The 45,204-nt window shown below is 59.9% G+C and carries 37 protein-coding genes and 3 pseudogenes (1 of these 40 cut by a window edge); 18 read left to right on the top strand and 22 right to left on the bottom strand.

Translation table 11 applies throughout. The annotated features are described in order from the left end of the window. Positions 1-366: 366 nt before the first annotated feature. The gene (locus OKQ63_RS25310) at positions 367-1,248 is read right to left on the bottom strand and encodes a recombinase family protein (RefSeq protein ID WP_264214661.1); all 882 of its coding nucleotides are present in this window, start codon (positions 1,246-1,248) and stop codon (positions 367-369) included. 263 nt (positions 1,249-1,511) lie between these two features. On the opposite strand from OKQ63_RS25310, the gene OKQ63_RS25305 reads away from it, so the two are divergent. Continuing rightward, the gene (locus tag OKQ63_RS25305) at positions 1,512-2,723 is read left to right on the top strand and encodes a helix-turn-helix domain-containing protein (protein WP_264214660.1); all 1,212 of its coding nucleotides are present in this window, start codon (positions 1,512-1,514) and stop codon (positions 2,721-2,723) included. A gap of 18 nt (positions 2,724-2,741) precedes the next feature. On the opposite strand, the gene OKQ63_RS25300 is transcribed toward OKQ63_RS25305, so the two are convergent. The 11 genes and pseudogenes from OKQ63_RS25300 to OKQ63_RS25250 all read right to left on the bottom strand — a co-directional run. Then, positions 2,742-3,188, bottom strand: coding sequence for a hypothetical protein (locus OKQ63_RS25300; RefSeq protein ID WP_434086081.1), 447 nt, complete (start codon positions 3,186-3,188; stop codon positions 2,742-2,744). Positions 3,189-3,249: 61 nt separating this feature from the next. After that, the gene (locus tag OKQ63_RS25295) at positions 3,250-5,796 is read right to left on the bottom strand and encodes a DEAD/DEAH box helicase family protein (RefSeq protein WP_264214659.1); all 2,547 of its coding nucleotides are present in this window, start codon (positions 5,794-5,796) and stop codon (positions 3,250-3,252) included. A gap of 1 nt (position 5,797) precedes the next feature. Continuing rightward, positions 5,798-7,597, bottom strand: coding sequence for a phospholipase D-like domain-containing protein (locus tag OKQ63_RS25290; protein ID WP_264214658.1), 1,800 nt, complete (start codon positions 7,595-7,597; stop codon positions 5,798-5,800). Next, complete coding sequence (locus OKQ63_RS25285) at positions 7,594-8,805, bottom strand: hypothetical protein (protein ID WP_264214657.1); 1,212 nt, start codon at positions 8,803-8,805, stop codon at positions 7,594-7,596. The genes OKQ63_RS25290 and OKQ63_RS25285 overlap by 4 nt, the downstream gene beginning before the upstream one ends. Beyond that, positions 8,805-12,011, bottom strand: coding sequence for a UvrD-helicase domain-containing protein (locus OKQ63_RS25280; RefSeq protein ID WP_264214656.1), 3,207 nt, complete (start codon positions 12,009-12,011; stop codon positions 8,805-8,807). Before OKQ63_RS25280 ends, OKQ63_RS25285 begins: the two co-directional genes overlap by 1 nt. Continuing rightward, positions 12,008-14,554, bottom strand: coding sequence for a PD-(D/E)XK nuclease family protein (locus OKQ63_RS25275; RefSeq protein WP_264214655.1), 2,547 nt, complete (start codon positions 14,552-14,554; stop codon positions 12,008-12,010). The genes OKQ63_RS25280 and OKQ63_RS25275 overlap by 4 nt, the downstream gene beginning before the upstream one ends. A 126-nt stretch (positions 14,555-14,680) precedes the next feature. Continuing rightward, a complete protein-coding gene (locus tag OKQ63_RS25270; protein WP_264214654.1) occupies positions 14,681-16,249 on the bottom strand; it encodes an ADP-ribosylglycohydrolase family protein in 1,569 nt (522 codons plus the stop codon). Between the two features lie 33 nt (positions 16,250-16,282). After that, positions 16,283-17,269, bottom strand: coding sequence for a helix-turn-helix transcriptional regulator (locus OKQ63_RS25265; protein WP_264214653.1), 987 nt, complete (start codon positions 17,267-17,269; stop codon positions 16,283-16,285). Positions 17,270-17,318: 49 nt separating this feature from the next. Beyond that, a complete protein-coding gene (locus OKQ63_RS25260; RefSeq protein WP_264214652.1) occupies positions 17,319-18,677 on the bottom strand; it encodes an AAA family ATPase in 1,359 nt (452 codons plus the stop codon). A 12-nt stretch (positions 18,678-18,689) separates the two neighbouring features. Further along, the gene (locus tag OKQ63_RS25255; protein ID WP_264214651.1) at positions 18,690-19,322 is read right to left on the bottom strand and encodes a hypothetical protein; all 633 of its coding nucleotides are present in this window, start codon (positions 19,320-19,322) and stop codon (positions 18,690-18,692) included. Between the two features lie 339 nt (positions 19,323-19,661). Then, positions 19,662-19,901: pseudogene (locus OKQ63_RS25250) on the bottom strand (hypothetical protein); the annotation flags it as partial. A gap of 75 nt (positions 19,902-19,976) precedes the next feature. Between OKQ63_RS25250 and OKQ63_RS25245 the strand changes: the two are divergent. Further along, positions 19,977-21,130, top strand: a protein-coding gene (locus tag OKQ63_RS25245) for an IS3 family transposase (RefSeq protein ID WP_434086029.1) whose coding sequence is annotated in 2 segments (ribosomal slippage) — positions 19,977-20,238 and positions 20,238-21,130 — 1,155 coding nt in all. Because the reading frame shifts where the segments join, the coding sequence is not laid out codon by codon here. A gap of 39 nt (positions 21,131-21,169) precedes the next feature. Here the strand turns inward: OKQ63_RS25245 and OKQ63_RS26290 are convergent. The 9 genes and pseudogenes from OKQ63_RS26290 to OKQ63_RS25205 form a co-directional block, all read right to left on the bottom strand. Beyond that, a pseudogene (locus OKQ63_RS26290) lies at positions 21,170-21,352 on the bottom strand (hypothetical protein); the annotation flags it as partial. Between the two features lie 17 nt (positions 21,353-21,369). After that, the gene (locus tag OKQ63_RS25240; RefSeq protein WP_264210717.1) at positions 21,370-21,666 is read right to left on the bottom strand and encodes a hypothetical protein; all 297 of its coding nucleotides are present in this window, start codon (positions 21,664-21,666) and stop codon (positions 21,370-21,372) included. Next, positions 21,666-23,294, bottom strand: coding sequence for an IS66 family transposase (gene tnpC / locus OKQ63_RS25235; protein WP_264213928.1), 1,629 nt, complete (start codon positions 23,292-23,294; stop codon positions 21,666-21,668). Before tnpC ends, OKQ63_RS25240 begins: the two co-directional genes overlap by 1 nt. A gap of 62 nt (positions 23,295-23,356) precedes the next feature. Then, positions 23,357-23,704, bottom strand: coding sequence for an IS66 family insertion sequence element accessory protein TnpB (gene tnpB, locus OKQ63_RS25230; RefSeq protein ID WP_141889229.1), 348 nt, complete (start codon positions 23,702-23,704; stop codon positions 23,357-23,359). Beyond that, on the bottom strand, positions 23,701-24,006 hold the full coding sequence (tnpA, locus tag OKQ63_RS25225) for an IS66-like element accessory protein TnpA (RefSeq protein WP_264213929.1): 306 nt from the start codon (positions 24,004-24,006) through the stop codon (positions 23,701-23,703). The genes tnpB and tnpA overlap by 4 nt, the downstream gene beginning before the upstream one ends. 169 nt (positions 24,007-24,175) lie before the next feature. Next, a pseudogene (locus OKQ63_RS25220) lies at positions 24,176-24,550 on the bottom strand (hypothetical protein); the annotation flags it as partial. A gap of 236 nt (positions 24,551-24,786) precedes the next feature. Continuing rightward, the gene (locus OKQ63_RS25215; protein WP_264214649.1) at positions 24,787-25,440 is read right to left on the bottom strand and encodes a hypothetical protein; all 654 of its coding nucleotides are present in this window, start codon (positions 25,438-25,440) and stop codon (positions 24,787-24,789) included. Between the two features lie 168 nt (positions 25,441-25,608). Then, positions 25,609-26,274: a HEPN domain-containing protein gene (locus tag OKQ63_RS25210; protein ID WP_065267398.1), complete on the bottom strand. Its 666-nt coding sequence runs from the start codon at positions 26,272-26,274 to the stop codon at positions 25,609-25,611. A 24-nt stretch (positions 26,275-26,298) separates the two neighbouring features. After that, a complete protein-coding gene (locus OKQ63_RS25205) occupies positions 26,299-27,273 on the bottom strand; it encodes a helix-turn-helix transcriptional regulator (RefSeq protein WP_264214648.1) in 975 nt (324 codons plus the stop codon). Positions 27,274-27,417: 144 nt separating this feature from the next. On the opposite strand from OKQ63_RS25205, the gene OKQ63_RS25200 reads away from it, so the two are divergent. The 4 genes from OKQ63_RS25200 to OKQ63_RS25185 all read left to right on the top strand — a co-directional run bounded on the left by OKQ63_RS25200 (position 27,418) and on the right by OKQ63_RS25185 (position 35,671). Then, entirely contained in the window at positions 27,418-27,786 is a 369-nt protein-coding gene (locus OKQ63_RS25200) for a hypothetical protein (RefSeq protein WP_264214647.1), read from the top strand. A gap of 66 nt (positions 27,787-27,852) precedes the next feature. Continuing rightward, the gene (locus OKQ63_RS25195) at positions 27,853-31,137 is read left to right on the top strand and encodes a TM0106 family RecB-like putative nuclease (RefSeq protein ID WP_264214646.1); all 3,285 of its coding nucleotides are present in this window, start codon (positions 27,853-27,855) and stop codon (positions 31,135-31,137) included. After that, positions 31,098-34,364, top strand: a complete 3,267-nt coding sequence (locus OKQ63_RS25190) for a DUF8426 domain-containing protein (RefSeq protein WP_264214645.1) — start codon at positions 31,098-31,100, stop codon at positions 34,362-34,364. The genes OKQ63_RS25195 and OKQ63_RS25190 overlap by 40 nt, the downstream gene beginning before the upstream one ends. Next, positions 34,364-35,671: an McrC family protein gene (locus OKQ63_RS25185; protein WP_264214644.1), complete on the top strand. Its 1,308-nt coding sequence runs from the start codon at positions 34,364-34,366 to the stop codon at positions 35,669-35,671. Before OKQ63_RS25190 ends, OKQ63_RS25185 begins: the two co-directional genes overlap by 1 nt. Positions 35,672-35,708: 37 nt before the next feature. Here OKQ63_RS25185 and OKQ63_RS25180 read toward each other — a convergent pair whose 3' ends face one another. Further along, positions 35,709-35,987, bottom strand: coding sequence for a hypothetical protein (locus OKQ63_RS25180; RefSeq protein ID WP_425427248.1), 279 nt, complete (start codon positions 35,985-35,987; stop codon positions 35,709-35,711). Between the two features lie 194 nt (positions 35,988-36,181). On the opposite strand from OKQ63_RS25180, the gene OKQ63_RS25175 reads away from it, so the two are divergent. The 12 genes in view from OKQ63_RS25175 to OKQ63_RS25120 are tightly spaced (at most 14 nt apart) and all read left to right on the top strand, a layout consistent with a single transcriptional unit that may run on beyond the window. After that, a complete protein-coding gene (locus OKQ63_RS25175) occupies positions 36,182-36,508 on the top strand; it encodes a hypothetical protein (protein WP_264214643.1) in 327 nt (108 codons plus the stop codon). Continuing rightward, entirely contained in the window at positions 36,465-37,148 is a 684-nt protein-coding gene (locus OKQ63_RS25170) for a lytic transglycosylase domain-containing protein (RefSeq protein ID WP_264214694.1), read from the top strand. Before OKQ63_RS25175 ends, OKQ63_RS25170 begins: the two co-directional genes overlap by 44 nt. Then, complete coding sequence (locus tag OKQ63_RS25165; protein WP_054540759.1) at positions 37,145-37,435, top strand: TrbC/VirB2 family protein; 291 nt, start codon at positions 37,145-37,147, stop codon at positions 37,433-37,435. Before OKQ63_RS25170 ends, OKQ63_RS25165 begins: the two co-directional genes overlap by 4 nt. 9 nt (positions 37,436-37,444) lie before the next feature. Further along, positions 37,445-37,723: a VirB3 family type IV secretion system protein gene (locus OKQ63_RS25160; protein WP_009574151.1), complete on the top strand. Its 279-nt coding sequence runs from the start codon at positions 37,445-37,447 to the stop codon at positions 37,721-37,723. Then, positions 37,713-40,097, top strand: coding sequence for a VirB4 family type IV secretion/conjugal transfer ATPase (locus OKQ63_RS25155; RefSeq protein ID WP_264214642.1), 2,385 nt, complete (start codon positions 37,713-37,715; stop codon positions 40,095-40,097). The genes OKQ63_RS25160 and OKQ63_RS25155 overlap by 11 nt, the downstream gene beginning before the upstream one ends. After that, complete coding sequence (locus OKQ63_RS25150; RefSeq protein ID WP_264214641.1) at positions 40,094-40,309, top strand: hypothetical protein; 216 nt, start codon at positions 40,094-40,096, stop codon at positions 40,307-40,309. Before OKQ63_RS25155 ends, OKQ63_RS25150 begins: the two co-directional genes overlap by 4 nt. A gap of 4 nt (positions 40,310-40,313) precedes the next feature. Next, positions 40,314-41,480 (top strand): lytic transglycosylase domain-containing protein, encoded by a 1,167-nt coding sequence (locus tag OKQ63_RS25145; protein WP_264214640.1) that lies wholly within the window; start codon positions 40,314-40,316, stop codon positions 41,478-41,480. Continuing rightward, on the top strand, positions 41,477-42,274 hold the full coding sequence (locus OKQ63_RS25140; protein WP_264214639.1) for a type IV secretion system protein: 798 nt from the start codon (positions 41,477-41,479) through the stop codon (positions 42,272-42,274). The genes OKQ63_RS25145 and OKQ63_RS25140 overlap by 4 nt, the downstream gene beginning before the upstream one ends. A gap of 14 nt (positions 42,275-42,288) precedes the next feature. Continuing rightward, a complete protein-coding gene (locus OKQ63_RS25135) occupies positions 42,289-42,936 on the top strand; it encodes a VirB8 family type IV secretion system protein (RefSeq protein ID WP_264214638.1) in 648 nt (215 codons plus the stop codon). Next, on the top strand, positions 42,933-43,634 hold the full coding sequence (locus OKQ63_RS25130) for a TrbG/VirB9 family P-type conjugative transfer protein (protein ID WP_009574160.1): 702 nt from the start codon (positions 42,933-42,935) through the stop codon (positions 43,632-43,634). The genes OKQ63_RS25135 and OKQ63_RS25130 overlap by 4 nt, the downstream gene beginning before the upstream one ends. Then, positions 43,631-44,956 (top strand): TrbI/VirB10 family protein, encoded by a 1,326-nt coding sequence (locus tag OKQ63_RS25125; RefSeq protein WP_264214637.1) that lies wholly within the window; start codon positions 43,631-43,633, stop codon positions 44,954-44,956. The genes OKQ63_RS25130 and OKQ63_RS25125 overlap by 4 nt, the downstream gene beginning before the upstream one ends. A 1-nt stretch (position 44,957) precedes the next feature. Further along, positions 44,958-45,204, top strand: the start of a protein-coding gene (locus OKQ63_RS25120; RefSeq protein WP_264214636.1) for an ATPase, T2SS/T4P/T4SS family. It continues 788 nt past the right edge of the window; the window shows 247 of its 1,035 coding nt (coding positions 1-247); it begins with the start codon at positions 44,958-44,960; the stop codon falls past the right edge of the window.

Below are 45,204 nucleotides of genomic sequence, written 5' to 3'. Positions count from 1 at the left end.
GTTCTGCCGCCTCTCATGGCCTTTGCTAAGGCTCTTTGTCGTTCTGACGGTCGAAGCCACTTCTGACGCGTTTTGCCGTCAGAATGGAGATGCCACGAACATCTGAGTCCGGCAAGAAGAATCTAGATGTAGTGGAAAAGTTATCCACAGCACCAATTTGGTCGCGCGGGGCTTGCGCTAGATAACGCATTGATTACCAACGATAAAGACCGTGTCTGGCGAATCCGAAACCATTCGAGATATTTTCTGCTCGCGCGAACTAACCCCAAGGCTTTGTTGGATATTTACGTGGCTTTCATCCAATTGAGGCGATGATTCTGGAAGATTTGGGCCGAGCGAACAGAGTGGTTTGCCGACCATTAGCGCCTACAAAAGGCCGAGGCGCTCTGCACGCTCCAGCAGCATTCTGACTGAGGAAGGCTGCCAGCTGGTTCGACCGCGAGGGGTGCGCTCACGCATGGATTCGAGTCGGTCGCAGATTGCCTGCAAGGTGATCTCGGGGTCAGCACCTTTGATTGCGGCGACAATCGCAGGCAGGCGATCGTCGGTTTCGCGACGTCCAGCGCGTCCAAGCACTTCAGCGGGCAGGAACCCGTCCCGCACATATGCCTTCACAGCGCGGAGTAAACGGCTTTGGGTCCAGTGGCGGCCGTGGGGCAGGGGGCCATTAATGATCCGCAGCACATCTTCCCAGGCCATATCCGGCCTTAGGCGCCGCACCTGGGGCACCCAATCCTGCGCTGTCTCGTTCAAGCGCTCCATGTAGCCGTCCTGTCGTGCCAACCGCACCTTGCGCAGCGCTTCAGGGTCCTTGGCGCGAAGACCTGGGTTGCCGCCGACGCGGCCCTTTGAGCGTGCCGAGGCAAGCCCCGCTTTGGTGCGTTCGCGGATCAGGGCGCGCTCGAACTCGGCCGCGGCGCCCAGTACCTGCAACGTGAACTTGCCCTGAGGCGAGGCAGTGTCGATCGGGTCCTGGAGCGAGCGGAAGAACGCCTCCTTGCCCTCCAGTCTTTCGATCACCTCAAGCAAGTGCGACAGAGACCGCGCAAGCCGATCAATCCGAACGACGACCAGCGTGTCGCCCTTTCCAATCCGTTCCAGCACACGTGCAAGCACCGGCCGCGTGCGATTGCCGCCTGAGGCGTGCTCTTCAAAGATCTCGGCACAGCCTGCCGATTGCAGCGCCTCGGACTGGGGCAGGGGGGTCTGATCCTCTGTGGAGACGCGCGCATAGCCTATCAGGGGCATGGAAAAGAGCCGTTTGCAATTTTATATATCGCTAATAAACGACCGTTTGTAAACGCGCGCAAGGGGTGTCTCCCTCGTCGCGCTTAGTTCGGGAAGCCTTTTATCTCTGGGCTGAAGCCCACGAGAGGTGCTCCATCGCTATGAAGAAGACAGGATCCTCGGCCGCCTCTATAGTAGAAGGAAAACGCAGGCTATCAAAGTCCATCGCCAAGCGCGCATAATGGCCGTATAAAGCGCGCATGAACCGATTTCGCCAAACATACATGGACGACGACGGGGTGGCTCTTGAGGACATGGAGGCGTCCGAGGACCGGGATGACGCTGACCTCTGGTTCCTGCCAGGGCCGATGGAGGACGAACCGGATTACCTGCCTCCCGGACCTGCACCTGAGCCGAAGGAATCCGATGTCGTCGATGCCTGGCGCGCGGCCGAGGCCGGGCAGGCGGCGCAGCTCGCCCGTGTTGCTGCGCGCCTGGGGATCCTCGATGAACGCCTGCGCCGCGGCCCGGCTGGCTGGCGGCAACGGCTCGCCCTGATCGAAGCCGCGGATCTCAGCTGGCTCACGCAAGACCGGATCGGCCTCGACCGGCTTTCGCTTTACATGGCGCTGCGGGTTTCGACCGTAACGGATGATGCGCAGGCGCTGCACCGGATCGGCTGGACCGTGCGGCGGCTGACCGTCGGACCCGCGCCGTTGGCGCGTCGGTCAGGTGTGGGCGACCTCGAGACATTCCTTGATCGGCGCGCCCGTCCGGGGCAGGGGGAGCGTCTCGACGAGGCTAAGGCTCCCTCGCGCATGGTCGAGATGGCAGAGCGAGAAGCCTTCGATGACCGGGCCGCCGGATGGCTCGCGATGATGGATCAGGCCGAAGACCTCCACCCCGCAGCGCGGGCCTGCATGGGTTTTCATCTCTGGCACGTCGCGGAGCTTTCACCGGTCGATGACCCGCTGGAGGCCGCAGTGACGGCTGCGCGTGTCGCGATCGCCGATCTCGCGCCGTCGGGGAGCGCGCCCGGCGCGATCTTCGCCCCCATCGCCATGGGCGGGGGAGGGGGCTTCCGCGCGATCGGGGACCCGCCCGCCCGGTTAGCACGCTGGCTGAACGCGATGGAGAGCGCGACATTCGCAGCCCTGCGCAGGCTCGAGGGGATCGAGGCTTGGGCGGCTGCCGCAGAGCGCGCGATGGCTCCCCTCTCGGGCAAGACGCCGCCGATGCTGCGGAACCTCTTCGCAAGCTGGCCGCTGGTCTCAGTACAGATGGCCGAGAAAATGACAGGCACGCATCGGGCAACGGTTCAGCGCAACATCGACTGGATGGACGAGCAGGGTCTCATTCGGGAGGTTACGGGGCAGGGACGATACCGAATGTGGCGGATCGTCGAGCCGCGCTCAACAGAGGCAAATTCGATGCCCGAAAGGCATGATGAACTGCTGGCTGAAGATTTCTTCGATGTGCTGGCCGCGCGCCAGTGATTCCCGGATTTTTTCCCTTCAGGCTTCCGCGTCCCGCAGCTCTCGCAGAGCAGCCAGATAGCGGTTCATGCGGCGCATGTCCTTTTCGGTCAGTGCCGACAGTCGCGAAGCGTTCAGGTTGTCGAGGATGTCGGCCGTTTTGACCCGGCGCGCGATCTTGTTGCCCCTGGCGCGTCGGACGAAGGCCACGTAGACGGCCTCGCTGTCGCCTTCATCCTCGGGCCTCTTCGTGACAAGGCGTAAGGCGTCGAGCACAGTCGGCGAGAAACCTTCTCCCTCAAGGCGCTTGAATGTCCAGCCAGGGCCGTCTTCGACCACGTCATGCAGAACGCCTACGATCCGTTCGTCGTCGGTCTCCAATGACATCATCACCCGGAGCGGATGTAGCAGATACGGCGCGCCGGCCTTGTCGGTTTGTCCCCGATGGGCTTCCGCAGCGATTTCGATGGCGCGTTGAAGGTTCAATAGCTTCTCCTGGTGTATGAATATGATTGTGACCATCCGTTGGTGTTTATGGAACTTCACATCACTCCCATGGCGCAAAGCTTGGCGTGGCTACTATGATACGGTTCCTAAGAGCTTCGAGTTCTGGGGAAATTGCTGCGTGGGTTCCCTGATGCGGCAAAACTTCCCCGTGTAATTGTGCACGCAGCTCCATCCAACGTTCCTTCAGGACCTGCCAGTTGTGATCATCATAGGTTCCGCTGACAACGACAGGATGAATGCGTATACGTGGGGGGTCGCCCTCGGCGTGCCCATGCCAATTATCCAAGTCTTTCAGCCAACAGCTACCCTTGCGGTCCACGCGACCAATCTGTTGTTCGACAATACCCGGGTTCCATTCTGCATGCAGTATGACCACGGTGCGGCAGGCTTCATGCAGGTTTAACCCCTCTCGCCCAACGCGGGACTGAGCGAGGAGCACCATTGGCCAGCTGGAGGCGCGGTTGAATGCGGACTGCAACAAGCGGCGTGTTTGAGGTAGGGTCGCGCCAGACATCATACGGGCAAAATTGCCCTCGCGCCCAGAAAAGTCCTGAAGATACGAGGCCAGCCTGGACTGCAAAACACTGTCGTTTTCTTGCTCTTCATCGGTTGATAATTCATCCAGCAGCCCTTTGAACAGCGCTAGCATTTCGTTGCCGGACCACGGTGCGTCAGCGCTCGCACGCCTGTCGCCAAGCGCCTCCAGTAGTGCCCCGATATCGCCTTGCAGCTCTTCACCATCGTCATCTTGGCGCAAATAGCCAACCAACAGCGCGGCGGTATCATCCTGCGGTGCTAGGGCTTCGATTTCACGATGCAGCCTTGCAAGCTCTGTTCGGCGCGCACTGGACCATTTTCGATATCGCTCGGTCAGTATCTGGTTGATCGAAGTGATACCGCCTGTCGTCACACAGAGATCAGGGTCATTCATGGCGGCAAGAACGGCGGGTTCGCTCTCGTCCCGTACTTTTGAGGCCGGCCAGTGCCGTCCATCTCTGAGCCGCCGGAGCATTTCGCGCGCGTCCAATAGGCGGGTCAGCGCATCCATCGGAGCTATGAAACGCCCGAAAACGAGAACCTTTTCGTGCCGTTCGACATAAGACTCGATCAGTCGAACAGCGGCTAGTATCGCAGGATGGGTGTAGATATCCGCGGGCTGGCCACGGAAGGCATCGAACCAGAATGACTGCGGGCCTTCTAACTCATCGTCCTGCGGCAGCTGTTCAGCAGTTTCGGATTCGGGCGCGAGACCAAAACCGTATCCTTGGGCGACCGAAAGTCTTACACGCTTCACGCGATGGTCATCCTGCGGCAGGATAGAAAGCGCTTCAGCGGCACAAAACCGACGCAGCCAGTCGCGCGTGAACCCCTCCGTTGCGGGAGATACTTTCAAGTCTTCGACGATGCGATAATCTCCATGCGCTTCTTGAAATGCGCGAATCTGTGGGTCGTGGCGCTTGTCACGCCGCAGGACAAACGGGCGCAGGGCGTGCTGGAAACGCGAGGAAGTGCTCTCGAAACCTTCGGTCAACGGGTTATCCAGTTCCTCGATCTGGATGCGTTTGACCACGTCGACATAGCCGCTGATCCATTCGGCGAGTTCGGCGAGCGAAGTAACATCCTCGCCGTCGTCCCGACCGCTGATCCGACCTAGTGTGTCAATCCATTGAGCAGAATCCAGTTCAACAGGCGTGGCCGTCATCCCGAGGCGGAATGGATCATCGGACTCCCAACTGACTGGCCCGAGAATGCGCGAAAGGCTGGAATCCTCCCCACGGGCCTTGTGGGCTTCATCAACGACGATCAGGTCGAACCGACCCAGCCCGTACCCTATGAGTGGAAGGATCTTGCGCTTGTATTCATCGGCCGCAAGCCATCGGTGGTCGCCGGCCAAATCATCGAGCACGCTCCGACACAAACCGTGTTCAATGATAGTGTCGGCAATCGTGCGGGCGGCGCGGCGGGTGGCATGGACCTGGCTGACCTCACCACGGTGAAAGCTGTTGCGCATGAAATTGCGCCGTTGCCCGGCCAGCAATCGCGCAACATTCGGAAGCAATTCACGCCGCCATCCACCTGCCGGACCGTCGCTTGGATTCGGGAAGCGCATCGCTGCAAAAGTATGAGAGATCATCAAGACCTCTTCGTCGGCCCACCCCTTTTGGGGTAATTCGCGTTGCTGCCTACGGTTCCTTAGCCAGTCCTTGTGTTTGCGTTTGTGTTTTTCATTTCCTTCGGCATCTTCTTCAGTGAGGAAACCTGCGATAAATCCGTCATAGCTGCGCAACGGTAGCAGAGTCTGGTCATCAGGTTGAAATAGCCTCAGTTCCTTCTGCCACTGCACGCCCAACCCAGCAGGGAGCACAATCGCAGCTCTGCCGCCCACGTTGCGAACTGCTGAAATGAGTGCAACCGCTATTCGGGTTTTGCCCATCCCGACTTCGTCGGCCAGCAAAGCGGCCCGCTGACCGGATCTGATCCGCGCAGCAAGTTGCGCAACAGATGCGCGCTGTCCAGCATCAAGCGGTTCATCCGTCTGTTGCGACGCGAGCTGCTCAAGATAATCAGCCGCCTTCATCCAATCCATGTCACATGCCCTCGTCAGCCCAAAGCGACGGAAGGTCATCGATCTTCCATTCCCGAGCTACAGCCTTCAACGATTGTTCCAGCAGGGTCAGGTCGATATCGTCAGGGCACATCCGCGGGTCCATTAGTGCCGGCAAGGGATTTGCCTTCGCATCGCGAAAAAAGCCAATCATCGGCTGCTCCTGCTTGCAGATCGCGCGCAAGGTGTGACGCAGTTCTCGACACCAACGCTGCCAATCTCGCGGGTCAAGTCTTGCCTGGGTCTCGCCGAGCCGCACCAGAAGGCTCATCATCCGGCGAATAGCATAGGTTGCGGGTGGCAAATCCGGGGTATCCGAGGCTTCCACCATTGGCTCACCGCCTTCGGGTCCGTCATCGGGCTGATCTGCGTCTAAGGGTTCTGGGAACGCCTGCAGGCCGGCCAAGACGTCTTCCACTGTCAATTCGGATGGCCGTGGCACAACAAGCACGCCCTCCGCGATCACGGGAACGCGCCAGCCACCATGTGTCAGCGTGACAACGGCTGGAGCAGGTGCAGGCCAGATGCAGGGCGTGGGGCACGATGCACCGTCCGGACCTATGACATCCAGAACAATCCCGCCTGGCGCACAAAGCGTATCATCCTTCCAGTTCAACCAAGACGCTGGCGGCAGGGTTTCAGGCTCTTCGGGGGGCACAAACCCGCTGCCAGACTGTAGCTTCGAAGGCTCGACGGTCTCGTTGAACTGGATTGGCAACAGGGTCGCAAAACCTTGCTTGCTGTTCTTTCGGCTGCGCCATTTCAAGCCTTTGGGAAGATCGACGACAACCCCCGCTTCAAGATTGCCACCCGCGCTGGCGGCCTTTTCAAATCCGTTCCGGCTGAGATTCCCCGACCCTAAATAGACGCGCCCAACGGCCTCGTCGTGACCTGCGCCGAGCAATACAAACTTAGCGTGAAGTCGCCCGTCTTCGCCATGCATAGCGGAAATCGGGCACCGGAGATTCCAACCGACCGCGGTCAGGGCCGGGCCACGCATGGCCAGACCTTGACAGGACATCGGGTTCAGAAACAGGTCCAAAGTCGCAGATTTCTTCAAGAGCTTTTCTTTGACCAGCTTCTTGCGAAACCTCTCAGGCAGCCCCGCGCCACCATCGCCTTCTGCTTCAAAATAACCGGATCCAAGGATTAGGCGATCTGCCTTTTTTCCTATTCCCAGTCGATCGACGACCTGAGGAAGCAAAGCCTTAGACCGGCTGTCGATGAAGCGTGGCTGCAAGGTAGAGGCCGGAAGGCGCTCAATCTCGTCCTCCAGCTGCGCATAGGGTAGTGCGCCGTCATATTCCCGTTCGATCAGCGTGCAATCCCCACGCTGGCGCAGCCATTTGAACATGTTCCAGGCCGCCCGAATATCTGCGATATCCTGATCTCTCGGATCATCGGTCTGAAGGTCAATTGACCAGAACAGGTCAATGCTGTCCGTCAAAGGGTCTTGCGTCCAGTTTCCCGTGCTGACCGCGAGCCTGATGATATATCCATCTTCATCGCGCTTGCGAAATCCCAGCAAGGCAACCTTGGCGTGCAACAGGTTGTAACCTCGATCCTGCGGCCGCATCCACATCCAGGCTAGACCCGATATGTCCGAAATTGCGTTCATTGTCGGGTGAATGAACGCGGCTAGTACGGGGCGCGCCATTTCGCCAGTAAAGCTGCGCCGGATCTGCCCCATCACCTTGGGCGTTGCCGTAAAACCGCAGAAGAAACCGAAATCCCCGAAACAATCCTTGGGCGGCATGAAGAGGGTGATAAGCGTTGTGTTCATGATGCCGGTTCTTCACCTGCTGAGACCCGACATCCCGGGTTCACATCGCCGTTCAGTTCGGTCGCAAGGCAATGAAGATTGAAAAGTCGGAATAACTGAGGCGCGAACTCGGCATCATTGACGGATTCGTCTGCATCGATGCTTGGCATCTCGCCGGCCGCTGGTCCCAGACCGATACGATCGTCTCGCCACCTGATCACCGTTCCATCGCGATCGGCCAGCTTTTGAAGAAGCTGTTGGTCGGGCAAATCCCGGACCTCTGAAAGGAATTTCCGGCTGCTTGACTCATCTGCTGCGTCAATTCTGGCGCCCAGCTGGCGGGCGCATTGGCGAAGCGCCGCGAGGGGCTCGCCCACGGTTTTATTGGCCTCGTCCAAGGGCAGCCAAGCAGCCTCATTGGCATCGCGAAGCTGAAGCAGACTTTCTTCCAAGCGATACAACACCGCCAGTGCGGCACTGCGTAAATCCATGAAAGCCGCCCCCGCGCGCAGGTCCGTCCAATGGTCGGTAGTTATCCCGCTGAGCGGTTCGACGGCATCGAGCTGGCCTGCACTGGGCCCGGTCTTGAGTGCCACGAGTGCACGCCGACGCGACGTTGACGGATCATCTCCTCCGACAAGCCGAGCCAAGATCAGCTTACGCACATCGGGTGGGACGGCAGCATTTGGCGACAGGTCTTCAATTACCTTATTCAAACCATGAGGGGATCCCCCATGTGCCCATGCGGCCAGAACACGACGGTAGTTTGCCATCACTGGCAGGTTTAGCATCTGCGCGCCTGCGGTGTGGATGGTGAAAGCACCAAAGCGACTGCCCCGCACAAAACCAAGCGCGACCAGCGGTTGCACCATGGCCATGCGGATGGGTTGAACCACATAGGTGCCGCGTCGTTTGAGATTCTTGAAACTCCAGTCTTTCAGCCCTTGCATCTTGCGTAGACCGCGCACGCGACGGTCCGCCAGGCCCTCTTCGGTGGCCTTTCGCATCATCAAAGCCTCGACGGCGTTGCCGACTGGCAAGGCCGATACACCTAGCTCCTCGGCAATGGACACCGCCAAAACCGACCAGAGAATCGGCATCGGAAACCACATGCCACCCAAGCCTGGTACTGAACGATCGTTGAAGTGCTGCACGGCGCTGGCAAGGCCCAGGTTCTGCTGCCTGCGCTGCGTAATGATGGTGTCAGGCGCGAGTATTCCCCAGGGCATCAAGAAGTACTTTCTTGATGCCCGTGGGCAGGAATAGAGGCCAGGTCCAGAAAATCCAGCCGTCCATGATCAACCCAAAGTACTGCCACGCCATTCAATTCGTACGTCGGGAATACGTTTCGGACCAAGTCGGCATAGGCAGAAAGCTGCGGCCAGTAGAGGCCAAAACCCTCACCCGCACCGCCGGTCTTGTGGTCGATCAAAAGACAACCCCTCGGCCCAACTGCCAGCAGGTCGATCATTCCGGGAATTTCCGCACCCTCTTTAGTACGTGCTAGAAGAGGGATTTCACAAAGCAGATCGGTGTAGCCATCGGCCGCAAGCCAGGCTTTCAGTGCAGCTGCTCGCTCCGCGACCAGCGCTAGGGTTGTATCGTCCAATCCGGTAGCCTTGGGCAGGGATTCAGTCAGATCAGGACGCGTCAGACAAGTCCGCAAGGCAAGATGGATCGCTGTCCCACGGGCCGCGTCACTAACTGTACGGGACCATGGTGTTCCCAATTTGATACCCTGGCTTTCTGGTGCAGACAGGGCCGTGGTAGCTTGCGATGGCTGCAACCTCCAAGGGGTCAAGTCCACAGCAGGCAAGGGGGTATCGCGGCCGAGCCGTGGTGTATCCGTGATCTCGGCGTCCGAATACGCGGTGAAGCCCGCGTGTTCGGGCAACTGCCTGATGATGGCCGGACACTCAATCCCGCCGATGCGCAGTGTATCAGCACCGATCTGCGGCGCGCAGGCATCCGTGAAAACATGGAACAGGCACTTGGCTTCCGGAGCTTCCTCATCACGCTCTTTTAGGAAGCCTGGCCACTCCAACACCAGCCGATCCCGTGCCCGGGTCATGGCGACGTAAAGAAGGTTCTTCGCATTTGCCTCGAAATCCGAGCGCCGATCCTCAATGAACCGCCGCTCGGCCTCCGGGGCGGCAAATCCTGGCGTGTGGATCAGTGCGGCCGAGGAGAGCACGGCGTCCATATCGTCGATCTCGTGAAGCGCGGTGAACCGGGTCGCGGTGCTGCCCGGCCAGTCTTCGATCCCGTGGTCGAATTCCGCAACCACGGTGATCGGCCATTCACGCCCCTTGCTGGCGTGCCATGTGACGATCTCGACCGCCTCGGCGCTGTTGGCGGCGGGGTCGGGACGGCGGTCGAAATCGCGCTCGCTGGCGCGGGCATCCAGCCAGCCAAGAAACACCTTGGCGCTTTCGCCATGGAAACCGGCTGCCGCCTTGAGATCACTGTGCGCGGATTCGAAGTCGTTTGCTTCGGCTTCAAGCCGCAGAAGGTCTGCACGCGCCTGTGCTGGGTCGGGCTGACGGTCAGCCCAGATACGCAGCCCAGAAGCATTGATCACCAGGTCCACTGCATCGGAAATCGGCAAGCGAGCAAGGCGGTCCGACAGCGCCGCCAGGCGCAGGAGGACCGGATCATCCTCCAACCGCCCTTGGATCTGCGCTTGCATGGCGGCTTGTAGGCTGAGCGGATCGGGGCCGAGGGTGCGCAGGACCAGCGCGGCATTCGTATCGCTAGGGTTCGCGGCATAGCTGAGCGCCGCGCGAGCCGCCTGAACAACCGGGCTTGTCGCCCAGCCATCCTCGGCAATGCGGACAGGTACGCCGCGAGCGCGCAATTCCTCGGCATAGCGGGCTGCGGTCGCGTGCCGGCAGACCAGAAGAGCGATGTCAGAGGGGCGCACATTCCTCGGGGCCTTGCTATGCCGGTCGGTGATCGTTTCCCCCACCTGCAAGATCTGGGCGATGCGCTCTGCAACATGCTCTTGCGGCTTCGAATACTTTCTTACCCCGCGGCCTTTGACGATGTTCAAAACCTCTAAGGCAGGACCGGACACAGGATCACGCGTCGGGGCTAACGGGTTGTAGCCTGCGCCAAACAGCCCGGCGCCCATAGCATTGACGAAGTCCATCACCGCCGGTGTAGACCGCCAATTGCGGTCAAGGGGCTGCGTCGCATCGGGGTTGGCCGCCGCCAGCGCCTGAGACAGGCGCGGATCAGCGCCCTGAAAACCCATGATCGACTGTTTGACATCCCCTACCAGCAGGGTGCGTGGCGCGCGGGCACCGAGCTGCCAGAGCAGCGCGAATTGCACCGGGTTGGTGTCTTGGAATTCGTCGATGATGACGCAGTCGATTTCATCCAGCACGGCCTGTCGCACTGCCGGATCGGTCCGCAATAGCCGCTCGGCGCCTGCAATCATGTCGGCATAGTCAATCAGCCCAAGCGCCTTTTTGCGTGTCTCATAAGCTTCCATCACTTCCTGCGCACAGGCGATCAGGCACTGAAAGTGCAGCTTCGCATCGGCCAAGGGGCCGGGATGTGAAGGCAGCACCTCGGCAGCCTGCATGATCGCAAGAGCAAGGTCATCGTAGCCCTCTGGCGTTTTCGTACGGCTGTTCGAAGTGAAGAGACTGCGCAGGGACTGCCAAAGGCTCCAGTCCCGATCCAGCATCGCCGGATCACGTTCGACACGGCGAAACAGGGCCAGATTGTTTTCCAGCGTCTCGCGGGGGCCCTTGGCTGTGACGCCGTCCATGCCACCGTCCGGAAAGGCCGTGAGCATGGTAGCAACCGCCTTCGCCAACGCATCACGGGCGGCTATGGGGTCTGCGATCACCTTGCCGTAGATTTCATCGAGCCGTGTTAATGCGGGTACGATCAGCCCGGGATCACGGCCTTTGTCGCCGAGCCCCCGCAACAGGTCGATCATCGACAGAACCCGGCCCCGTAGTGAATCTTCGACCGTTTCGCCTTTTTGCCAGTTGGGCTGATATCCGAACCGCTCGGGTTCAGCCTTGATAGGATCAAGCGATTTCGCATGGGCCAGCGCCTGCCGGATCAGCAGCTCGCGTTCAGCATCGCCAAGGTGACGGGGTTGCAGCGATGCACCTGCTGCCAGCGCATGTTCCGTCAATAAACGCAGGCCTAAGCCATGGATGGTAGAGACATATGCGCGCTCCACGGCCATAGCCTCGGTGACCAGCCCGTCCGCCAGAAGACCCGCCCGGATACGTTCGCGCAATTCGCCCGCAGCGGCTTCGGTAAAGGTCACCGCAAGGATGCGTTCGGGTCGTACGATCTTGCGCTTCACCCAGTCAGAAAGCTGGGTCTTGATACGATGGGTTTTTCCCGCGCCCGCGCCGGCGGGAACGATGACCAACCCTCGGTCTGAATCTGCTCCGTCCATGGTCATACCTCCTCGATCTGGCGGATGAACGCGGTAACCAGGGTCGAACCATCGGTCAGCGCATAGGGCGTGAATCCTGCTTCTTTCTTGAAAAAGCCCTCATCGGCTGAGGTATTCAGCACCACCCGGCCGGCCCCTAGCTGCGCCAGCCGTTCAGCAAGCATTGCAACAGCCGCATCGTTGACGGCGTCGCCCATGTCGCGGGCGGGAGATCCTTCTGCAGGCACATGCCCGGAGGTTAAGAGCCCACCATCATTCATAAGGTGATAGGCAATACCGACCTGTCGGCCAATCAGCGGGTCCATCCCGTCGCCGTCGCGCCGGATAGGACGGCCGAGCATGTCTCGGTATAGCCCTGCTTGCAGATCCCACCCGGCCTCCATTCGCCTGCGCCGGGCCGATGTGCCGCTTTTCTTGTGATCGACGACAAGCAGCGTACCGTCCGGCAACTCAAGGATCGCATCAGCCTTACCGTGCAGGTTGATGCCATGCGCCTCACCCGCCAGCCAGATCTCGTTGCCGATGATTTTTGCGCCAAGCGCCAGCAGATGTTCGCGCCAGCGCAGCGCCGCCTGAAGGATCTCACGCTCGAGCCCGCTGCGCTCCATTTCCCATGATGCGCTACGCAGAAACCCAGCATGGCGGGTCAGCGCTCGATCATAGGCCTCGGCAACTGCAGCGGTCAGTGCCGCAGGTTCTGGCAGGGGTTGGTCCTTCAGGAACACATGTTCAAACACGTCATGGGCAATGTTGCCTTTGGCCATCACATCGAGTTCCTCAGCGGACCAAGACATGTCGCCCGCGCCAACTTCGTCCAGAAGCCATGCCAGCGGGCTGACCAGAAGTGTTTCCAGCCGTGAGGGTGACTGAGGTTTGCTTGTTCCGTCATCTTTGCGACGGAGCGCCAACAGGTCGAGGCCTGGGAACGAGAGCGCCTCGGGGAGTTCGTCCGATTCCGGCAACGGTGGCAGACGGTGATGTGCCACAGGCCAGTCGCCAGGCGGCAGGCGCGACAGGTCGAGGATCAGATCATGAGCTTCTTCTACATCCGATATTGCGCGTGCGACCAGTGATAGCCCAGCTGAAGGTTGCTGCCGCACGCCCGACAGATCGCGCCACGGGACCAGAAATGTCACAGACTCCGCAACCGCCTGAAGCTGCTGGTCAAAGAGGAAGAGGCTTTCGGCCAAACCCTCTGCCCTCCCGCGAAGCTGCAAACCGGTGGTGGTTCGAATTGCAGTGATTTCGCTGTCCAGAAACAACGGGTTGGCGCGAGGCCGGGTCGGATACCGACCGTCGGTGAAATCCGTGACGATCAGATGTCGGCATTGCCGCCACGGAGTTTCGTGCGCAGACCAGAGGCTTACACCTTCAAGGTTGCGCTCTGGATCGGGACTTGACGGGGATGCAATCTGGATACCGCGCAGGATAGCTTCCCAGTCTGGGCTACCCTCGCCGGGCGGGATCGACAGACGGGCTCGAACCTCGTTCCCTTGCGCAATGCGCTCACAGATACGGTCGATCAGGAAACGCAGTTGCGCAAGGCTGCCGGCTGAGGCGCGCATGTCCGTCCAGAGGTCTTTGTGCGCTTGGGTGGGCGAAAGGACATCGCCGCGAAAGTCACCATTCATAATGCTTTCGGCAAGGTCGCGCCCGGTTTGGGCTGACCATGGCATCAGCGGTGACAATGCGAGACTTGCAAGGACCATCGCAGGTGTGGGTGTGCGCTTGGCTAACGCCAGTTGAAGTGCTGTTTCACCAACGATGTCGCGCTCTGGCAGGCTGACGGGAAGTCCGGAAATCGGCACGCCCTGCTCGGCAAATGCACGCGCGATCTGGCGTTGGTCACCAGAGGCTAGCACAGCAATCTCCCGCGCCGCGATACCGCTTTCGATCAGGGCACCCGCGCGGGCGGCGGCAAAATCAGCGCAGGCAGCCACATCGCGCAGACCATAAAAGGCGAGACTGCCATCCTTTGGCCCGGCCTCGATTGCTGTCTCGGCTACCCCACCCTGCAAAGCGTGCAGCCGCGATCCTTCACGCGCCGCGCGCGCCTTGGCGGGCGCAGCCACAGCCCCGAATTCATCCTTAAGTCTTCCATAAAGTGCCTTCATCGCGGCTGGTGCATGCGGGTCAAGGGACCCTTCAACAACCGGCAATGGGTCAAGAAACCGCCCATGCGGCAGGTCCAGAACATGGCGGACCGCGGCCAGCCCCTCGGGCAATGCGTCACCCAGCTTACGCCAAAGTGCGATCAGAGCATCCAGATGTCGTCCTGCACGGCTGTCGCCCATCGCGCCCCCTGATGGAACGCGCAGATCGGCAGTGGCCAGCACCAGACCTTCCAACGCCGCGCTGACGGCCGACATTGTCTCGACCGGTGCATTGGCCAAGCTCTCTTGCCACACCGGGTGAGGCTCTTCCGCTATCACTCGCCCCGGCGCCCATTCTTGGGCTTTGGGGGCAAGTGATAGCTCTGCAAGACTGGTATCGGTCAGACGATAATGTAGGCCGGAGCGGGGATCGGCGACGAGAAAAGGGTAGAACATGGATTTCGGGCTCACTGTGCAAATTGATACTGTAATGGGAAATTATTTTGAATCAATGGCTTGTGTGGCTATTGTCATTCTCTTTCGAACTCTCAATCGATGCATTTCGGATATTTCCCCATGTGTCTAACCGCCCGGATAAACCTCGAAGAGATCCTCTGCCGCACCACTGTCAGATGAAAGCTCCCTGTAATCCCGTACCAGCTGCGAGATGATGTCTGCCCCTTCAACGATTTCGGCCCAACGGTGTTGAAGCACAGCTGCAGGATTGAGTAGACCCAGCATATTCCCGGCAACCGCCGCTGTTGAATCGCTGTCTCCACCATGGGTAGCCGCAATCAGTAGAGCCTCTTCGAAAGAGCCTCCAGCAAGGCAGGCATAAAGCGCGATGGACAGCGCTTCCTCGGCGATCCAGCCGCCACCGAGAGATTCAACGGTTTCTCCCGAACCGTCCCGCGGCGCGCGGAGAGCAGCCTGGATTGCCCGCGCAGTCTCTTCGCCCCCGGTCAGTCGCGCATAGGTTTCTGCAGTCCGGGTCGCACTCTCCTCAAGGTCGGCACCTGCCGTGACATCGGCAAGCATTTCCGCCCAGGCTGCAGCTGCAAGCTGGCCGGTTGGGTGGCCATGCGTCAGAGCAGATGTCTCGATAGCCATCGCACGGACCTGTTCGCGGGGGAACATCAAGCCGATCGGGGCCACACGCATAATGGTGCCGCATCCTTTGCTGTTGTTTCGCGCAGGGTCCCCAAAATGCGCGCTCGCTGCCAAGGATGACAGGCAGGTATTGCCAGGCGCGCGGCAGACCCGCAGGCGCGGGTCGTTGACCAGTCCCACATCATCAGTCTGAACCTGCGGTTTGCCACCTTGGGTTTTGAACCAACGCAGCAGCGCGTGATGGATCACGGACGGCGGGTGGCAGATACCCTTGAGAATGCCGCGGACCTGCGCGCGGATGATCCCTTCGACCGTGAACAGGGTCATCTGGGTGTCATCTGTGATAGCGCCGTGCAGCCCCATGTGTCTTGGCAACTCCGAAATGCCGGTCGGAAAACGACGGCGAATTTCGGTTATAGAAAGGAATTCGATATCGGCACCCAAACTGTCGCCGATCGCCCCACCCAGAAGGCTGGCGTGCAGTCGGATAAGCGACAACCCGTCATGTCGGGCGTAGTCGCGAACAAAGCGTTCCTGTACCGGCGTTTCAATGGCTCCTGACCGCGCGGCACGGACGAGGGCCATGGCCTCGCCTGCTGGATGCCCGCGATCAACCAGCAGAAGGGCTGCAAAGGTTCCCGCACGCCCCAGTCCCCCTCGGCAATGGACCAGCACACGGCCGCCAGCTTCCAGAATGCTATGAAGGCGGGGCGCCAATTGGCGCCAGCGCGCCTTGGCCTTTGGCGTTGGTACATCCAGATCGGGGATCGGGAAGTGGTGCCAGTCCATACCTCGTGCCCTGGTCGCATCGCCAAGACCCGTGACAGAAAGCAGCTCTAACTCCGAGTCCTCGACTAGGGTCACAACGGCTTGCGCGCCCCAAGCCTTGATTGCATCGAGATCAATGTCCAGATCGCGGTCCCATCCCGCGCCAAAGACACTGTCGCCTTTCTTGCCAGGACACAGGGTCAGGCCGAGATGACCGTTGCCAACAGGCAAGCTGTCGATGCGAAGGGGGTGAGATGTGCTGTTCCGAAGCAAGCGCGATTCTTTCTTTGTTGATCCTACTTGAGACTACTGCCCGCACACGTCACTTTCGGTCGTATCAGACGAAGAGTTACCCGAAATCTCCAAGAATTGCGCCTCAACCTGATCTCCCCATCTTGCCAGATACCAGTCCATCTCCTGCCGTCCTCCCGCGCGGAAACGGACGATCAGTGACCCGTCCTCCATCCGCCTGGTCTGCTGTTTGGGATGAAACAGATATCCCGCAGCTTCATCGGCAACGTCAGGCAGAAACCGCCAGACGACATCAAGCGGTTCTTCCCGCCACACACCAAAGCTCTCTGATAGCCATTCCTGCAGATCGAACCCTTTGGGGCGCTCATAGACCTCAGGTTCCAACGAAACCCGTTCAAAACCAGAAAGCGCAAACAGTCGAAGATCGTCCTGATATTCGCTCCAAGCCAAAAGGTATTGGCGCCCTTGACCAAATAACATGGCAATTGGGCCGAGCCGGGTATTGCGTGAAAGCTTTGCCGAAGCACGGGCGCGATGATCAGCAGAGATCATAACCCCTGCAAGGATTGCTTCGCGAATTGTAGATAGAGTCTCGGGCGAAATTTTTTCTCGTGGTCCGGGCCGGAATGCAACGCCGTCAGCCAATAATTGTGCTTCAAGGTCAGCAGCAATCAAACGGCGGCGATCCTCGCGGAACATTGCCTGCACCTTCACCAAAAGGCGCTCCAATGTTTCCGCTGTTAGCTCATCGCCCTCACGCCGCGCAATAGCGGCGGCGCGGTGGCCGGCGGTCAGTTCATCCAGCGTGGGTTCAGCCATTCGGCCCAATGATCCCGGCGGAAAGCGCCAATATTTTCGACCACTTTCGCCGGAGATTTCCTCAATTTGAGGGTAGGCGTTGCGTACGGCATCACGCATGCGTTCTGCCGTGCGACGGGATACGCTGAATTCTCGCTCTATATCAGAAAGCGAAATTCCCTCGGCTGACCCCTGCATTATCAGAGCGAGACGTTGCAAATCTTCCTGGCGAGCGTAGCGCATAACTCCTCCTAGCAATACAGAGCAACCATTGTGGTGGAGCACTTTGGCGTCAACGGCCAAAGCCAATCGGTCGCGTTGTTCCTATCTTTGCCGCATCCTCAAGGGTCAGAGCGCGCAGAATTTCCTCTGGGTCCGCAACACCCAGTGCCTGCATTCTGCGGGCCACGTTCGCGAAATCTCCCGGAGTAAGCCGATCAAGCGTAGCCAGTTCCTTCGGGGGCGAACATGAGAAATGCACAGCCCAAGCCAGAGGCAGTTGATCGACTGAGAGAAAATCGAACCGGATGCGGAAGGTAAACCGGCGCTGCGTTGCAGGGTCGAGCTTTTTGGCGAAGTTGGTAGTGCAGACGAAGGGCAACAGGTGGCTTTCCATCCAGGTCAGCATCTCATTAACCTGGTTCACCTCCCAGCTGCGTTCAGCGCCACGACGGTCAGCCAGCAGACTGTCAGCCTCGTCGAAGATGAGCATCGCACCGTCGGCGCGTGCGTCAGAAAAGGCCCGCGCGATGTTCTGCTCGCTTTCGCCAACCCATTTCGACATGAGGTCCGAGGCGCGCTTTTCGATCACCGGCATGCCGATGACCCGGGCCAGATGCCGTGCCCATGCGCTTTTGCCGGTCCCCGCCGGTCCCTCAAGACAGAAACTGACCCGGCGGGGTGCGCCTGACCGAGCTAGCTGCCCTTCGATCCGGGCTAGATCAACGTCGGCGCGGGCCAGACCTTCTTGCCAAGGCACCTCTGAATAATGCCGCGGCGCGCTGTCGACTCCGCCCTTTGCCAGACGGGCTGCAGCATCCAGCACCTGCGAGACAACAGCCTGCCCACCATCGCAAAGCCTTGCCACCACCATCGCGTCCGAAACAAGTGCCGGGGCCTGATCATGCCGTTCCGCCATATCCGGCAGGGCGGTGTCCGGTATGCCGGCACCATGTCGCTCTTCGAGGCGTTGCCAGATACGCGCTCGCACCCGGCCCGATGGCGGGCGCATCATCACCGAGTAGCTGATCCGCCGTAAAAAAGCAGGATCACAGGCGTGAACCGAATTCGTAGTCCAGATCACCGGGATCTGATTGGTTTCGAGAATTCGATTGAAATGAACCTTCGACAGTATCTCATGGCTAAAGCGGAAGCTGTGCCCACCAATCACGTCTTCCATCTCGTCGAACAGCAGTACGGTATCCGATCTTTGCCCTAGCATGCGAGATGCCATTGTGAGCTCGGCCAAACGCTCCCGGCGCGACGGCTCGCCTCCGTCATCGTCCGTTTCGCCGACCGCGCGCAGTTCAGCGCCGACCTCATGCGCGAGCACCTTGGCGAACTCGGTCTTGCCTGTGCCGGGAGGGCCGTAGAGCAGTATGTTCACGCCTGGTTGGCGCTTTGCCAGCGCCTTGGACAGCAGTTCACGCATCAGGTCCGCATCTTAGCTTAGACCTTCGAAGTCTTGCCATTGAGCCTGCGGCGCAGCCGGACGCGGGAACATCAGGGCGATCAGGTCGGAAATGCTATCCACTTCGGCAAGTAGCGCGAGGGTCAGGCGATCAGACAGATCGAACGGCATCCGGCGGTGACGCCCGCCGCTGTTGCGCTGCACCAATCCCGAGCAAGTGAGGCGACCGGATGCCCGCATGGCTGTGCGGATTTCAGGCTCGGGCGCCGCGCAGAACCACGACAACAGCAGCGGCACCGTGACTTCTCTGGTTTCCAGCGCGCCATCGATGACATGCTCGAAGCCATCGAACAACTTGTAGAACGCGACGAAGGTCAGCATGGATGTTTCGGCAGGGGATAGCCCGAAATGCTCGCCAAGACGGGTTGCATTGCGCTGAACGATCTCGCCCTCACCGCCCCCGGCGCTCGGCGCAAGGTCGTGCGCGATGGTCCTGATCTTGTTCCACCATTGCGAGCTTGGTCGGCTACGGGGCCGTTCGGGACATTCGACTTCGGTCAGGTACTCCAGCCAGCCGGGCAGTTCCTTTGCGATACGGCTGGCGGGACCGAAACGGTTGGCCAATCGGACGATCAGATCAAGGGCGAGGTGTTGTTCGTGCGTCATTGTTCATCTCCGTCGTTTCAACAGAGATGTCACGGCCATACGTCAAATTTGGACAGATGGCTTCGATCGTGTAAAGTACGGTCCACCGATTTCGGTCGTCAGGCTCTGTCCGTCGTCAGGATTTTTCGGACTTCTCGGGCTGTCTTGTAGCGGAGGCGCTGGTTCGGTTTCTGTTTGAGTTTCGGCGGTCGCGGCCTGGTGCTGCAACCAGCGTTGTGTATTGCCATGGTTGCGTGACGTTTCCGATTTGAAGCGGCATGCGGGAGTGCTATCCGAGAACCCGTCTAATCTCTTCAGATCTCTGTCTGTTTTGAAGTCGCAGCCCCAATCTCATTCAGGTCACCGCTGAATCTCGCCTGCCAGCACCGCTCGTCCGTGCACCGCCAAGGTTGCTGAAAACCTCTGGCACCCAAACTTGCGGATCACATCGAGTACCCGCGCTTCGTAGGCAGCGTGTCCGATCAAGCGACACAAGTCGGACGCGTGGAACTGGCGGTTCGCAGTTGGTGCGGCTTGCATCTGTCTCAGCAATTCGCGCTCTTTGGGATCCGTTATTGGTCTCGCGGGCGGCTTGTGAGCTACCCCCTGAATTTCGGACACTGACGTAAGCTACGAATTGCTGTCTGTTGATCTTCGACGCAGAGGAGATCAGAGATGTCGAAACGGAAGAACCATTCGCCTGAGTTCAAGGCCAAGGTCGCGCTTGAGGCTTTGAAGGGCGAGCGGACTGTTGCAGAGCTGGCAAGCCAATTTGGCGTTCATCCGACGATGATCCACAGCTGGAAGCGGGCGCTCCTGGAGGGCGCGTCCGGCGTGTTCGAGCGTGGCGGCAAGAAAACCCCGGAGATTGACGAAGAGCAGGTCAAAGAGCTGCACGCTAAGATTGGGGAGCTGGCCGTTGCCAACGATTTTTTGTCACGAAAGCTCAAACCGTGGATCGGCAAGTGAGGCGGAAAATGATCGAGCCTGCCAATGCCAATCTGCCCATTGGCAAGCAGTGCAAGCTGCTGTCGATCTCGCGGTCGTCGTTCTATTATCAACCCAAAGGCGAGACGGCTCTGAACCTGATGCTGATGCGTCGGATCGACGAACAGTTCCTGGAAACGCCGTTCTTCGGTGTGCGGCAGATGACTTGGCATCTGCGCAATGAGGGTCATTTGGTGAACGAAAAGCGGATCAGGCGGCTGATGAGGGTGATGGGGCTCATGTCGATCTACCAGAAGCCCAACACCAGCAAGGCAGCGAAGGGACACAAGACCTACCCCTATCTGCTGCGTGGTCTGCGGGTGGGGCGCCCGAACCAGGTCTGGGCGGCAGACATCACCTATCTGCCAATGCGCAAGGGGTTCCTGTATCTGGTGGCGATCATTGACTGGCACACCCGCAAGGTGCTGGCCTGGCGCATCTCGAACACGCTGGAAGCGGACTTCTGTGTCGAGGCGCTGAACGAGGCCATCCACAAGTTCGGTCCGCCCGAGATCATGAATACAGATCAGGGCAGCCAGTTCACGTCCTTCGCCTGGACGGACAGGCTGCGGCGATCCGGTGTGCGCATCTCGATGGATGGCAAAGGCCGGTTCCTCGATAACATCTTCGTCGAGCGGCTCTGGCGGAGTCTGAAATACGAGTGCGTCTACCTGCACGCTTGGGAGACTGGATCAGAGGCGAAGGCAGGCGTCGGCAGATGGATCGAGTTCTATAATCGAAAACGCCCACATTCCGCCCTTGGCGGCAAGCCTCCTGCCGTGGTCTATTGGCTGAGAAAAGACGAAACCCAACCTGGTCAGCAGCGGCAGAAAGTAGCTTAAATTACGCCAGATCCTGTCCAACGATCGGGGAGTAGCTCACAGGAAGCCGGCCGGCACCCTGCCGTTGCCTCGGGACCGGTTGAAGGCGAGGAAGCGATCCCAGATGACCTGGGTGTCGATGTTCCAGCAGGGCAACGTGGCCTTCGCTGCTTTGATGAGCTCTGCCCAACTGGTCTGAAAAACGTTCGAACTCGCGGTGATATCGATCAGCCCTGAGAAGATAGGTAAGCGCCCGATTTTTACCGCAGCGGTTGATTGTTGACGCGGGCGATGATGTCGGGCTCAGCGACGAAGTCTTCGAGGAAGCTGTGCCATGCCTCAACGGACACTCGTGCTGATGCCAGCATGTCGCGCAATTCGTCGATGCCCTCGTCGGTCAGCGCCGTAATGTAGTCGTCCCGTCCGATGTGGACGCTGACGATGTTGCCGTAGGAGAGGTTGTCGTCGTTGCTGACGATGGCCTCGAGAAGTCCAGGATCCTCGCCCAGCAGGCTGGCGACATGGGCGATGGAGCAGACGTAGGTCGTCGCTGCCATCACGCAGCCTCGCTGCGTTTCTGATCTGCCGGCTTCCAGTTCCAAGGGAGTAATTCGGCCAGCCGGTTGACCATGTGATCGTGGATACGGTCCAAGACATCTGCGAGGTAGGCCTGCGGATCGAGGCCGTTCATCTTTGCCGTCTCGATGACGGTCATGGCGCGGGCGAGCGTTTCACCGCCGGTATCCGAACCCGCGAATAGCCAGTTCCGCCTGCCAACGCCAATGGGCCGCAGCGCGCGCTCGGCGGGATTGTTGTCGATGGCCACGCGCCCGTCCTCCAGAAACAGCGTGAATGAAGCCCAGCGGCTCAGCCCGTAGCGGAACGCCTTGGCCAGATCACTCTTACCGGGAATACGGGTGAGCTGCCTTTCGGCCCAGTCCCGGAACGCATCAACCTTGGGCTTGCTTTCCTTTTGGCGCACGGCCAGCCGCAGTTCGGCAGGCTTGCCGCTGATTTCCCGTTCGATGTCGTAGAGCTTGCCGATACGGTCGAGCGCCTCGCGCGCGATTGCGGATTTCGTCGCGGTCCAGACATCGTGAAAGTCGCGGCGAAGATGCGCCCAGCACGCGGCCTCCCGGAACTGGCTCTTGCCGTCCAGGTCCGCGGCATAGAGCTTGGCATACCCCTTGTAGCCATCAGCCTGGAGAATGCCGCTGGTCTCGCTAAGATGGGCGAGGACATGCTCTTCCTTCCAGTCCGGGGCAAAGTGATAGACCGCACCCGGCGGGGCCGTGCCCGCCCATGGGCGCTGATCCCGGACATAGGCCCAGATCCGGCCTTTCTTGACGCCCTTTCCGAGCCCCTTGTCGCGGCGGCCGCGATCGAGAACCCGGATGGGCGTGTCATCTGCGTGCAGAAGATTGCTGGCCATGATCTCGGCCTCGATCTTCTCGATCAGCGGCGCCAGCGTCTTCATTGCCCCGCCGCACCAGTCGACCAGGGTCGTGTCAGGGATGTCTGCCCCCATGCGGGCGAAGATCTCGTTCTGACGATACAACGGCACGTGGTCGTCGAACTTCGAGGTCAGCACATAAGCCAGAAGGTTCGGGCCCGCCATGCTCCGTGGGATCGGACGGCTGGGTGCCGGGCTTTGAACCATACGCTCGCAGCGCCGGCAGGATTTCTTGATACGCGCGATCTCGATGACCTTCAGCTGGGCTGCAATCATGTCGATCAGCTCGCTGACATCCTCCCCGACCACACGCAGATCGCCCCCGCAATCCGGGCAACTGTCGCCGGGGTCAAGCTCGCGGCGTTCGCGCGGCGTGTCCTGCGACACCTTCGGACGGCGGCGCCTCGACTCCCGCGGTTCGGCTGGTTCCGGGGTCTGGTTGTCCGTCTCCGGCTCATCATCGCCCTCCGGCGGCAGTTCATCCGCCTCGGCGAGCGCAACCTGCAGGTCCTCCAGCGCCAGTTCCAGTTGCTCGATCTCCCGCTCGATCTTTTCCGAACTGGAGCCGAATTTCTGCTTCTGCAATCTGGCAATCCGGACGCGCAGCGCCTGAACCAGCAGATCATGCGCCCGCAAACTGGCGGACATCTTTTGGTTTTCCGCCTGCAACGCGGCGATCATCGCCTTCAGAACGGCGGGATCATTGGGGAGAGGCGTGGCTTCTACGGACATGGTGGTGGATACCATTCTCCCAGATCGGACGCCATAAAAACAAACAATTCCAGAGAGATAAATCAGCCCGTCCGGGCTGGTGGCGCGCCCCAATCCGGCCTGCGCCAGTCGATCCCCTCCCAGAGCATGGCCAATTGAGCGGCGGTCAGACGCACGCTGCCATCCGTCGCCGCAGGCCATGGGAAACGACCCTTCTCCAGGACTTTGTAATACAGGCAAAAGCCCTGGCCATCCCAATACAGAAGCTTCACCCTGTCGCCGCGGCGCCCTCGAAACGCGAACACGGCACCGTTCGATGGCCGCTGCCTCAAGACATCCTGCGCGATCGCTGAAAGCCCCGCGATACCTTTGCGCATATCAGTGTGACCGCAGGCCAGGTAAACGCGAATGCCGGTGCCCGGGCCGATCATGCCGCCTCCACCGCCTGGATCAAACGGGTCAGCACCGCCGCATCCACATGGGCATCGACCCGCAAGCTGCGACCATTGCGCAGAACCACCTCAATCAACGCCAAGCTCGCTTCAGGGGCGCACGCTTCCGGCGGTTCCGGCGGCGACGTAATATCGACGGGCAGGAATAGCGTCGCGTCGTCTGGCGTCAGAAGCCCCTTCCTCCTCAGCTCGTATCGCCAGGCATAGATCTGCTGCCGCCTGATCTCGTGGCGCTGTGCGACCTGCGACACGGTCGCGCCGTTCACCCCGACCGAAAGCACAATCGCCAACTTCTCGTCGTCACTCCAGCGGCGCCGACGCTCCAAGCCAAGAATTTCGCCCCGCACAGCTGCCTCCCTCCCTGTAGGAGACGTCATTAAAGACGTCTTTATGGACGTCTCTTAGCAATCTCCAGGACACACGAGCAGGCGGTTCAAATCGGGCGGTTACGAAGATAGTTTTGTTATTATTATCTCTAGATAGTGATGTGTCGCCTTCACCTGACACGAGATCATGGGTTTCACTCTCCTCGTCGAAAGCGGAAAACCGAAAGATCCAGGGCGCGAACTTGCCATTCGGCTTCGCCCGCTCGAGCTGCAACTCCGAAGCCTCAAGTTCGTTCAGAAGAACCGCAAGATACTGCCGTGAGACACCCATCTTCTCCGCCAGGGCCGAGAGGGTGAAGGCTGCCGTTCCGCGCGACAAACCGTTGTAGCCATCCTTCCAGGCGATGGCGTCGAGGATGAGGGTGGCAAGCTTGTGCGCTGCAACAGAGAGATTTGTCTGCGTAATCCGTCGCAGGATCAAGCCGGTCGTAGGTTCCATGGTCGAGGTCTCCTTGGAGATCCGACGCCATGTCGTGAGACAACAACATTATTGCCAGCAAAACAACTTTGCTGGTTGCAGGTGTTTTAGCGGTGCGCTAGGAAACTCTTGTTCACGGAGTTTTCTAGCACGGCGTCAGGCTTCACGGTCTGGCGTCGTCTCCTTTTAGGGGGTTTTGCACAGCCTTCCGTGCGGGGTTGTCAGGACGCGCGCGGTAAAACCGCGCGCAGATTTTGTCAGTAGCGAACCTCTTTAGAGCCATAGTTCCCGGCGTGATCGCGCCAGTCGACGAAGACGGAACGGTAGAAGTAGCTGCCGCATCCATTCGGGATGCTCAGTCCGGATGCGGTCGGCACTTGGCCCACGTTGGACCTTGTCCATCGGTAATCGCCCTGCACGCCGTAGGACCCCAACCGCGTGGAGTCGCTGCGATTGCAGTCGCCATCTCGGTTTTCATGCTGGCGGTACTGGATGTGATAAACGCGAATGCTGCGCACGAAATCAAAGGCGTCGCCTGAGATGTCGATGTCGGCTTGCTCATCTGCTTGGACGTGAACAAGGGGGATCGGAGTCGATTCCTGCGGTTCGGGCGGATCGCGGAACGTGATGTCATAGAGGCGTTCCATAGGCGACATCGGACTGGGATCGTTGAGCGACACACCCATCGGACACCGCCAGATTTGTAAGGGCGGCTCGATCGGCCATGGCGTGATCCGCCGAATGAAGACCGCTCTGGCATGCGCGCAGGGCGCGGAGGCAGGCCAGCCGCCCGCAAGGCAGAGGAGGATCGCACAGTCGACCTGATAGGCCTGAGCCGGACCTGACGAGGCCATTAGCCCGGATATGCTTAGTGCCGTGGCTGTTGCCACGCTGTGGATCACGTGCTTCATGATGCCGACTCCATCTATAATGGTGCAGCGATACGAAACAACATTAATGATAGCAAGGAGATTTGATTGCGAGGCGAAGCGAAAGGTCCCCGCTCGCGGTACCTTTGCCGGAAGAAGGTCTATGCACGTGCGGGGTTCTGCTGTTAGCTCAGTAGGAACTGCGCGCAGCTACGAGACTACGGGGTAGAAAGGACGCCCCCAGTCTCCGCTCGGGTTATCCATCATCAGGTCAACAAAAACTGGCATCAGGAATGCAAGGATTGCCGCTCCATCGCGCACTTGCGCGCGATTCACGCCGCCGTTCCAAGTCGAACCGCCGTGCACGAGCTGGTTGCGCAGAACATACAGACGGTCAAAGACAAAACTCAAAACTCTCGCTGTGTCTCCAGCCTGGAACGCCTGTCCGAAGGCTCGGGCCGAAGCATTGAAACGCTCCTGCCAATCATCGAAGCCTTCGATTCCGTTGTGGTGTTGCCAGAACGGGCTGAAGACGTAGTGGTTCTCCAGGAGAAGACGAACTGGACCAGAGAAGCGCTGCCAAACGGCCTTGTAGATCCGCCGATCAGCATCCAGCTGTGTCAGCCGACCAAAGAACTCAAGGAACGTGGCGCGTTCACCTAGCGGAATAGACTGGAATTCTCGTTCGTCGGCGTAGGCTGCATTGAATGCGATCCAAAGAAATATGAACCGCGCGTCATCGTCTTCTTCACAGGCCTCGGCACGACCGATCCAACTGATTGCACGGTGGACACGAAGGCCCATGGTTTCGGGAAATCCCGAGCGAATGGCCCTCTGTTTTTCCTTCAGTGCTTGGAACGTCAAGCTGTCGTTCATAAAAATTCTCCTCGAAAAATCAGGTCACGGCATCGCGGCAAAATCGGAGCGGCGATAGCCCTCGACCATGGCTCGCAACTCCGCCGGGGCGATGACTTCAACCTTGTCGCCCCATTGATACAGGTGCCAAACCATCTCAAGCCAGCCCGCTGCATGGAAACGGACGATAAGACTGCCATCTGGCTGGTGTTCCAATGTCTGTCTTGGATGAAACTGGAAGCCGGATGCACGAGCGGCTGCGTCTGGCCTGAAGCGCCAGACCACTTCCCCGAATTGCGCCGGATCTTGCCAGACCCCAAAGGCGTGGGCTGCATAATCTGCAATGGTGAAGCCGTCCTGGAGCTTGAAGCTTTCATTCAAGGTTTCTGCTTCGTGTATAAGATCAATGCGGAAGTTTCGGACCTCATCTGCCTTTGCTGGGTCACGCGCGGCAAGATATGTCCTGTGCCCCAGCAATACCCCATGCGGCTCCAAGATGCGTTTCTTCGTGTCCTGACTGTAGCGCACGCGTAACCGAAAAGGTCCGCGCAGCGCCTCGATAATTGCGTCAACAATGTCGGGAGCAACACCGACACGGGGGCCGGGTCGTGTGACTTGGCCCATGGCCATCAGGACAGCCTCTGCATCCGCTTCGATGCGAGCTCTAGCCGGCACTCTTGCCAACATACCATCTCGAAGGTCCGCCAAGGCTTTTGCATGCCGCAGCCTGCCTTCTGCTTCGGCTGAACGAGCAGCGATCTCCAGTGCTTCGGCGCCAGTTTCATGCCGAAGTTGTAGCCGTGAGAGTCCAGCGTCGCGTAAGTACCAGCGTCGCTTCCGGTCCTCACCGTCTTCAGCCACGACATTTCCGAAGGTGGCCTCCAACGCATCAGTCATACGCTGAGCAGTGCGATGAGAAACCGAAAACTCGTCACAGATGTCTTCGAGACTGACCCCGCTGCGGCGCACGGCGGCCATCTGAGCAAGACGAATGAGATCTTGGGCCTTGGAAAAGGACATGGGTTGCTCTGGACCTGTCAGTTTTTGACACCCTTGCAGGCTATTTGTGTCATTGCGTCCTGTCGAGCCGATTCCGGTAAGGGTGACCATGTTGCGAGTTGAGAGGCTCGTCAGGCGCAGCAGAACACAGAGAGGGAAAAAACGATGCGTGGACGTGTGATCAAAATTGAACGGATTTGCTCTCGTGTCGGGGTGATTGAAGAGCCGACAATCACCAGCAAAGGGTATCAGTTGGCGGACCCGGCGCATGGAAAGAACAAGCACCATGCCGAATTCGCAGTTTATGCCAATACGCTGGATGATGCGGCAAACTTAATCGCCAAAGGGTTCTCACTCTGGATGGGAGCAAAGGGCAAGCGCGCTTCCCTTATTGCGCCGAAAAGCCTTCGCATTGTTCGGGGCCAGAATGGCTTCGCCGCATTGCAGTGTCCGCAGCGCGTCGTCGGCTGTAAAGCGTCAAGAATCAAATGTTTGCCAAGCACGACAGATATTGACACCCACCGATGTTATTGAAGAAGCTGCAAGCTAACGAGACGTTTCCGCTCCGAGGGTTGCGCTCATTGATGATTGCTGGAACCCATGCGGAAAATTGACAACAAGATCCTTTTTTCGGCGACTGACCTGATGCGGTTCATGGGATGTACACATGCGACCGCGCTCGACTTATTGCGCCTTAGAGGCGAAGGGCCCACCCCGGGAGAAGACACAGAAGACGCCGCACTTCTGCAGAAGCAAGGAGATGCGCACGAGCTGGCGCATCTCGAACGTCTGAAGGCCGCGGGCAACAAAGTCGTGGAGATCGAACGGGGAAACATCGCCCAGGATTCCGAAACGACACGCGCGGCACTGCAAAGCGGTGCCGAGGTCGTCTTCCAAGGTGCATTTCTGTCTGGGAACTGGGGTGGATGGTCGGATTTTCTTTTGCGGGTGGATACGCCCTCGGCGCTTGGACCATTCAGTTACGAAGTGGCCGACACCAAACTGAAACGCCGACCGCATCCCAAGCATGTTCTGCAGCTCGTGCTCTACTCAGACCTTCTGACCGAAATTCAGGGTGTGCCTCCCGTGTTTGCGCATGTTGAACTCGGGACAGGCGAGCGTGCAACGCTGCGGCTGGCAGATTACGCACATTACGCTCGAGCAGCCCGTGCGCGGCTTGAGGCTTTCGTGGCGGAACCGGCCACCACGCGGCCTGTGCCTTGCGCCGACTGCGGACTGTGTCGTTGGGCAGATCACTGTGCCGATGTATGGGCGAAGGAGGACAGCCTCTTCAATGTGGCGAATGTCACGAAGGGCCAGGTCAAGAAGCTTGAAGCAGCTGGTATCAAGAGCATGGCGGAGCTGGCGGCGCTCGCCCAACCAGTACGCGGCATGTCCGAGAACACTCGGTTGCGACTGGTCACGCAAGCGCGTCTGCAGCATGACCGGAAGACTGGCGGACCAACGTTCGAATTGAGGGCGCCTGAACCTGGCAAAGGCTTTGACCTGCTGCCAGAACCACAGCCTGGCGACGTCTTCTATGACATCGAAGGAGATCCACACTTCGAAGGCGGACTGGAATACCTGCATGGGCTCTGGTTTGACGGGCAATTTCTAGCGTTCTGGGCGCATGATCACAGGGCCGAGGCCCAAGCTTTGAGCGATTTACTGGCATTCTTCCGCGCAAGACTGGAAGAGCATCCTAAAGCGCGCATCTATCACTATGCCCCTTATGAAATCACGGCTCTCAAGCGGCTGACGACCAAATATGGAATCGGCGAAGCCTTTCTCGATCGGCTTCTACGCGAGCGCCGTTTTGTCGATCTGTTCGCCGTCGTGCGTGGAGGACTGATTGGTTCGGAGCCAAACTATTCGATCAAATCGATGGAAGCTTTTTACGACCGAAAGCGCGACGGAGAGGTCAAAACAGCGGGTGGTTCGGTCGTAGCATACGAAAGATGGCGCGAGATCGGCGATCAACACATCCTTGATGAAATCGAGGACTACAACCGTATTGACTGCATCTCGACCGAAGAGTTGCGAGACTGGCTGGTTGGCATCCGCCCGGCAGGACCGTGGCCATCGATTGGCCAAGACGCGGCTCCAAAAGAAGCTGAGGAAGACGCAGAGACAAGGGCGCTCCGCGAGCGGATTGCCGCTTCTGCTTTGCCGGAAAAGCGGCAGGATCTACTGTTCAATCTGGGTCTTTTTCACAGGCGCGAGGTCAAACCTGCGCAATGGGCCGTTTTTGACAGCGCCGCGAAAGACGAAGATGACCTCATCGACGATTTGGACGCCCTAGCTGGGCTGGAAGCGATTTCCGCTGTCGAGCCGGCAAAGCGTTCGTTTGCACGCCGCTACCGCTTTCCAGTGCAAGAGACAAAACTGCGGCCAGGAAAGAAAGCCACCGTTCCTGTTTTCGATGGCGCCCCGGTCTCTGTCAATATCGAGGAGATGGACCGGAGAAGACGCGAGATTACGGTCAAGGTCGGACCGGGAAAAGGCCACCTTTTGGAGGATCGCCTCTCTCTCCACCCCGATTGGCCGCTTGATACCAAGGTCATCGCAGCGGCTCTGCAGGACGTCATCGCCGATCAATGCACGGTCAAGTCCTACCGGGCCGTAGATGATCTTCTATGCAGAGCGGCGCCGCGGCTGACTACTGGGGCGCTGTCGCCGGTTGAGGACCCAGTCATAGGCACGATTGATGCCGTCGGCGCGATGGATCAAACGGTTTTGCCTATTCAGGGCCCCCCGGGCACGGGCAAAACGTTCGTCACTGCCCGCGCGATCCTGTCTCTTGTCCGAAAAGGCGCGCGCGTAGGTGTCACATCGAACAGCCACGAGGCCATCCGCAACGTATTGATGGGGTGCCTAGGTGCGCTTGAAGACGAAGATCTGCCGATCACGCTGGATCTGATTCACAAGGTTTCCGGATCCGACGATGGCTACCCAGACGATTGTCCAATTCAACGCACTACAGATAACGCCGAAGCCGCAAGTGGCGGTCATGTCGTGGGCGGAACTGCTTTCTTTTTTGCGCGGGAAGAGAATGTGCAGGCATACGACTGGCTGTTCGTTGATGAGGCGGGGCAGGTTGGCTTGGCCAACATGGCTGCCATGGGGCGCTCTGCAAAAAGCATCGTGCTGGTTGGCGATCCGAGACAGCTTCCGCAAGTGATCCAAGGGGCACACCCTGAACCCGCAAATCTTTCCTGCCTGAACTGGATGCTGGGCGATCACGCAACAATTCCGCCTGACAGAGGGATTTTCCTTCCCGTCACGCGCCGGATGCATCCCGACGTCTGCCGTTTCATCTCCGATCAGGTCTACGAAGGTCGTTTGATCAGTCACGCAGATACGGTCCGCCAAGGCGTATCGGGAACCAGTTTCCCAGCTGCGGGTGCCTTTTGGGTGCCCGTGAACCATGAAGGCAATGCGCAGATCGCTTCCGAAGAGGTTGCCGCAATTCAGGACACGATTGACGACCTTCTGACGGGCACCTGGACTGAAAAAGACGGCACTGAGCGACCCATGCGCCGGTCTGACATCATCGTTGTGGCCCCCTACAACGCTCAGGTGAATGCCCTCCAAGATGCACTTCCCGATGACATTCGGGTCGGGACGGTCGACAAGTTTCAGGGGCAGGAAGCACCTGTATGCCTTGTCTCAATGACGGCATCTTCTGCCGAAGAGACATCACGAGGCATGGAGTTTCTGTTTTCGCTCAACCGTATCAATGTGGCGGTGTCGCGTGCCAAGGGCCTGGCCTTGGTCTTCGGCTCACCGCGCTTGCGCGAGGCCAAGTGCGATACCGTGGAACAAATGCAGCTGATCAACACGCTATGCGCGCTGAAAAGCTATCAACCAGAATCAACGAGATAGGGAAAATGGACTGGAGCAGTTTCACAAACCGCATCTCCGAACTTGAAACAAAGCGAAAGCCCTCGGCTAATCGCCGTGCAGTGTTTGAAGTCATTCGGAACTCGAAACTGCGGCCAAACCCGGATTACGATGCAAGCCTCTATCTTGGCCCACTGATCGATCCGCAGGGTCGGCCGCTCTGTCTCGAGTATACGAACGATCGCCCAAACCTCTGGTTTCACGAGAGTCATGTGCCTGCGCTGCGCGATGCCGGCCTGGAACCCAGCAGGAAGCCGCCGTCCGGAAGCGACAGTGAAGGTCGCCACAGCGGGCTCAAGTCGAAAGGTTTTCAAGACATAGACGCTTGGAAGCTTGGTGACCTCGATCCCGATAGGGCGCGCGCAGCTCTGACCGCTCTTGGCTTTGCGGGAGACTTTCAGCTCGACCCGACTGCCGTGAAGCGCTGGATAGAGCGTCTGCAACACTTCTTTCCAAGCCTCGATCGCTTCGATCGCCCGGATCCAGATTTTGATGAAGCAGAACGAAACTACAAACTGGCAACGATCAACAAGCTGCGCCCGGCCCTGGAAAGCGCAGGCGATGACAGCTCGATTACAGAAGCCGTTTTCACCGCCGCGACTGACTCTAACAACCTTTTGGATTGGCGCACGAGCGAACCTCTAAGTCCAAAGAGCAACGCTGATCACGGGCTTCTCGATCCCGCCGTTGCGTCGCTTGTACGTGCTGCACTTAGATCACCGGAAGAACATGCGGCGGCGCTCGACATCTTCGCAGGCATTTGGAAAGAGGCCGTGCCGAAAGGCACGGAAGACGCGGCGAGGCAGATCGGTGAGTTCATTTTCTTTCATCTATGGCCAGATCAGGCAGTCTACATCCGGCATACGGTTAGGCAGGATCTATGGCGCGAAGCAGTAGGAACACCATTCCCGAAGCATTCAACGCTTGCCGAGACCTACGCGGATGAGATGCGCTTTATGAAGGCAGTACGTCACGCATTCGAAGAGCGCGGCCTCGCACCTCGAGATATGATCGACGTTCAAAGTGCGCTTTGGGTCGTCCATAACTATGCGATGGAGGAAGGCGCAAAAGGCCACGCACTCGATCGAGCCCAGATTGAAGCCGCGATGGACGCATACGACAGCTACCGTGCGAACGGAGCTCATAGCGATATCTTTGGTGCCTTCGGTGAGCCACGCGACTATTGGGTCCGGTCATCGCGTGAGCGCGGAAACCGCGTTTATCCGACCAAACCGCTAATTGGCTTCATTCTGGGCAAGACAGAACTAAACGGTGGCTGGGGACAGAAGGCGGATGCTGCTGCGCGTCTTCACAACGCCGGTTACATCATCGTCGACCAAAACGATCAGCCCACCGAGCGCCCTGAGCGGTACGAACACCTAATGGAAGGTGCCGACCGGATCAGGCTCTGCGCCCTGAACTATTTCATCGAACCTGCCCGGGAAAAGTCGGCCAGGGAGGTCTCCATCCGCGCAGGAGACCTTTCTGCGGGAATCGGGTTGAAAGACGCGTTCCCGAACATCTGCCAGGCACTTGGTGGTGAAAAATTCCAGAAACTTGCGCAAGTACCACCGCCCACGAGCACCGAACCAAATCCAAGCAGTTCGACCGTTTTCACCTATACGCTAAATTCCCAACCGGAGGCGGACACCGTGACCGACACAAAAAAAGCGCCCTCGCCATCCGCCGTAAACTTGATCCTCTATGGCCCGCCGGGCACGGGCAAGACGTATCAGACGGCATGGGAGGCCGTCCGGCTGTGCTTGGGTGACGAGGCTACTGCTGCACTAAATGGACAAGATGGCCGAGCAGAGCTCATGAGCACGTACCGCAGCCTTGTGAGCGAGGGGCGCATCGAATTCGTGACTTTCCACCAGTCTATGTCCTACGAGGAGTTCATCGAGGGACTGCGACCGACTACGGATCAGTCCGAGGACAGCTCGGCGGGTACCGGGTTCCGGCTGGAGCCCGCACCCGGCATATTCAGGCGCATCTCGGAGCGTGCGGAGAAGGGCGTGCCGACAGTACCGCGAGAGAACGTCGTTTCCCTCGACGGGCGGCAGGTCTTCAAGATGTCGATCGCGCGCGCCAACGTGGCCGCGGAGGACTACCTGTTCGAGGAAGCCATCTCCGAGGGGCACACGCTCCTCGGCTGGGAGGACATCGACTTCTCCGACGACAGGTTTTCCGATGTCGAGGAGATACTGGAGGCTTGTCGTACCCATGGCGAGCGCGAAGGCGAGGTTACTCTCCAGTCGGGCCAAGTGAGCCAGGTGGACGTTTTCCGCAATCAGTTGGACGTGGGAGACATCATCGTTGTCACCAAGGGCAACCGACTGTTCCGGGCCATCGGCGAAATCACGGGGGAGTACCAATACCGGCAGCGGGACAACCGGAAATACTGCCACAGGCGGTCCGTGCGATGGCTCTGGGTCGACAGAGATGGGGTTCCTGCCTCCGAGATCTACGATAGCAATTTCACCATGAAGTCGATCTATGCCCTTGATCGGGCCCGCCTCGATACTGTTGCCATCGAAAGCTACATGAATAGCGGCGGCGAACCGATCCATCGGGAGGCAAGACCGCATGTCCTCATAATCGACGAGATCAACCGGGCAAACATCTCGAAGGTCTTCGGCGAGTTGATCACGCTTCTCGAGCCCGACAAGCGGCTCGGGACGGACAACGAGATCCGCCTCACGCTTCCCTATTCCAAGAAGTCCTTTGGCGTGCCTCAGAACCTCCATGTCATCGGTACGATGAACACGGCCGATCGCTCCATCGCGCTGTTGGACACAGCACTACGCCGCCGGTTTTCTTTCAAGGAACTGATGCCCGACCCTTCGGTTTTGTCGGACAACGTTGATGGGGTCGATCTGCAAAAACTGCTGTCTACGATCAACGAGCGAATCGAGTATCTGTTCGACCGGGAGCATCAAATCGGGCACGCGTACTTCACAGGCTGCCAGACGCGGGCGGATATTGAGAGCGTCATGCGAGACAAGGTGATCCCGCTTCTGGCTGAGTATTTCTATGAGGACTGGTCCAAGGTCGCAGCTGTTCTTGGCGACTCTACTCACGGTCCCGCCCGCTTCCTCGATGCCAAACAAATTGCGGTACCCGGAGGCATGACTGAAGACGACTTTTCTAGCGAAAAACTGCGGTGGACGGTCAAAGACAAATTCGACTTCTCGGAGTTTGCGGCCTGATGCCGGCCTTCACCCTGCGCGAATGGGAAACGTTGCCCCACGGCGAAGGGGACGGCTGCATTCCCGATCATTTTGCCGAGCGTCTCGCGACGCTCGCCAGAGCATCGACCTTTGCAGGAAGGGGTGGAGGCGGAGTGCTTGAGGATCGGCGCCATGAACTGCGGGCGCGTGGCGTTGTCGGGGTCCTGGCAACCGATGGCTGCAGCCTTGAAATTCTTCCCAAGATCGATGTCGAAGGGCAAGGAGGCGAAGCAAGAAAGAATGCTGCCATTCGCAAGCGTCTTGTTCACATGCTTGCAGTCGCACTGGACCTAAAAATCGAGACAGGCCAGATCACAGAGCTTGACTGGCAGCGCGAAACGCTTCTGGAAATTCTCATCCGCATTTTCTGCAGCAAGCTGACCGATGCCGTTCGTCGCGGCATGCCGCGGCGATATATTGTCCAAGAGGATGACCTTGCAGCGTTGCGCGGGACGCTCAATCTGCCTCGTCAATTTACTCGTCACGCAGCGAACCCCTCACGGCTCGCTTGCAAATTTGATGAGCTGTCAGAAGACATCGCTCTGAACCGCATCATGAAAGCAACGGTCGCACATCTCTCCAGAATGTCGCGCAGTCCCGCCAATCAACAGCGTTTGCGCGAACTGGCTTTCGTCTACGCCGATATATCCGAAGTCGCTGTTCCTGCGCTGAAATGGAATGAGGTCATCATCGACCGGACAAACCGGGCGTGGCAGGAATTGTTCGGGATGGCGCAACTTTTTCTGCGTAATCGGTACCAAACGACGAGTGCCGGGGTGGGGCGGGGGACTGCACTCCTCTTTGAGATGAACGCACTTTTTGAGGAATATGTCGGCCGACTGATCACACGCGCTTTGGCACGCACGGAGTATCGGGTCTCTCTACAAGGCGGGAGACTATTCTGCCTGACATCGCTCGATGATGACCGCGCTGTGTTCCAGACGAAACCCGATATCCTGATCTGGCGTGCGGGGCAGGTTGTCCATGTGATCGACACGAAGTGGAAGCGGATTTCCTCCCGTATTGATGATCGAAAACAAGGAGTGTCCCAAGGCGACGTCTATCAGATGATGGCCTATGCGCACCTGTACAAAGCCCCGCGACTGACGCTGCTCTATCCGCATCACCAAGATCTTTCAGGATCGGAAGGTCTTCAGGCCCAGTTTCGGATATCAGGTCAGGAGACGATCATCGAGACGGCGAGCGTGGATGTCGCAGTTGGTGACGACATGATCGCCCGCTTGAAAAACATCATTGCGTTGGAGACTGACGGAGCGTTGGTCTAACGGTTGATTTCTACTGGCGGCACAAACCCGTAGTCGCTTACTCGAGAGCATTCAGGAACCTGGCGTAGTCATCACTGACCTCCCTCGCCTCAACAAAGGCGCGAGCGCGCTCGGCGTCGAGACAACGGAAGTAGTCCTGCACATCGGCAATGTAGGTCTCGAAATCACTTCTGATCAGATCGGCGTAGGCACGCATGTCTTCTTGCGACTGAGGCAAGAACGGTCGTTCGGGAGGTACGCAATCTGCTGCCGCGGCTATCGGCATGCTTCCAAGCAGGAACGCGAACAGCAACGGTGCGTTGCGCGCAATAAACAAGCGCAGGGCAAAACTCCTTTGCCGCCTTTAAGATTATCATTCTGTCGGCTATCACCGTTATCGGAGCAAGGCGAACTTCGTCAACACGTTATTATTGTCTTGCTATCATTAATGTTGTTTTGTATCGCTCACGGTGTTGCGACCCCGTGGGCCTGATACTGCACCCAGGCAGAACAAGGACCCAAGGGAAGGCCATGATAGAAGAAGCCCCGAATGTGGTTACAGAAGACGGACTGCGCGGCTTGCTCGCCGAGGGCTACTTCATTGAGGTGGTCTGCAAGGAGAGAGCAGAGAAGCGCCATAACAGCTGGTACGGCTCGTGGGTCATCCGCGCCGTCGCCACTGATGGGCGTGACGATAAGATGCTCGTCACCAGCCGAAGCGTCCTCAAGCTCCGCGACTTCAAAACCATCGTTGGCCTTGTCAGTTTCCTGGCCGACATGGGCTGTACGACCGCTAGCATCCCACTTGAAGAAGGTGGCCGCGAGCGCCACGCCGCGCCTCCGGTCAAAGGCAGCTGACCGCGCGACTGCGCTCGTCGTTGCTTTGGGTACAGGCGTTTGTTCCGCGCCAACGGCCCTGGCCGACGGTTTCATCTTTTCGGTTGGCCCAGACGGCCAATTGATTTCCACTTCTCAAGAGGCAAACGGGCGCCTTTTTCTCTTCGCAGAACCTCGCGTTCCTGACGCAACGAGCGAGACAGCGATCCCGGCTCGATCCGCCGCCCGCGCCACCCCAGAAATCCTCCATGCGATCGAGACCACGGCTCTGCGGTATTCCGGGCATGGTGCGCTGCGTCGCGCAGGGCTTTCAGTCACTGATTGGGCGCTCCTTTACCGGGCCAATATCGAAGTCGAGAGCGCATACAATCCGGCTGCACGTAGCCCTGTCGGTGCCATAGGCCTTGGCCAGCTTATGCCGGATACCGCCCGCGACCTCGGCGTGGACCCACATGACATTGCGCAGAACCTCGACGGATCAGCCCGCTACTTGCTGATGATGCTCGAGCAGTTCGGCGAGGGCTCTCTGGCCCTTGCGGCGTACAACGCTGGCCCTGAGGCGGTCACACGCCACGGCGGCATCCCCCCTTTTCGAGAAACCCAAGGGCATGTGGCCCGTGTGACTGCCGTGTTTGAGCGGCTCAGAGGAGATCTTTCATGACATCGAGACCTTCGATCGTCGCGCTCGGCGCGATGGCCCTTATCGTGCTGGCGGGTCCAGCGCTTGCACAGAGCATCGACCTCTCGCCGGTACAGACCCTGCTTCAAGGAATTGTCGATGCGATCACCGGTCCCTTGGGGATCGTGATTGGCACGCTCGCACTGATCGGGGTGTTCCTTTCCTGGCTCTTTGGCATCCTCGACTTTCGTCAGGCGCTCTGGGTCGTGGTTGCAATCGCCGGCATCGCCGCAGCACCCACCATCGTCGCCGCCATCTGGACCACCTGAGCTCTATCCATGGCTGACCAGTCCCGCGTGTTCATCGGTCTTCTCAGGCCACCCAAGCTGATGGGCTTGCCGATCATGTACGCCATGGTCTGGCTCTTCGGCTCGACGCTTCTGTTCCTCTGGGTGCAGAGCTGGGTGGTGGCTGTGTTCGCGGGGCTGGCCTGGCCGGCGCTCTGGAAGGCCGCAGACTGGGATCCGAACTTCCTCGATGTCCTGGTGATCACCCTGCAGGAAACCCCGCCCACGACGAACCGCAAGCTGCACGGAGGCGACAGCTATGCCCCGTGATGGAATTGCCGATGAGGTTGAGATCGCCATCGATCCGCTGACCGCGCTACCCGCATGGGTCAAGGGCGAGAAGCGGCTCTCAATGATGCTGCCTTATGTGAGCCTCGTGAACGACCGAACGATCCGGACACGCGGCAACGAACTGATGCAGTGCATCCGCCTCGAAGGGGTGAACAGCACCACGAGCGAGGACGGGCATCTCGACCGGATCGGAGGGTTGCTGGCTGGCATCGTCGCGCAGGTGGGGACGGAGTTCTCCTTCTACCTGCACAAGGTGTCGAAAGCGGTCGATGTGAACCTGCCGCCCGTTCCGGGCGAAGGGTTTGCGGCTGCCGTCGACGAACGATGGCACGCGCATCTCGGCCGCGCGGGTTTGCGCGACAAGACGCTGACCCTGACGGTGCTGAAGCGACCTGAGACCGGCAGCCGCTTGCCGTTCGGACTTGCGGCGTCTCGCTCGCGACATGCGGCCGACACCACCCGCCGCTTGCGCAAGCTCGACGAGGTTGTGGGGTTTCTGCTGTCCTCCTTCGATGAGCTGAAGCCCCGCCTGCTGGCCGCAAGCACCGGCGAGCTTCTGGGCTTCCTCGGTTCACTCAACACGGGCGAGGAGCACCCGCTCTTCCCCCGGTCGGGCCTCGGTGTGGTCGCCGAGGACGTAGCCAATACGCGCGTCACCTTCCGCGGCACGACCATCGCACTCTCGGACGGTGCCGTCGGCGACAAGCTCGGGGCGATCTTTGCGGTGAAGAACTACCCGGCCAAGACCGATAGCCTGATGCTCGACGAGTTGAATCTGCCCGTCGACATGGTGGTCACGCACTCTTTTGTGCCGATCAACGCCAACATCATGGCGGGCCGGATCAAGCGGCAGCTGCGGCTAATGCAGGCCGCCAATGACGGAGCCGTCAGTCTCGCCCAGGAACTGGAACTCGCGCAGGACGATCTGGAATCCAAACGCCTGATCTTCGGCGAGCACCACATGACCGTGGCCGTCTATGCCCGCACCCAGACGGCGCTTGACGACATCGCGGCCGAAATCCGCAACATCTCCGCCACTTCCGGGATCAACCTGATTTCGGAAGCCTTCGGGGCGCGGGCGCATTTCATGGCGCAGCATCCCGGGAACACAGGGGCGCGCAGCCGCAAGGCCGCAATCACGAACCACAACTTCGCCGATCTCGCTACCTTCCACCGCACCCCGCTCGGAAAGACAGGGCGGGAAGCCCCCTGGGGCGTGCCGATCACGCTCTTTCCGACACCCGAGCGCAGTGGTTTTCGCTTCAACTTCCACGAACAGGGCGCGCCAGATCGCGAGCCCACAGGTGGGCACACGCTGATCCTCGGCCGTCCCGGCTCCGGCAAATCCGTCCTGGCGGCTTTCCTGATGACCATGGCACGGCGGGCAGGTGCGCGGGTCTTCGTATTCGACTATCGCGCGGGCATGGAGATGGCCGTCCGCGCGCTCGGCGGCAGCTATTCGACCGTGCGGGCGGGGCGCCCCACGGGCCTCAATCCGCTCCAGACCGAGATCGACGCCCGCGGGCAGGCCTGGCTTGCCGACTGGCTTGCAAGCCTCCTCGAGCGCCGCGATCGACCGCTAACCCCGGTTCAGACCAACCGACTGCAGGAGGTCGTGCGCCAGAACGCGAGCGCAGGACATGCGGGGCTGCGGAACTGGTCGGATTTTGCCTCGCTGCTGGTCTCGACCGACGACGAGGGCGATCTCTTCGAGCGGATGCAGGAATGGACCGCCGAGGGCCGCTACGGCTGGATCTTCGGGGCCAATGCCGAGGACAGTTTCAGCATCGATGGCGACGTCGCAGGCTTTGACCTCACCGGCATCCTCGATTCCGAGAGCGAGCGGGAACGCATGGCGGTCCTGTCCTACCTCTTCCGCCGGGTCGAACGGGTGATTGAGGACCGTAAGCCCACCATCATCGTCATCGACGAGGCATGGAAAGCCCTCGACAACGCCTACTTCGCGGAGCGACTCAGCAACTGGCTGGTGACCGCCCGCAAGCAGAACGCCGTCGTCGTGATGATGACGCAATATGCCAGCCAGCTCGAGCGCACGCGCACCGGCAAGACCATCGTGGAAGCGGTGCCGACGCAGGTGCTCTTGCCCAACATTCGTGCTTCCGCCGCTGACTACGCGATGCTCGGCCTGACCGAGAAAGAGCTCGACGTGCTTCTAGGCGTCGGCTCGGCCTCGCGGCTCGCGCTTGTACGCGACGACCGTGGTTCCGTCGTGATCGATGCCGATCTCAGCGCGCTCGGCCCGCTCGTGACCATCCTTGGCGGAATGGAGAAGGGCGAAGCGCTTGTCGGCGCCGATTATCGCGAACGTCCTGATTTCTGGAGAGTGACATGACCCGTATCATCATTCGCAGCGTCGTGCTGCTCGGGCTCGGCCTGACCCTGACAGCCTGTGCGCAGCATAACCCCCCGCAAGCCAACTGCTTCAATTTTCGCGAGGCTCCTGCGCAGGCAGGAACTGCCACAGCCACGATCTCGACCATGGGGGCGGAGGTCACGCGCCGCGACACGGCCTGCGATTTTGTCCTCTTGGGTGCGAGCGGTTAAGCCAATGCGGACCTGGCTTCCTCTCTCGATGATCGGTTTTGCGCTGGCAGGTCCCACGGCGGGGCCAGCGGTCGCCCAGGGCGTGCCGACCTTCGACCTGCGCCTCTTCGCGGAGCGGCAGGCCATCCTTGAGCAGACCGATCGGGACCTGGCACTGCAGCAGGACCGGCTAAGCCGCGAGGAGGAACTGGCCGAAATCGAGCGCCAGCAACTCGCCTCCCTCGAAGGGCTGATGGATGCCATGTCGCTTGGCGCTGGAGACGTGGCCGGAACCGTGGCGGGGCTCGAGGCGGGGCAGGGGGCGGTAGACAACGTCGAAAGCGCGGCCGCCAGTCTTTATGCGCCCGAGGACACCAATCCAGCGGCAGCGCGGATGTTCGGCGATGCCAGGGAGGGGATCGAGGAGCTGATCATCCGCGCAGCACGCGACACCCATAGTCTGTCCGGGGTCGGCCGCGCAGGTCTTTCGCTCGTGCAATGGCGCTGTCTCTTGCAGGCGCTGATCTGGCAGGAAAGTCGTTTCCAGATTGGGGCACGCTCACCCGTGGGGGCCTTCGGACTTACCCAGATCATGCCCGGTACCGCGGGCGATCTTGGGATCTACCCGGCCTATTACGACGATCCCTATCTGCAGGTCACCGGCGGTGCGCGATACCTCTCACAAATGCTGAACATGTTCGATGGCAACATTATCCATGCGCTCGCCGCCTATAACGCCGGGCCGGGCAATGTGCAGGATTATGGCGGTGTGCCACCCTTCGCGGAAACCCAGCATTATGTCGTGGTGATTCCGCAGCAGTACAACAGCTACCTCGCGGCCGTAGGCGGCATCGATGCGCTCGGCACCATCGACCCTGTGCTCCTCGCCAACGCGAGTTTCAGCCTCTCGGCCCATGGCGCAGGGGTCTATGGCGACTATTCGCTGGTCTCGGTCCGCGCCGCCGCCCTGCGGGTTCAGGACATCATTACACGCATCAGTGAGACCGAGGATCTCCACGAGGCCATCGCGCTCAACACCTATGCCCGGGCAGAACTTGCCCGACTGGTCGCAATCCGAACCCGGATCAAGGCCGCCCGAACCGAGCCACTCAGCGCCGAGCAGATCGCCTTGGCGGCGGCCCAGGCTGCCGAGCGGCAATTCATGGATTTCAGTCAGGAGGATTTGCGTTGAATCTGCGCCTGCCCCGTTCCCTTTTCGCCGGTAGCATCGCTCTCGCGCTTGCACTCAATGTCACCGGACCTGCCGGGGCACAGGGTGTGCCCACTGTGGACACCCAGAACATTGCCCAGGAAATCCGCCAGCTTCAGCAGATGCTGCAGGATTTCGGGGTCCAGACGGATCTTCTGGACAATGCGTTGGAGCAACTGGACATGCTGCAAAGCCAACTCGATCAGCTGAACGAGATGTATGCCTCGCTCACCGGGCCGCGCAGCATCCTCGGGCTTGCCATGGGCGGGGACCTCGACACCTTGCTTGAGGCCAACTTCGAAGACATCCCCGGCCTGATCCGAGGCATCCAGGGGGGCGATTGGAGCGCGCTCATCGGGCCCAATGCCGGGCCCATGCGCACGCAGATGGAACAGGCGCTGGCAAGTGCCGGGTTCGACGAGGATTCACTCCGCGAGATCGCCACCAGCGGCAATCCGGGCGCCGAAGGCGTGGCCACGCGGGCAACCACAGGTGCTGTGATGTCGGCGGCGGCGCAGAACAGCCACGCAGAGGCGGAACAGTCTCTCGAACGGGTGGAACGTCTGGTCGAGATGATCCCGGACATGGAAGATCTCAAAGCCTCGATGGATCATAACACGCGCGTCACGGCAGAACTCGCCATCGCCATGACACGGATGTGGGAGCTGGAAGCGATCCAGACCCTCGGCTCAGGCAATACAGGCGTGGTTGACGCCGCCACGGTTGCCGAAGAACGCCGCTACATGGACTTCACCTTGCCGGATCTTGAGCCATGAGTGGGGCAGGGGGGATGACTGCGCGCGAGCTCGTGGAAGAGGAACTTGTCTACGGTGCCCTGCGCCGGGAGCAGCTTTGGCGGGTGATCGGCCTTTCCGGGGCAGGTTTTGGCGTGTTCGGCTGTCTGACGGCTGCGGCTGTCGCGCTGATGGTCGAGACGCCGCCTCCCGTGGTTGTGCCCTACGATCCCGCGACCGGGATGGCGCTCCCCAATGCCACGGTTGAAACCGTGTCGCTCGCCGAACGGCCTGCCGTGATCGAAGCGCAAATCTACCGCTACATTTTCGACCGCGAAACCTACAACCAGCTCGACAACGATCTTCGTGTCCGCCGTGTCCTGGCACAGTCTTCCGGATCGGCCGAGGCCAGCATGCGCGGGATGTGGACATCGGGGCAGGACAGCTATCCGCCGACGCGTTACGGGGCTGCGGCCGAGATGGCTGTCGAGATCGCATCGATCACCCTTATTGGCGAAAACCGCGCCCAGGTGCGGCTCAAAAAGCGCCTGACCAGCCCTCAGGGGGTACAGGATGGATCGTTCACTGCCACGTTGATGTTCGAATTCCGGCCCGAGCGGACCCGCGCGATCGACGATGTTTGGCAAAACCCTTTCGGTTTCACCGTTACCCAATATGCCATCCGATCGGACCGTTCCGAATGACTCGCACTCCAATCTCTGCGCTGCTGGCCGCCAGTATTCTCGCGTTCGCGGGAACGACTGCTTTGGCCGAAACTACGCCCCGCCCAGGTTCTCATGACAATCGCGTGCGCGTCGCGACCTGGACTGAAGGCCAGGTTTACCGTGTCGTCACGACTCTGACCCGCGTCACCACAGTCGAATTCGGTGAGGGTGAAACCATCCGCTCGATCATCGCCGGCGATACGGTCGGGTTTCAATTCGACGGTGTCCCGGGTGGCCGTGCCTTCGCCATCAAGCCGACAGCATCTGGCGTCGCCACCAACATCACCGTCTACACCAACCGTCGCTCCTACTACTTCCATGTCGTCGAAGCCCGGGAGACGCCGCATTATGTCGTGCAGTTCCGCTATCCTGAAAACCGCGTGCAACCCACCAGGGCGGTTGCGGCCGATGCGCCGAACGCGAACTATGCGGTCAGTGCCCGAGAAGAGTTCACGCCGACGGCCATCTGGGATGATGGTACCTTCACGTATTTCCGGTTCGCACGGAATGCGCCGGTGCCCGCCATCTTCCGATATTCGAACGGCAGGGAACGCGCGGTGAACAGCCAGGCCTTGAGTGACGGCGTCATCCGCGTGTCCGGCGTCAACCGGCAATGGGTCCTTCGCCTCGGCGAAGAGGTGATTTGCGTCCAGGACGCAGGACAGGCCACATCATGACCGAAGGTACGGAAGACCTCGCCGCGCGCCTCGCGGCTCTCGAAGGTTCGACAGGCAAAGCGAAGGCAAACAAGCGGCCTGCACCGCTTGCCGCGATCCTTGGAGTCGTCGGCATCGCCGCAGCAGGTGGTCTGGCGTGGGCTGCCCTACAGCCGTCGGCAGAAGCACCAATGGCGACCGCCGCGCCGGAGGAGTTCCAGAGCAGCGGCCCCGGATTCGGAGATCTGGCGCCGATTTCTACCCCGGAGCCCAGCCAAGCCCCGCCTGCGGACACAGGTCCGAGCGAGTCTGAACTCGCGCTGATGGAAAGTCTTGCGACATTGAGAGCGGAACTCGAGGAACTGCGCGCAAGACCGGCCGAGGCCGCGGATAGCGGGGCGGAGCAGGCTATTGCGGACCTGACGGCGCAAATTGCCACCTTACAGGAAGCATCCGCCGAGGCTCAGCGTGCCCTCGAGCGGCAGCTGACCGAGCGGTACCGCGAATTGGATCAGCTCCGCATGGACTTGGAACTTGCACGGCTTGCACCACCAGAGCCGACCTCATTGGGACCAAGTGAAGAAGAATTGCGGCTGGCCGAACTCGAAAGGCGGCGCGCTGCTGAAGCTGAGGCCCGCGCAGAGCGTATCGCGTCTCCTATGATCGCGTTCTCCGGGATGGGCGCGGGTGCGGATAGGGAGAACACGCTGGAAGCCGCACGTTTGAATGCAGATGAAGCCTTTGTTCGTTCGGGCGCACAACCTGCGCAGGTGACACGTGCCGAAGTGATCGCGAACCCATCGAACACGGTTGTTCAGGGCACCATGATTCAGGCTGTGACAGAGACGGCTCTCGACAGCACACTGCCCGGCGCGATCCGCGCCATCGTCTCGGAAGACGTCCATTCTTTCGATGGAACCCGTATCCTGATCCCGCGCGGCGCGCGGCTGATCGGGCGCTACCGCTCCGATGTCGCACTCGCCCAATCGCGCGTCATGGTGGCATGGGACCGGATCATCTTGCCCGACAATCAGACCGTGCAGATCAGCGCCTTCGGTGGAGACGAACTCGGCCGTACTGGCACCACCGGGTTTGTCGACACCCGTTTCGCGCAACGCTTCGGCTCGGCCGCGCTGATCTCCTTGATCGGCGCCCTGCCTGCGGCTGCAGCGGGTCAAATCGACAGCGAGGTGGCGGCCGATGTTGCGAGTGATGTCGGCACCGACCTGCGCGATAGCACGCAAAGCGTGATGCAGGACTATCTGGCGATCCGGCCAGTGATACATGTCGATCAGGGTACACGGATCACGGTCATGGTCGATCGTGACCTCGAGATTTTCTGACATGGCTGCAAGTTATCTGGAAGCGTCGCTCGACCGTTTCGGCCCCGAGGTCCTGCGCGACGACACGATCGAGATCTGCATCAATCCCGACGGACAAGTCTGGGGCGAATTCCAGGGCGATCACTTCATGCGAGGTCTCGGCAGCCCGCTGAGCCAGACCGAGATCAAGGACCTCGGCAACCAGATCGCCTCGGCCGCCTCGACGACGCTCAGCACGAAGAAGCCCATTGTCTCGGTCTCGATCCTAT

The sequence above is a fragment of the Leisingera thetidis genome, from assembly GCF_025857195.1.
In the GTDB taxonomy this organism is placed as follows: domain Bacteria; phylum Pseudomonadota; class Alphaproteobacteria; order Rhodobacterales; family Rhodobacteraceae; genus Leisingera; species Leisingera thetidis.
This window is presented reverse-complemented; position numbering and strand designations above follow the sequence as displayed.

Bases quoted from the DNA above. Each gene is read 5' to 3' on its own strand.
- OKQ63_RS25305 (WP_264214660.1), top strand. From the start codon at position 1,512: ATGGACGACGACGGGGTGGCTCTTGAGGACATGGAGGCGTCCGAGGAC.
- OKQ63_RS25135 (WP_264214638.1), top strand. From the start codon at position 42,289: ATGACTGCGCGCGAGCTCGTGGAAGAGGAACTTGTCTACGGTGCCCTG.
- OKQ63_RS25155 (WP_264214642.1), top strand. From the start codon at position 37,713: ATGCCCCGTGATGGAATTGCCGATGAGGTTGAGATCGCCATCGATCCG.
- OKQ63_RS25285 (WP_264214657.1), bottom strand. From the start codon at position 8,805: ATGCCCTGGGGAATACTCGCGCCTGACACCATCATTACGCAGCGCAGG.
- OKQ63_RS25195 (WP_264214646.1), top strand. From the start codon at position 27,853: ATGCGGAAAATTGACAACAAGATCCTTTTTTCGGCGACTGACCTGATG.
- OKQ63_RS25125 (WP_264214637.1), top strand. From the start codon at position 43,631: ATGACCGAAGGTACGGAAGACCTCGCCGCGCGCCTCGCGGCTCTCGAA.
- OKQ63_RS25165 (WP_054540759.1), top strand. From the start codon at position 37,145: ATGACATCGAGACCTTCGATCGTCGCGCTCGGCGCGATGGCCCTTATC.
- OKQ63_RS25290 (WP_264214658.1), bottom strand. From the start codon at position 7,597: ATGAACACAACGCTTATCACCCTCTTCATGCCGCCCAAGGATTGTTTC.
- OKQ63_RS25145 (WP_264214640.1), top strand. From the start codon at position 40,314: ATGCGGACCTGGCTTCCTCTCTCGATGATCGGTTTTGCGCTGGCAGGT.
- OKQ63_RS25280 (WP_264214656.1), bottom strand. From the start codon at position 12,011: ATGACCATGGACGGAGCAGATTCAGACCGAGGGTTGGTCATCGTTCCC.
- OKQ63_RS25150 (WP_264214641.1), top strand. From the start codon at position 40,094: ATGACCCGTATCATCATTCGCAGCGTCGTGCTGCTCGGGCTCGGCCTG.
- OKQ63_RS25255 (WP_264214651.1), bottom strand. From the start codon at position 19,322: ATGACGCACGAACAACACCTCGCCCTTGATCTGATCGTCCGATTGGCC.
- OKQ63_RS25205 (WP_264214648.1), bottom strand. From the start codon at position 27,273: ATGTCCTTTTCCAAGGCCCAAGATCTCATTCGTCTTGCTCAGATGGCC.
- tnpB (WP_141889229.1), bottom strand. From the start codon at position 23,704: ATGATCGGCCCGGGCACCGGCATTCGCGTTTACCTGGCCTGCGGTCAC.
- OKQ63_RS25215 (WP_264214649.1), bottom strand. From the start codon at position 25,440: ATGAAGCACGTGATCCACAGCGTGGCAACAGCCACGGCACTAAGCATA.
- OKQ63_RS25200 (WP_264214647.1), top strand. From the start codon at position 27,418: ATGCGTGGACGTGTGATCAAAATTGAACGGATTTGCTCTCGTGTCGGG.
- OKQ63_RS25210 (WP_065267398.1), bottom strand. From the start codon at position 26,274: ATGAACGACAGCTTGACGTTCCAAGCACTGAAGGAAAAACAGAGGGCC.
- OKQ63_RS25275 (WP_264214655.1), bottom strand. From the start codon at position 14,554: ATGTTCTACCCTTTTCTCGTCGCCGATCCCCGCTCCGGCCTACATTAT.
- OKQ63_RS25265 (WP_264214653.1), bottom strand. From the start codon at position 17,269: ATGCGCTACGCTCGCCAGGAAGATTTGCAACGTCTCGCTCTGATAATG.
- OKQ63_RS25190 (WP_264214645.1), top strand. From the start codon at position 31,098: ATGCGCGCTGAAAAGCTATCAACCAGAATCAACGAGATAGGGAAAATG.
- OKQ63_RS25130 (WP_009574160.1), top strand. From the start codon at position 42,933: ATGACTCGCACTCCAATCTCTGCGCTGCTGGCCGCCAGTATTCTCGCG.
- OKQ63_RS25260 (WP_264214652.1), bottom strand. From the start codon at position 18,677: ATGCGTGAACTGCTGTCCAAGGCGCTGGCAAAGCGCCAACCAGGCGTG.
- OKQ63_RS25160 (WP_009574151.1), top strand. From the start codon at position 37,445: ATGGCTGACCAGTCCCGCGTGTTCATCGGTCTTCTCAGGCCACCCAAG.
- OKQ63_RS25310 (WP_264214661.1), bottom strand. From the start codon at position 1,248: ATGCCCCTGATAGGCTATGCGCGCGTCTCCACAGAGGATCAGACCCCC.
- OKQ63_RS25175 (WP_264214643.1), top strand. From the start codon at position 36,182: ATGATAGAAGAAGCCCCGAATGTGGTTACAGAAGACGGACTGCGCGGC.
- tnpC (WP_264213928.1), bottom strand. From the start codon at position 23,294: ATGTCCGTAGAAGCCACGCCTCTCCCCAATGATCCCGCCGTTCTGAAG.
- OKQ63_RS25185 (WP_264214644.1), top strand. From the start codon at position 34,364: ATGCCGGCCTTCACCCTGCGCGAATGGGAAACGTTGCCCCACGGCGAA.
- OKQ63_RS25240 (WP_264210717.1), bottom strand. From the start codon at position 21,666: ATGGCAGCGACGACCTACGTCTGCTCCATCGCCCATGTCGCCAGCCTG.
- OKQ63_RS25295 (WP_264214659.1), bottom strand. From the start codon at position 5,796: ATGGATTGGATGAAGGCGGCTGATTATCTTGAGCAGCTCGCGTCGCAA.